At 58.0% G+C, this 55186-nt stretch carries 57 protein-coding genes, 1 tRNA gene and 1 pseudogene (1 of these 59 cut by a window edge); 25 read left to right on the top strand and 34 right to left on the bottom strand.

The window, feature by feature from the left end; all coding sequences use genetic code 11:
- The 3 genes from H3H36_RS15820 to H3H36_RS15810 form a co-directional block, all read right to left on the bottom strand.
- Positions 1–178 carry the 5' portion of a rhodanese-like domain-containing protein gene (locus H3H36_RS15820; RefSeq protein WP_182219060.1) on the bottom strand. Its footprint begins 146 nt before the window's first position, so the window shows 178 of its 324 coding nt (coding positions 1–178); its start codon is at positions 176–178; its stop codon lies off the left edge, out of view.
- A gap of 10 nt (positions 179–188) precedes the next feature.
- On the bottom strand, positions 189–842 hold the full coding sequence (locus tag H3H36_RS15815) for a protein-L-isoaspartate O-methyltransferase family protein (protein ID WP_182219059.1): 654 nt from the start codon (positions 840–842) through the stop codon (positions 189–191).
- Between the two features lie 164 nt (positions 843–1006).
- Positions 1007–1657, bottom strand: coding sequence for a TetR/AcrR family transcriptional regulator (locus tag H3H36_RS15810; RefSeq protein WP_182219058.1), 651 nt, complete (start codon positions 1655–1657; stop codon positions 1007–1009).
- 265 nt (positions 1658–1922) lie between these two features.
- Between H3H36_RS15810 and H3H36_RS15805 the strand changes: the two genes are divergently transcribed.
- The 8 genes from H3H36_RS15805 to recQ all read left to right on the top strand — a co-directional run bounded on the left by H3H36_RS15805 (position 1923) and on the right by recQ (position 9380).
- Positions 1923–3320, top strand: a complete 1398-nt coding sequence (locus tag H3H36_RS15805; protein WP_182219057.1) for a hypothetical protein — start codon at positions 1923–1925, stop codon at positions 3318–3320.
- 13 nt (positions 3321–3333) lie between these two features.
- Positions 3334–3681, top strand: a complete 348-nt coding sequence (locus H3H36_RS15800) for a hypothetical protein (RefSeq protein ID WP_182219056.1) — start codon at positions 3334–3336, stop codon at positions 3679–3681.
- Between the two features lie 257 nt (positions 3682–3938).
- Positions 3939–4952 carry a M14 family zinc carboxypeptidase gene (locus H3H36_RS15795; protein ID WP_182219055.1) on the top strand — a complete coding sequence of 338 codons (1014 nt, stop codon included), beginning with the start codon at positions 3939–3941 and terminating at the stop codon, positions 4950–4952.
- A complete protein-coding gene (locus tag H3H36_RS15790) occupies positions 4952–5725 on the top strand; it encodes an alpha/beta fold hydrolase (RefSeq protein WP_182219054.1) in 774 nt (257 codons plus the stop codon). Before H3H36_RS15795 ends, H3H36_RS15790 begins: the two co-directional genes overlap by 1 nt.
- A gap of 72 nt (positions 5726–5797) precedes the next feature.
- Entirely contained in the window at positions 5798–6061 is a 264-nt protein-coding gene (locus H3H36_RS15785; protein WP_182219053.1) for a YkgJ family cysteine cluster protein, read from the top strand.
- A gap of 6 nt (positions 6062–6067) precedes the next feature.
- Entirely contained in the window at positions 6068–6496 is a 429-nt protein-coding gene (locus H3H36_RS15780; RefSeq protein WP_182219052.1) for a hypothetical protein, read from the top strand.
- Between the two features lie 206 nt (positions 6497–6702).
- Positions 6703–7542 (top strand): undecaprenyl-diphosphate phosphatase, encoded by an 840-nt coding sequence (locus H3H36_RS15775; RefSeq protein WP_182219051.1) that lies wholly within the window; start codon positions 6703–6705, stop codon positions 7540–7542.
- 20 nt (positions 7543–7562) lie between these two features.
- Complete coding sequence (gene recQ, locus H3H36_RS15770) at positions 7563–9380, top strand: DNA helicase RecQ (protein ID WP_182219050.1); 1818 nt, start codon at positions 7563–7565, stop codon at positions 9378–9380.
- Here recQ and H3H36_RS15765 read toward each other — a convergent pair.
- Together H3H36_RS15765 and H3H36_RS15760 are read right to left on the bottom strand one after the other, a co-directional pair.
- Positions 9377–9787 carry a GFA family protein gene (locus tag H3H36_RS15765; RefSeq protein WP_182219049.1) on the bottom strand — a complete coding sequence of 137 codons (411 nt, stop codon included), beginning with the start codon at positions 9785–9787 and terminating at the stop codon, positions 9377–9379. The two genes, recQ and H3H36_RS15765, sit on opposite strands and share 4 nt — an antisense overlap.
- Positions 9788–9860: 73 nt before the next feature.
- Complete coding sequence (locus H3H36_RS15760) at positions 9861–10523, bottom strand: hypothetical protein (RefSeq protein WP_182219048.1); 663 nt, start codon at positions 10521–10523, stop codon at positions 9861–9863.
- 175 nt (positions 10524–10698) lie between these two features.
- On the opposite strand from H3H36_RS15760, the gene H3H36_RS15755 reads away from it, so the two are divergent.
- Positions 10699–11205 (top strand): hypothetical protein, encoded by a 507-nt coding sequence (locus H3H36_RS15755; RefSeq protein WP_182219047.1) that lies wholly within the window; start codon positions 10699–10701, stop codon positions 11203–11205.
- A gap of 20 nt (positions 11206–11225) precedes the next feature.
- On the opposite strand, the gene trmB is transcribed toward H3H36_RS15755, so the two are convergent.
- The 3 genes from trmB to H3H36_RS15740 all read right to left on the bottom strand — a co-directional run bounded on the left by trmB (position 11226) and on the right by H3H36_RS15740 (position 13345).
- Complete coding sequence (trmB, locus tag H3H36_RS15750; RefSeq protein ID WP_182219046.1) at positions 11226–11906, bottom strand: tRNA (guanosine(46)-N7)-methyltransferase TrmB; 681 nt, start codon at positions 11904–11906, stop codon at positions 11226–11228.
- A gap of 188 nt (positions 11907–12094) precedes the next feature.
- A complete protein-coding gene (locus tag H3H36_RS15745) occupies positions 12095–12460 on the bottom strand; it encodes a cupredoxin domain-containing protein (RefSeq protein WP_182219045.1) in 366 nt (121 codons plus the stop codon).
- Positions 12461–12463: 3 nt separating this feature from the next.
- The gene (locus H3H36_RS15740; RefSeq protein ID WP_375539598.1) at positions 12464–13345 is read right to left on the bottom strand and encodes a metallophosphoesterase family protein; all 882 of its coding nucleotides are present in this window, start codon (positions 13343–13345) and stop codon (positions 12464–12466) included.
- Positions 13346–13528: 183 nt separating this feature from the next.
- Here H3H36_RS15740 and H3H36_RS15735 point away from each other — a divergent pair, with 183 nt between their 5' ends.
- Entirely contained in the window at positions 13529–14083 is a 555-nt protein-coding gene (locus H3H36_RS15735) for a sigma-70 family RNA polymerase sigma factor (protein ID WP_182219043.1), read from the top strand.
- A gap of 1 nt (position 14084) precedes the next feature.
- Positions 14085–14894, top strand: a complete 810-nt coding sequence (locus tag H3H36_RS15730) for an anti-sigma factor family protein (RefSeq protein ID WP_182219042.1) — start codon at positions 14085–14087, stop codon at positions 14892–14894.
- A 27-nt stretch (positions 14895–14921) separates the two neighbouring features.
- Here the strand turns inward: H3H36_RS15730 and H3H36_RS15725 are convergent, their stop codons facing one another.
- The 5 genes from H3H36_RS15725 to H3H36_RS15705 all read right to left on the bottom strand — a co-directional run bounded on the left by H3H36_RS15725 (position 14922) and on the right by H3H36_RS15705 (position 19968).
- A complete protein-coding gene (locus H3H36_RS15725) occupies positions 14922–17186 on the bottom strand; it encodes a heavy metal translocating P-type ATPase (RefSeq protein WP_182219041.1) in 2265 nt (754 codons plus the stop codon).
- 15 nt (positions 17187–17201) lie between these two features.
- Positions 17202–18221 carry an ABC transporter substrate-binding protein gene (locus H3H36_RS15720; protein ID WP_182219040.1) on the bottom strand — a complete coding sequence of 340 codons (1020 nt, stop codon included), beginning with the start codon at positions 18219–18221 and terminating at the stop codon, positions 17202–17204.
- 85 nt (positions 18222–18306) lie between these two features.
- Positions 18307–18380, bottom strand: a tRNA-Gly gene (locus tag H3H36_RS15715).
- 135 nt (positions 18381–18515) lie between these two features.
- Positions 18516–19115, bottom strand: coding sequence for a hypothetical protein (locus H3H36_RS15710; protein ID WP_182219039.1), 600 nt, complete (start codon positions 19113–19115; stop codon positions 18516–18518).
- A 175-nt stretch (positions 19116–19290) separates the two neighbouring features.
- The gene (locus tag H3H36_RS15705; RefSeq protein WP_182219038.1) at positions 19291–19968 is read right to left on the bottom strand and encodes a putative phage abortive infection protein; all 678 of its coding nucleotides are present in this window, start codon (positions 19966–19968) and stop codon (positions 19291–19293) included.
- 281 nt (positions 19969–20249) lie between these two features.
- Between H3H36_RS15705 and H3H36_RS15700 the strand changes: the two genes are divergently transcribed.
- Complete coding sequence (locus H3H36_RS15700) at positions 20250–20537, top strand: H-NS histone family protein (RefSeq protein ID WP_182219037.1); 288 nt, start codon at positions 20250–20252, stop codon at positions 20535–20537.
- Positions 20538–20765: 228 nt separating this feature from the next.
- Here H3H36_RS15700 and H3H36_RS15695 read toward each other — a convergent pair whose 3' ends face one another.
- Positions 20766–22019 carry a hypothetical protein gene (locus H3H36_RS15695; protein WP_182219036.1) on the bottom strand — a complete coding sequence of 418 codons (1254 nt, stop codon included), beginning with the start codon at positions 22017–22019 and terminating at the stop codon, positions 20766–20768.
- A 164-nt stretch (positions 22020–22183) separates the two neighbouring features.
- Between H3H36_RS15695 and H3H36_RS27080 the strand changes: the two genes are divergently transcribed.
- Positions 22184–22291: an H-NS family nucleoid-associated regulatory protein gene (locus H3H36_RS27080; protein WP_311196639.1), complete on the top strand. Its 108-nt coding sequence runs from the start codon at positions 22184–22186 to the stop codon at positions 22289–22291.
- Positions 22292–22512: 221 nt separating this feature from the next.
- Here the strand turns inward: H3H36_RS27080 and H3H36_RS15685 are convergent, their stop codons facing one another.
- From H3H36_RS15685 to H3H36_RS15665, 5 genes are all read right to left on the bottom strand, one after another.
- Complete coding sequence (locus tag H3H36_RS15685; RefSeq protein ID WP_182219035.1) at positions 22513–22995, bottom strand: hypothetical protein; 483 nt, start codon at positions 22993–22995, stop codon at positions 22513–22515.
- Positions 22996–23059: 64 nt separating this feature from the next.
- Positions 23060–24556: a restriction endonuclease gene (locus tag H3H36_RS15680; RefSeq protein ID WP_182219034.1), complete on the bottom strand. Its 1497-nt coding sequence runs from the start codon at positions 24554–24556 to the stop codon at positions 23060–23062.
- Positions 24557–24673: 117 nt separating this feature from the next.
- Positions 24674–25204 (bottom strand): GIY-YIG nuclease family protein, encoded by a 531-nt coding sequence (locus H3H36_RS15675; RefSeq protein ID WP_182219033.1) that lies wholly within the window; start codon positions 25202–25204, stop codon positions 24674–24676.
- A gap of 237 nt (positions 25205–25441) precedes the next feature.
- A complete protein-coding gene (locus H3H36_RS15670; protein WP_182219032.1) occupies positions 25442–25678 on the bottom strand; it encodes a hypothetical protein in 237 nt (78 codons plus the stop codon).
- A 100-nt stretch (positions 25679–25778) separates the two neighbouring features.
- Entirely contained in the window at positions 25779–26219 is a 441-nt protein-coding gene (locus H3H36_RS15665; RefSeq protein ID WP_182219031.1) for a hypothetical protein, read from the bottom strand.
- A 218-nt stretch (positions 26220–26437) separates the two neighbouring features.
- Here H3H36_RS15665 and H3H36_RS15660 point away from each other — a divergent pair, with 218 nt between their 5' ends.
- The 6 genes from H3H36_RS15660 (at position 26438) to H3H36_RS15635 (ending at position 29107) form a co-directional block, all read left to right on the top strand.
- Positions 26438–26815 carry a hypothetical protein gene (locus tag H3H36_RS15660; protein WP_182219030.1) on the top strand — a complete coding sequence of 126 codons (378 nt, stop codon included), beginning with the start codon at positions 26438–26440 and terminating at the stop codon, positions 26813–26815.
- A gap of 18 nt (positions 26816–26833) precedes the next feature.
- Positions 26834–27196, top strand: coding sequence for a hypothetical protein (locus H3H36_RS15655; protein WP_182219029.1), 363 nt, complete (start codon positions 26834–26836; stop codon positions 27194–27196).
- A 2-nt stretch (positions 27197–27198) separates the two neighbouring features.
- Complete coding sequence (locus tag H3H36_RS15650) at positions 27199–27534, top strand: hypothetical protein (protein WP_182219028.1); 336 nt, start codon at positions 27199–27201, stop codon at positions 27532–27534.
- Between the two features lie 107 nt (positions 27535–27641).
- Entirely contained in the window at positions 27642–28070 is a 429-nt protein-coding gene (locus H3H36_RS15645) for a hypothetical protein (RefSeq protein ID WP_182219027.1), read from the top strand.
- Between the two features lie 95 nt (positions 28071–28165).
- Positions 28166–28495, top strand: coding sequence for a hypothetical protein (locus tag H3H36_RS15640; RefSeq protein ID WP_182219026.1), 330 nt, complete (start codon positions 28166–28168; stop codon positions 28493–28495).
- 78 nt (positions 28496–28573) lie between these two features.
- The gene (locus tag H3H36_RS15635) at positions 28574–29107 is read left to right on the top strand and encodes a hypothetical protein (protein ID WP_182219025.1); all 534 of its coding nucleotides are present in this window, start codon (positions 28574–28576) and stop codon (positions 29105–29107) included.
- An 18-nt stretch (positions 29108–29125) separates the two neighbouring features.
- Here H3H36_RS15635 and H3H36_RS15630 read toward each other — a convergent pair whose 3' ends face one another.
- The 5 genes from H3H36_RS15630 to H3H36_RS15610 form a co-directional block, all read right to left on the bottom strand.
- The gene (locus H3H36_RS15630; RefSeq protein WP_182219024.1) at positions 29126–29521 is read right to left on the bottom strand and encodes a hypothetical protein; all 396 of its coding nucleotides are present in this window, start codon (positions 29519–29521) and stop codon (positions 29126–29128) included.
- A gap of 415 nt (positions 29522–29936) precedes the next feature.
- The gene (locus H3H36_RS15625) at positions 29937–31076 is read right to left on the bottom strand and encodes a tyrosine-type recombinase/integrase (RefSeq protein WP_182219023.1); all 1140 of its coding nucleotides are present in this window, start codon (positions 31074–31076) and stop codon (positions 29937–29939) included.
- A 119-nt stretch (positions 31077–31195) separates the two neighbouring features.
- On the bottom strand, positions 31196–33385 hold the full coding sequence (locus H3H36_RS15620; protein ID WP_182219022.1) for a phage/plasmid primase, P4 family: 2190 nt from the start codon (positions 33383–33385) through the stop codon (positions 31196–31198).
- A gap of 119 nt (positions 33386–33504) precedes the next feature.
- Positions 33505–34347, bottom strand: coding sequence for a hypothetical protein (locus H3H36_RS15615; protein WP_182219021.1), 843 nt, complete (start codon positions 34345–34347; stop codon positions 33505–33507).
- 1092 nt (positions 34348–35439) lie between these two features.
- Entirely contained in the window at positions 35440–38160 is a 2721-nt protein-coding gene (locus tag H3H36_RS15610; RefSeq protein ID WP_182219020.1) for an Hsp70 family protein, read from the bottom strand.
- 320 nt (positions 38161–38480) lie between these two features.
- On the opposite strand from H3H36_RS15610, the gene H3H36_RS15605 reads away from it, so the two are divergent.
- Positions 38481–39677 (top strand): hypothetical protein, encoded by a 1197-nt coding sequence (locus H3H36_RS15605; RefSeq protein WP_182219019.1) that lies wholly within the window; start codon positions 38481–38483, stop codon positions 39675–39677.
- A gap of 89 nt (positions 39678–39766) precedes the next feature.
- Here the strand turns inward: H3H36_RS15605 and H3H36_RS15600 are convergent, their stop codons facing one another.
- Positions 39767–40342, bottom strand: a complete 576-nt coding sequence (locus H3H36_RS15600; protein WP_182219170.1) for a hypothetical protein — start codon at positions 40340–40342, stop codon at positions 39767–39769.
- Here H3H36_RS15600 and H3H36_RS15595 point away from each other — a divergent pair.
- Positions 40274–40615, top strand: a complete 342-nt coding sequence (locus tag H3H36_RS15595; protein WP_182219018.1) for a DUF1249 domain-containing protein — start codon at positions 40274–40276, stop codon at positions 40613–40615. The two genes, H3H36_RS15600 and H3H36_RS15595, sit on opposite strands and share 69 nt — an antisense overlap.
- 73 nt (positions 40616–40688) lie before the next feature.
- Here H3H36_RS15595 and H3H36_RS15590 read toward each other — a convergent pair whose 3' ends face one another.
- The gene (locus H3H36_RS15590; RefSeq protein ID WP_182219017.1) at positions 40689–40898 is read right to left on the bottom strand and encodes a DUF2188 domain-containing protein; all 210 of its coding nucleotides are present in this window, start codon (positions 40896–40898) and stop codon (positions 40689–40691) included.
- Between the two features lie 148 nt (positions 40899–41046).
- Here H3H36_RS15590 and H3H36_RS27565 point away from each other — a divergent pair, with 148 nt between their 5' ends.
- The gene (locus H3H36_RS27565) at positions 41047–41346 is read left to right on the top strand and encodes a GIY-YIG nuclease family protein (RefSeq protein WP_220459760.1); all 300 of its coding nucleotides are present in this window, start codon (positions 41047–41049) and stop codon (positions 41344–41346) included.
- On the opposite strand, the pseudogene H3H36_RS27730 reads toward H3H36_RS27565, so the two are convergent.
- A pseudogene (locus H3H36_RS27730) lies at positions 41288–41479 on the bottom strand (ParB N-terminal domain-containing protein); the annotation flags it as partial. The gene H3H36_RS27565 and the pseudogene H3H36_RS27730 overlap by 59 nt on opposite strands.
- Entirely contained in the window at positions 41476–43026 is a 1551-nt protein-coding gene (locus H3H36_RS15580; protein ID WP_182219158.1) for a recombinase family protein, read from the bottom strand. The gene H3H36_RS15580 and the pseudogene H3H36_RS27730, both read right to left, overlap by 4 nt.
- 380 nt (positions 43027–43406) lie before the next feature.
- Here H3H36_RS15580 and H3H36_RS15575 point away from each other — a divergent pair, with 380 nt between their 5' ends.
- From H3H36_RS15575 to H3H36_RS15565, 3 genes are read left to right on the top strand one after another with little or no spacing between them, the layout of a single operon-like run.
- Positions 43407–44531, top strand: a complete 1125-nt coding sequence (locus H3H36_RS15575; protein ID WP_182219016.1) for a hypothetical protein — start codon at positions 43407–43409, stop codon at positions 44529–44531.
- Positions 44532–44540: 9 nt separating this feature from the next.
- Complete coding sequence (locus H3H36_RS15570) at positions 44541–46574, top strand: hypothetical protein (protein WP_182219015.1); 2034 nt, start codon at positions 44541–44543, stop codon at positions 46572–46574.
- Positions 46575–46588: 14 nt separating this feature from the next.
- Positions 46589–47251 carry a hypothetical protein gene (locus tag H3H36_RS15565; RefSeq protein ID WP_182219014.1) on the top strand — a complete coding sequence of 221 codons (663 nt, stop codon included), beginning with the start codon at positions 46589–46591 and terminating at the stop codon, positions 47249–47251.
- Between the two features lie 68 nt (positions 47252–47319).
- On the opposite strand, the gene H3H36_RS15560 is transcribed toward H3H36_RS15565, so the two are convergent.
- From H3H36_RS15560 to H3H36_RS15535, 6 genes are all read right to left on the bottom strand, one after another.
- Positions 47320–47823 carry a hemerythrin domain-containing protein gene (locus H3H36_RS15560; RefSeq protein WP_182219013.1) on the bottom strand — a complete coding sequence of 168 codons (504 nt, stop codon included), beginning with the start codon at positions 47821–47823 and terminating at the stop codon, positions 47320–47322.
- Between the two features lie 190 nt (positions 47824–48013).
- A complete protein-coding gene (locus H3H36_RS15555) occupies positions 48014–51289 on the bottom strand; it encodes a bifunctional diguanylate cyclase/phosphodiesterase (protein WP_182219012.1) in 3276 nt (1091 codons plus the stop codon).
- Between the two features lie 271 nt (positions 51290–51560).
- A complete protein-coding gene (locus H3H36_RS15550; protein ID WP_182219011.1) occupies positions 51561–52223 on the bottom strand; it encodes a DUF799 domain-containing protein in 663 nt (220 codons plus the stop codon).
- A 1-nt stretch (position 52224) separates the two neighbouring features.
- A complete protein-coding gene (locus tag H3H36_RS15545; protein WP_182219010.1) occupies positions 52225–52581 on the bottom strand; it encodes a DUF4810 domain-containing protein in 357 nt (118 codons plus the stop codon).
- Between the two features lie 9 nt (positions 52582–52590).
- Positions 52591–53271 (bottom strand): CsgG/HfaB family protein, encoded by a 681-nt coding sequence (locus H3H36_RS15540; protein WP_220459759.1) that lies wholly within the window; start codon positions 53269–53271, stop codon positions 52591–52593.
- A 148-nt stretch (positions 53272–53419) separates the two neighbouring features.
- Positions 53420–54871: a flagellin N-terminal helical domain-containing protein gene (locus tag H3H36_RS15535; protein ID WP_182219009.1), complete on the bottom strand. Its 1452-nt coding sequence runs from the start codon at positions 54869–54871 to the stop codon at positions 53420–53422.
- Positions 54872–55186: the final 315 nt, after the last annotated feature.

Raw genomic sequence — 55186 nt, 5'->3', positions numbered from 1 at the left:
CAGCATCCTCATCGAGGTCGTCGATGCGGGCCGGAATGGTGTGCATGGGGATCAGGGTCGAACCGGCGATGCGGCACGTCTCGAATTCCCATGGTTCACGCACGTCCAGCAGGAAGGGGCTGGGGCGGGCCTCGTCGGCCAGCCAGTCGGCCAGCTCCAGCGCGGTCAGATGCTGCATGGCGCCCCGCTCAGAACGTGAAATGCGACGGTACCGAGGCTTTGCTCAGCATCTTCACATTGGTTTCAAACAAAGTCCTGGTGTCGTAGCCGGCCTCGCCCGTGCGGGTGACCAGCTGCGCCTTCATCAGCGGCGCTTCACCGATGATGGCCACCAGGCGGCCGCCGACCTTGAGCTGCTGCAGGAACGCTTCAGGCAGGGTGGGCAGGCCGCCCGAGATGACGATCACATCGTAGGGAGCGCCCTGCGACCAGCCGTGGGCGCCGTCGCCCAGCTCGACCGTCACATTGGTCACGCCGTTGTCGGCCAGGTTCTTCTCGGCCAGTGCCTTCAGTTCCGGATCGATTTCCACGGTCGTCACGTGACGGCCCTTGTACGCCAGCAGGGCGGCCATGTAGCCGCTGCCGCTGCCGATTTCCAGCACGTTTTCATGCTTTTTCAGTTTAACTTCCTGCAACAAGCGCGCTTCCAGCTTCGGGCTGAACATGTTCTGGCCGCCTGGCAGCGGGATTTCCGTGTCGACGAAGGCCAGGTTCTTGTGGGCGGCCGGCACGAAATTCTCGCGCTTGACCACCACCAGCAGGTCCAGGACGTCTTGGTCCAGCACATCCCAGGGACGGATTTGCTGTTCGATCATGTTGAAGCGGGCTTGTTCGATATTCATCTTATGACTCGGTGGAAAAAGAATAATCCGTCATTTTATCGTTGATCTGGCAAGGAAGGCACATGTTAACGAGAAACCTGACGGGACGCGGGAAATTGCGACAGTCTGCAGTTTGAGGGGGTTGAAGTGGCCAAATCGGCCCGCCACGGTGGTGCGCACGGGCATCAGGCGACGTTGGCGCCCGGCGGCAGCAAGCCGTTCAGGGCCATGCCGATGAACGCTTCCATGTACGCCTGCGGGTCCAGCGCCGACATGTCGCAGGGCAGGAAGGAGTGGGTCCACATCATCAGCATCAGCACCGGGGCCGTCAGCACGGCGGTCATCACCTCGGTATCGTGGGGGCGGAACTCGGCGCGCGCGATGCCGCGCACCAGCACGCTGGAAATGAGACGGTTGCCGCGCTCGATCACTTCCACGTTGTAGAACTGGGCCAGGTCGGGGAAATTATTGGCTTCGGCCATCATCAGCTTGGTGATGCCGGCCAGCTCGGTGGCGCCGATCTGGTCCCACCAGCGCATCAGGATGGCGCGCAGCAGCTCGCCGCTGTGGCCGTCGAATTCGGCCACGGTCTGCTCGGCCGCGCCGATGGCGTTGACGATGTGCTCGCGCACGACGGCCTTGAACAATTCTTCCTTGTTCTCGAAATACAGGTACAGCGTGCCCTTGGACACGCCGGCGCGGCGCGCCACATCTTCCAGCCGGGTGGCGGCGAAGCCGCGTTCGACGAACTGGCCCAGCGCGGCGGCCAGCAATTCCTGCGGCCGCGCATCTTTGCGCCGCTCCCAGCGGGGCTTGGGTTCGGGTGGGACTTGCATAGGGTTCCAGTTTAACTTACTTTCAAGTCATTAATATAGACGGGCCTGCCGCCAGCGTCAAGCCGCAGCGGCGGCCAGCGCCACGCGATACTTGATTACTCAACCATATCGGCCGGCCGCGCGCGACCAAAACGCAACGGCGTGACAATTGAGGAGATTTCCCCGCCCTCGCGCGTAGCAAACTATCCAATATTGGTATTGATTCATCTCAACACTCATGCATTCTTTTGCCCAGCCTGCTCACTGGTACGGGGGAGACGTGGCCATGAAAGCGCGCGCGGTCCTGGCTGCCGTCGCGGCGGCGCTCGGCCTGGCGGGTTGCGCTACGCCCATCATCACCCAGACCAACGCCTTCCTGAACGCCGGCACCACCCTCACCCGCACCGTCGAGACGGCGCAGCAAAACAACCTGGACCAGGAGAACGGCCAACGCGCCTCCATGCTCGCGGCCAACTACGTCGTCAAGCCAGTTGGCAACCCGGAGCGGCCCGGCGACGGGACCTTCCCCGGTTTTGTCGAAGGCGATGGCCAGTGCGACCTCAAGGGCCGGATCTACCTGCGCTACGTGTACACGCCGGAACGGCCGGCCGAACCCTTCCTGCAGGGTAAGCCGACGCTGGACCTGCTCAAACAAAGCAGCGCCTGGTCGCCCCGGCTGGCGGCCCAGTGCGGCGCGCTGCTGCGCTGCGAACAGGCGCCCCAGTCGGCCCATTGCAACACGACTTGCTACAGCGCCGACGAGCGCGCCTGCATCGACGCCATCAGCACCATGGTGGCCAAGGAAAAGGATGACGCGAAACGGGCCGCCATGCAGGGCCTCGCCATGACGGTGGGGGTGCACGCCTATCCGCTGCAGGTGCCGATCGAGGCGCGCGCCAGCCTCGACGCGCTGGTGGCGTTCACCGGCTACCTGCACCTGCTGCAGGCGGCGGCCGTGCCGCAACCGGGCCGGCTGGACCAGGCCATGGGCAGGCTGGGCGGTGACCCGACCAGGTCCGTGGCCGACAACGCCAGCACCCTGGCGCAGCACGTGGCCTCGCTGCGCACGCGCTACAACAACGCGCAGCAAAAGGCGCCTTTCCTGCCCACGATAGGCGGCGTGTCCGACACCAGGCTGACCACGCAACTGGGCGCGCTCGGGCAACTGCTGTCGGTGCTCGACCAGATCAGCAAGACCGAGACATCGGCCCGCCACATCAAGGACATCCTGCTGGAACCCGTGAACGCCCAGGGCGAGCGCGCCAGCGGCGACGGCACGCTGCCCCGCTACCAGTACATCGACCAGGCCATCACGGCAATCGGCACGGCGCTGGCCGTGCAGCTGAACAACACGCTGGCCATCCAGACCATCACCGCCCTGACCATCCGCGACATCTACGGCGCCCGCTACGCCCAGTCCCACTCGATGGCGACCCGGCTGGAAACGCTCAAGGCGCTCGACGCCTTCCCGCTGGTGAGCATCGCCGACTACAAGGCCGAACAGGAAAACGTGGGCAGACAATTGCCGGCCACCATCGCGGCGCTGGTCCAGTCGCACGACCGGCTGGTCGAGATAATCGCCGATCCCTCGTCCGACGACCGCAAGCGCGCCTTCATCAGCGGCGTGCAAAACCTGAAGACGGTGGTGCAGGCGCTGGCGGCCACGGTATCGGCGTTCAAGTAAGCAAGGAAGCATCATGCCCATCACGATTTCTGACATCAGCAAGGACATGGCCAACCTGGCGGCCGCCTTTGGCGCCCTGGCCGCCGCGCCCCAGCCCCCGTTCACCAGCGCCGACCAGGCCCACCTGGCCAGTTGCGCGGGCTCGGCCGTGCAAGCGACCACCCACCTGGCCATCGTGGGCGCCAGTGGCGGCGTGAAAACGTCCACCGCCCGCGCGCTGGAACAATGCCACGCGGACGCCACGGCCGTCACGGCCAAGCTGGACGCCGTGAGCAAGCCGCCATCGACCGTGCGGGACACGGCGCCGCAACTGTTCGAGCAGGCCAAGAACGCCACCAACGCGGCCTACGCGATCGCCTGACCGCCTCACTAGGTCTCACCTGGCTTCACCTGGCTTCACCGGGCTTCACCGGGCTTCACCGGGCCTCACTGGGCGACACTGGGCACACCCCGCCCGCGCCGACGCCCGGCGCCCGGCGCCAGCAAAGCCGGCTCGGCCGCGCCACCGTCACCGCCATCTGACAGTGCACAGCGCCTGGCGCCTATTTTTCCCGGCCGTTGCGCCGCCCTGCGCGCGGCTGCGCTACACTGTCTGACCACCCCGTGATGCCGACGCCGATGATCGCGAAGAACCTGCCAGAACTGATCGCCCTCAAGCGCCTGATCGATGAAGGCGGGACGCATTTCGAGGTCTCCACGCCATGCGCGGTGGACATCGACGGCCGCCAGTTCCCCGTGTACGCGCTGGCCATCGGCAATCCCGCGCCGGATGTGCCGGCGCTGGGCTTTTTCGGCGGCATCCACGGTCTCGAACGCATCGGCACCCAGGTCGTGCTGTCGTTCCTGGAAAGCCTGCTGACCCGCCTGCGCTGGGACCGCACGCTGCACCACCAGCTCGAGCACATGCGCCTCGTTTTCATGCCCCTCGTCAATCCGGGCGGCATGTGGCGCGCCACCCGCTGCAATCCGCAGGGCGTGGACCTGATGCGCAACGCGCCCGTGAACGCGCTGGAGAAAGTGCCCTTCCTGCTGGGCGGCCAGCGCTACAGCGCGCGCCTGCCGTGGTATCGCGGCGCGCCGGATGCGCCCATGGAGCCGGAAAGCAGCGCCGTGTGCGCACTGGTGGAGCGCGAACTGCTGTCGCGTCCGTTCAGCATGGCGCTCGACTGCCACTCGGGCTTCGGCCTGCGCGACCGCATCTGGTTCCCGCACGCGCACACGGCCACGCCGATTCCCCACTTGGCCGAGATCGGCGCGCTGGAAGAACTGTTCAGCCAGAGCTATCCCAACCACACCTACGTGTTCGAACCGCAAAGCCGCCAATACCTGACCCATGGCGACCTGTGGGACTACCTGTACCTGAACGTGGAAGGCGCGGCCGAACGCACCTTCCTGCCGCTGACGCTGGAGATGGGCTCCTGGGCCTGGGTCAAGAAGAACCCGCGCCAGCTGTTCAACCGGCTCGGCATCTTCAACCCCACGGCCACCCACCGGCTGCAGCGGGTGTTGCGGCGCCACCTCGTGTGGTTCGATTTCCTGATGCGGGCCGCCGCCAGCCACGGCCAATGGCAGCCGCAGGGACTGGCCCGCAAGGCCCAGCAGCGGCGCGCGCTGGCGCGCTGGTACGACTGATGGCCAGCTGGATATTGCTGCGCGGCCTGATGCGCGAACAGCGCCACTGGGGCGACTTTCCCGCCCAGCTGGCGCAGGCGCTGCCGGACGCGGCCATCATCACGCCCGACCTGCCCGGCAACGGCCAGCGCCACGCCGACCCCAGCCCCACGTCCGTGGCGGCGATGGTGGACGCTTGCCGCGCCCGCCTGCGCGCGGACGGCCTGCCGCCGCCCTACCGCCTGCTGGCCCTGTCGCTCGGTGGCATGGCCGCCGTGGAATGGGCCAGCCGCTATCCCGATGAAGTCCAGGCGTGTGTGCTGATCAACACCAGCATGCGGCCCTACAGCCGTTTTTACCAGCGCCTGCGCTGGCGCAACTACCCGGCCATCGCCGGTCTGCTGCTGCGCGGTGGCATGGCGCGCCAGGAAAGCCTGATCCTGCGCCTGACCAGCCGCAACGCCCACGCCCACGCCAACGACAATGGCTTGCTGGCGCGCTGGCTGGCCTTCCAGCACGACCGTCCCGTCAGCCGCGCCAACGCGCTGCGCCAGCTGTGGGCGGCGGCACGCTACCGGGCGCCGGTCCGGCGCCCAAGCGTGCCGATGCTGATCCTGTCGAGCGCGGGCGACCGGCTGGTATCGCCCTCGTGCTCGCAGCGGCTGGCGCACGCATGGTCGGTTCCACACCGCATCCATCCCGACGCCGGCCACGACCTGCCGCTCGACGACGGCCCATGGGTGGCGCAGGCTGTGGCGCGGTGGCTGGCTGCGCCGTCCGATGCGACAGCATGAGGCATCCGCGGGCGACAGCGCCGGGCGCGCCTGCGGGGATTTTGTAGGCCGCTGCGGTAAAATGCGCGCACCATGTCCTTCCAATGCCGCCCCAACTGTGGTGCCTGCTGCACGGCGCCCTCGATCACCAGCCCCATCCCTGGTATGCCTGACGGAAAACCGGCTGGCGTCAGGTGCATCCAGCTGGGCGAAGACAACCGCTGCCGCATTTTCGGCAAACCGGAGCGGCCGGCGTTTTGCGGCGGACTGCAACCGTCCGAGGAAATGTGCGGAACCAGCCGCGAACAGGCGATGCACTGGCTGGCCGACCTGGAGCGTTCAACCGCGCCTGCGTAAGACGCCATGCCACCCGCCGCCCACCAGCACTATGCGGTTGCCACCACGACAACAGACGATCAGCACAAGGCCGTCCTGAACGCCCAGCGCGCCTGCGGCCACCACGTGCGGTATCACGCGCATGCCACAACACGCCTATGCCCCGCGCCCATCGATCGCCGGCAGGCGTATCATGACGTTGAGTACGCGATGGAGGCCATCATGGAACGTGAAAGGGCAAAGGCGGGCGATACGGTGCGGCCTATCGGCTGGCATCGGCGCATGCTGGTGATTAAGACAACCACCGGCCACACCGGCCTCAGCGACGACGACGACGTGCTGTGCCGCTGGATCGACGACCGCGGCGAGCACCAGCAAGTGTTCAAATCGGGCCAGCTGGAAGTGATCACGCCGGGTTCCCGGGCCCACAATCCCGGCATGCGCACGGTGCTCTGACCGCCCGCCCTCCCCCGCGCCGCGCCCCGCGGCGCGCGTTTTTCAACCCGTCTTTCGCCCCGCTTTTCAAGCCGTTTCCCGCCCGATTTGCGCCCGATTCAGAATCGCGGCGCCCCGGCATGGTAAGCTTCGAGCCCGCGCAGCGCTGGCGCCCGCGCCGGACACTATTTCCTCCGTCAAACTAATTCGAAATCGAACGATTATTCATGGATATTATTCTCGCGCTCAAAGCCCTCATCATGGGCCTGGTGGAAGGTTTCACCGAGTTCCTGCCCATTTCCTCCACCGGCCATTTGATCCTGGCCGACAGCCTGCTCAACTTCAGCGGCATGGAAGAGAAGATGAAAGTGTTCGAGATCGTGATCCAGGCCGGCGCCATCTTCGCCGTCTGCTGGGAATACCGGGCCCGCATCGCGGCCGTGCTCAGCGGCCTGTTCTCCGACCGCAAGCAACAGCGCTTCGCCATCAACGTGTGCATCGCCTTCCTGCCGGCGGCCGTGCTGGGTGTGGCCTTCAACAAGGCCATCAAGGCCGTGCTGTTCAAGCCGGTGCCGGTGGCGCTGGCCTTCATCGTCGGCGGCCTGGTGATCCTGCTGGTCGAACGCAGCGAAGCAAAAAACCCCGGCATGGCCCGCATCACGTCGGTGGACGACATGACGCCGCTGGACGCCATCAAGATCGGCCTGGCCCAGGCGTTCGCGCTGATCCCCGGCACCAGCCGCTCCGGCGCCACCATCATGGGCAGCATGATGTTCGGCCTGTCGCGCCAGGTGGCCACGGAATTCTCGTTCTTCCTCGCCATCCCCACGCTGCTGGGCGCCACCGTCTATTCGCTGTTCAAGGAACGCGCGCTGCTGTCGGCGGCCGATTTGCCGCTGTTCGGCATCGGCTCGCTGGCCGCCTTCGTGTCGGCCTTCCTGTGCGTGCGCTGGCTGCTGCGCTATATCAGCACCCACACCTTCACCTTCTTCGCCTGGTACCGCATCGTGTTCGGCCTGGTGGTGCTGGCCACCGCCCACTATGGCCTGGTCCAATGGGTGGACTGAGCTAAACCGGAATCCGTATCATGAGCGACACCAGTACCCGCGCCCTGCACCTGCTGCAAACCGTCTTTGGCTACCCGGCCTTCCGTGGCCAGCAGGCCGACATCGTCGAGCATGTGAGCACGGGCGGCGACGCGCTGGTGCTGATGCCCACCGGCGGCGGCAAGTCGCTGTGCTACCAGATCCCGGCGCTGGTGCGCGACGGCGTGGGCGTGGTGATCTCGCCGCTGATCGCGCTGATGCAGGACCAGGTGGATGCGCTGGCCGAAGTGGGCGTGCGCGCCGCCTTCCTCAACTCCACCCAGAGCTACGAGGAAGCGAGCCGCATTGAACGGCTGGTGCGCACCGGCCAGATCGACCTGGTGTACGTGGCGCCGGAACGCTTGATGACGGAGCGCTGCCTGAACCTTTTCCAGGATTCGAAGATCGCCCTGTTCGCGATCGACGAGGCGCACTGCGTGTCGCAATGGGGCCATGACTTCCGGCCCGAGTACATCAAGCTGTCGGTGCTGCACGAGCAGTTCCCCGACGTGCCGCGCATCGCCCTCACGGCCACGGCCGACCAGCAGACCCGCGCCGAGATCGTGCACCGGCTGCAGCTGGAGGACGCGCTGCAGTTCGTGTCCTCGTTCGACCGGCCCAACATCCGCTACCAGATCGTCGAGAAGGGCAACGGCCGCAAGCAGCTGCTGGACTTCATCACGGGCGAGCATGGCGGCGACAGCGGCATCGTCTACTGCCTGTCGCGCAAGAAGGTGGAGGAGACGGCCGAATTCCTCAACGAGAACGGGGTGCGGGCGCTGGCCTACCACGCCGGCATGGAGCACACCAAGCGCGCCGCCAACCAGGCCCGCTTCCTGCGCGAGGAAAACATCGTGATGGTGGCCACCATCGCCTTCGGCATGGGCATCGACAAGCCGGACGTGCGTTTCGTGTGCCACCTCGATCTGCCCAAGAGCATCGAAGGCTACTACCAGGAGACGGGCCGCGCCGGCCGCGACGGCCTGCCCGCCAGCGCCTGGATGGCCTACGGCCTGCAGGACGTGGTGCTGCAGCGGCGCATGATCGACGAGTCGGAAGCCGACGAAACCTTCAAGCGCGTGCTGGGCATGAAGCTCGACGCCATGCTGGGCCTGTGCGAAACGCTCAGCTGCCGGCGCGTGCGCCTGCTCGACTACTTCGGCGAGCCCGCCGCCCCGTGCGGCAACTGCGATACCTGTTTGATTCCGCCTGTCTCGTTCGACGGCACGGTGCCGGTGCAAAAGCTGCTGTCGGCCGTGTACCGGGTCGACCAGCGCTTCGCGGCCGGCCACGTGATCGAAGTGCTGCGCGGGGTGGAGACGGAACGCATCAAGACCTGGCACCACGATACGCTGTCCGTGTTCGGCATCGGCGCCGACCGCAGCGAGCAGGAATGGCGCGCCATCCTGCGCCAGGTGATCGCGCTGGGCCTGGTGACGGTGGACCACGAACAATACAGCTCGCTCAAGCTGACGGACGCGGCGCGCCCCGTGCTCAAGGGCGGGCAAAAGGTGCAGCTGCGCCAGTATCAGAAGCCGGTCAAGCAGAAGCGCCCCACCACGGCCTCCAAGGGTTACGTGGAGAGCGACCTGTCGCCGCGCGAGCAGGCCATCTTCGACAAGCTGCGCTGGTGGCGCGTGGAGACGGCGCGCGCCCACAACGTGCCGGCCTACGTGATCTTCGTCGACGCCACGCTGCGCGAAATCGCCAAGGCCCGCCCCACCTCGCTGGCCGAGCTGCGCGGCGTGTCGGGCGTGGGCGAGAAGAAGCTCGCTTCGTATGGCGATGAGATTGTGGCGATAATCGCGGAGATGGATTAAGTTTCGCCGGCGATCCTGTCGGCCGGGTGGTTCACGCCATCGTTGGTCGGCACCGGGCCAAGCGCGAACGGATCGACGCCCTCCAGGCACGCCACGTTGTAGCCGTACTGGTGCGGGTTGGAACGACGCTGGTGATGGGTGTAGATGCCGCAGCGCGAGCAGAAGTAGTGCTTGGCCGTGTGGGTGTTGAACTGGTACAGCGTGAGCGCGTCCGCGCCCTGCACCACGCGCAGCCCGGCCAGCGGCACCGAGGCGGCGATGGCGCCGCGGCGACGGCACATCGAGCAATCGCAGCGGCGCGGATCGACGATGCCATCGGGAAGGTCCAGTTCCAGCACCACGGCGCCGCAGTGGCAGCTGGCCCGGTGCGCGGGCAGGATGGCGGTATCGCCGACTCGCTTGATCATCTACTGGCTCCAGGCAGGTAATTGGATTTGGCAGGCCTGCACCAGTCGCCTGGTACAGCACGCCGCCGGTAACTCACTCCACCAGCAGTTCATACTCAATATCCTGGAGCATGCGGCCATGGGCCGGAGACGCGCGGTTGTACCTGCCGCCGAACTTCACCACATGGCGTCCTTTTGCCAGCGGCGGTAACAGCAGCCAATAGCCGTCGGTGGCGGCCGGGTAAGCGGAATTGGGATACTGTCCGACGGGCACGCGGGCGTAGGCGTCAAAGCATTGCTCGGATGCCGCACGATACTGGCTCACGCCATCGACCGCCACACCGTCGATTTCCGCGAACAGGTCCAGGGCGGTATTGTTGTTCAATGCGGCATAGCGCTTAACCTGCTCGCACGATGCATTTCCCCCTTCGTGGCGCCAATACACCATGTTTATCACGGGGAAGAACAAATGTTTGCCCTCCGGGACGGTGCATGTCCTGTGGATCATGGATGAGCCAAAACCGCCGGCCAGGAACCACACGTCGCCCTGCTGGCCCACGGCACACTTGGCGCCGCTACGGTCGTTGACGGGGCTGTCTTCGTCGCTGGCGCTCTCGACCCATTGCCACCATTCACCGGCAAGCTGGGGAACGGAATGCCCTGCCACAGATGCCCCCGGCGGCAAAACCACGTCCGCCGCGTGCGCCACGAGCGGCATGGCGGCAACGAGCAACACTGCGCATAAACTTTTCGACATGGCGACCTCGACAATTGACGTGCGGAAATTTTTTTCAGCATCATAACGTGCGGCGCCGCCCTCAAACCTCACACAAATCCACAATGACGGCCGGAACGGAACCAGCCGGCGAGAAAATCAGGTAAGCAAGTCCCTGTTCCGCTAAGATGACGTCCTTTGCACCTACAAGCTCGCCATGGAATACGCCCTCCCCCTGCTGATCGTCGTCGTCACGGCGCTGCTGGTCTACGCCATCATCAAGACCAATCCGGCCAAGCCAGCCGCCCTGCCACCACGCGCTGCCGGGCCATATGTGCCGCAACTACCTGCGGCGGCGCCCGCACTGCACTGGTCGGACAAGGGACGTTTTCTGGTGGAAGTGGTGAACGAATCGCGCTACCAGGCCACGTTGCAGGAGCTGGCAGGCGAACATGGAGAACACGCCGCGGCCAGGGCCTGCGTGGCCACGCTGGTGCCGGACGATCAGAATGCCTACGAGAATACGGCAGTGGCGGTATTTGTGGAGGGCCGCATGGCTGGCTACCTGGCGCCCAAGGAAGCGCTGCAGTTCCGCCAGCGCCTGAAGTTCAAGGAGATTGAGGGCCAGCCGACCACCTGCGATGCGCAGGTGCGCGGCGGCGGCCGGTGGCAGGGACGCCACCTGGCCTATGTGCTGGTGCTCGATATCGAACCGCTGGACTGAACGCCAGCGGCCCGCTACTTTCACTTCTTGGTGAAGACCAGATCCCACACACCGTGGCCCAGCTTGATGCCACGGTTTTCAAACTTGGTCAGGGGACGGTAGGCCGGCTGCGGCGCATAGCCGTCGGCCGTGTTCTGCAGACCTTCCTCCGCACCCAGCACTTCCAGCATCTGCACGGCGTAATCTTCCCAGTCGGTGGCGCAGTGCAGGTAGCCGCCTGCGGCCAGCTTCTGCGTCAGCAGCTTCACGAACGGGCCCTGGATCAGGCGGCGCTTGTTGTGGCGCGCCTTGTGCCACGGGTCGGGGAAGAAGATGTGCACGCCATGCAGCGAGCCGTCCGGGATCATCTGGTTCAGCACTTCCACCGCGTCGTGCTGGATCGCCTTCAGGTTGGTCAGGCCCTGCTCGCCGATCAGCTTGAGCAGGCTGCCCACGCCGGGCGTGTGCACTTCCACGCCGATGAAGTCCTTGTCCGGCATCGCCTGGGCAATGTGGGCCGTGGTGCCGCCCATGCCGAAGCCGATCTCCAGCACCACAGGCGCCTTGCGGCCAAACGCTTGCTCGTAGTCGAGTGGCGCCTTGCTGTACTCGATCAGGAATTGCGGTCCCAGTTCTTCCAGCGCGCGCGCCTGGGCGGTCGACAGGCGGCCGGCGCGGGTGACGAAGCTGCGGATGCGGTGTTCGGTCGGGTCGTACAGCATAGGCCGTGCTGGGCCATTGTTGGGCGTATCAGAGGACATGGGGTGCGGAATCTAACGGTAAAAAGGAAAGTCCGGCGCGCGGGCACAGGACGGTACGGGCGGCGCGGGGGCCGGCAGCCGGGCTGCATCAACCCGGCATTATATCAGCAGCCCACCCCGCGGCAGCACCACGCCCCACGCCGGCGCGGTTACGCCGTGACCACCAGCGTGCCGGCCATCTCCTCGTGTCCGGCGCCGCAGAAGTTATCGCACAGGAAGCCGAAGCGGCCCGCCTGCGCCGGTTGCAACCGCAGCTTGACGGTCTTGCCGGGCACGAGGTCGATGCGGGTCTGCAGTTCCGGAATATTGAAGCCGTGGGCGAAGTCCAGTGCCCGCAGTTCCAGCACCACGGCCTCGCCCTGCCGCACCTCGATCACATTGGGAGCGAAGCGGAATTTGCGCGCTTCGACCTTGATCACCCGCTCCTTCTGCGGCTTGCCCTGGGCCGCGCCCAGCAGCAGCGCCGATGCGGCCAGCGGCACGCCGATCAGGAAACGTCGTTTGGAGGCTTGCATGATCTATCCTTTCGCAACGGGCAGTTCGGTGATCTGGTAGGCAGCCTGGCGCGGCGCGGCATCGACCTCGCGGAAGCCCAGTCCCTTGCCCGGCGCGGCGGGGTCCCACGGCAGCGGCGTGCGCATGGCCTGCGAGCCGGGTGCGGGCAAGGGGAAAATCAGCGACTTGGCCGCGTGGTGGGCGATATGGCCCGTCATCCGGTGGTGTTCCTGGTGGATGTGGCCATAGAACACGGTCACGTTCGGATACGGCATCAGCAAGGCCACGGCCTGCGCGCCGTCGCGCGTGGCCCAGTCCCACTTCGGTTCCAGGTCAAACAGGGGCCGGTGGGTCAGCACGACGATGGGCGCGTCCGGCCGCCGGGCCGCCAGGTCGGCCTTGAGCCACGCCAGTTGCGCCTCGCCGATGCGGGCGCCGGGGTCGGATACGTTGTCGAGCGCGATGAAATGCACGCCCTTATGGTCGAAGCTGTAGTGGGTGGGGCCGAACAGCTCCTGGAACGCGGCGCCCTGGTCGAGCGAGGCATCGTGCTCGCCCGGCAGGAAATGAATCCGCTGCACCGCCAGCCCGGCCACGATCTGCTTGAATTCTCCCATGCGCTTGCGGCGCTCGGCCGGATCGTCCGTGCTGTGCGTGAGGTCGCCCGTGAAGACGATGAATTCAGGCTTGCGCGGCAGCGCATTGACAGCCGCCACCGCCTCGCGCAGCGTGTGCTGCGCCTCCGGGTTGGCCGGCCCGCGATAGCCCCAGTGCGAATCGGATAGCTGCACGAAGTAGAAATCCTCGCTCCCCTGCTGCGCCCACGCCTTGCCATACAGGCCGGACATGAAGACGGCGCCCCCGCCCACGGCGCCCAGCCTCAAGAAACTCCTGCGATCGATCATGCTGTCCTCCATCTGCCTGGTTGAAAATCGGCGCCCGCTTCCATGTCATAATCGGCGCTTCAGACCGGCGCGCCATACCGGATAAAACCGGCCGCGCCCCGTTCCTATTCCCGCCGCATGAATTATTTTTTTCGCGGGAATAAAAGCGCACCACACCGAGTCTTCACCTGCGGGACGACGACGATGGACAAGCATTTGGGCGACGACGACAAAGCGGCGCGGTTTGAACAACTGGCCATGCCGCACCTGGATGCGGCCTACAACCTGGCGCGCTGGCTCACGCGCGACCCGCACGACGCGGATGATCTGGTGCAGAGCGCCTACCTGCGCGCCTACCGTTTCGCCGACAGCTACCGGGGCGGCGACGCGCGCGCCTGGCTGCTGACCATCGTGCACAACACCTTCTACACGACGCTGCGCGACCGCAAGCCGCAGCAGGGCGACGTGAGTTTCGACGAGGCGCTGCACGGCGCCGACGGCGACGAACTGCTGGTACAGCAAGCGGTGAGCGATCCGGCCGGCATCGTGGCCAGCCGCGACGTGGGCCGCAGCGTCAACCAGGCATTGCGTCAGCTGCCGCCCGCGTTCCGCGAAGTGCTGGTGCTGAAGGAAATGGACGAGCTGTCATACAGGCAGATCGCCGAGGTGGCCGATATCCCCATCGGCACGGTGATGTCGCGCCTGGCGCGCGCGCGCAAGCTGCTGCTGTCGTACCTGCAACGCGACGCTGGAGAATAGGATGGAATGCACGCAATCGCAGCACTGGATGGCCGCCTGGCTGGACGGTGAACTGGACCCGCCCGGCGCCATGCAGCTGGAATCGCACCTGGCCGGCTGCGCCGCCTGCCGCGCGGCGCTGGCACGGCTGACGGAGCTGCGCGACGCCGTCGCGCAGCAAGCGACGCGCCACACGGCGCCGCCCCACCTGCGCCATCGCATCAGCACCGCCCTGCGCGAACAGGCGCAGCAGCAACGGCAAGCGCCCCAACCACGCCGCGCCACCCCATCCGCGCGCTGGCCGTGGGCCTGGATCAACCTGGGCGCGGCCGCCGTCAGCACGGCCGCCTTCGCCGTCACGCTGGCGCTGTACCTGGGGCAGCCCAGCCCCACCGACCAGCTGGACCAGGAACTGGTGGCCAGCCATTTCCGCTCGCTGATGCCGGACCACCTGACGGACGTGGCCTCGACCGACCAGCACACGGTCAAGCCCTGGTTCGCCGGCAAGCTCGATTTCGCGCCGCCTGTGACGGACCTGGCGCCACAGGGTTACGCCTTGATCGGCGGACGGCTCGACTACATCGGCCAGCGTCCGGTGGCGGCGCTGGCCTACCGGCACCGCAAGCACGTGCTCAACCTCTACGTGTGGCCAGTGCCCGCGGCCCGTGCCACAACGCCGCAAGCGAGCACGCGCCAGGGCTACCAGGTGCTGCGCTGGACGCGCAACGGCATGCAGTACGCCGCCATTTCCGACATGGGCGCGCCGGACCTGGCCCGGTTCGCGCAGTTGTTCAGCGCCGGCACGGCAGCCGGCATGGCGCCATCCGATTAGCGCTTAGTCCAGGCAGCGCGCCAGCCCTCACACAGGGATGGGCACGGGCATGGGCGCCGGCCCGCGCAGCAGCCGCAGGCCGTTGAGCACCACCATCAGGCTCACGCCCATGTCCGCGAACACGGCCATCCACAGGGTCGAATAGCCGGCCACGGCCAGCACCAGGAACACCGCCTTGATGGCCAGCGCCAGCACGATGTTCTGCACCAGGATCGCGTGGGTGCGCGCGCTCAGGCGCATGAACCAGGCCACCTTGCGCAAGTCATCGTCCATCAGCGCCACGTTGGCCGTCTCCATCGCCGTGTCAGTGCCGGCCGCGCCCATGGCGAAGCCGATGGCCGCTTGCGCCAGCGCCGGCGCGTCGTTCACGCCGTCGCCCACCATGCCGACCGCGCCATGTTCAGCGGCCAGCGCCGTGACGAGGCGCAGCTTATCGTCGGGCAGCAGGCCGGCGCGCACGTCGGCGATGCCGAGCCGGGCGCCGACGGCGCGCGCCGTGTCCACGTTATCACCCGACAGCATCACCACGCGCACGCCCAGCGCGTGCAGCTGCGCCACCGCCTCGGCGCTGGTGGCGCGCACCGTGTCGGCCACGGCCACCACCAGCAGCGCCGCCGTGGCGGAACACAGCACCACCACGCTTTTGCCGTCGCGTTCCAGCGTGGCCAGCGACGCGGCCAGCGCGTCGTCCCGCACGCCCAGTTCACGCACCAGCCGCGCATTGCCCAGGTAGAGCGTATCGCCTTCCACCTCGCCGCGGATGCCGCGCCCCTGCAGCGCCTCGAAGCGCGCCACCGGCGCCAGCGCCACCTCGCGCTGGGCGCCATGCCAGTGCTGGACCAGCGCGCGCGACACGGGATGGGCCGACAGCGCGGCCAGGCTGGCCGCACGGTGCAGCAGCGCCAGGGGCTCACCGCCGTCCAGCACGACGACGTCCGTCACCTGCGGCGTGCCCAGCGTGAGCGTGCCGGTCTTGTCGAGCGCCACCGCCCTCAGCTTGCGCCCCAGCTCCAGGTACACGCCGCCCTTGACCAGAATGCCATGGCGCGCTGCCGCCGCCAGCCCGCTCACCACCGTCACCGGCGTCGAGATGACGAGCGCGCACGGGCAGGCGATCACCAGCAGCACCAGCGCCCGGTAGAACCAGGCATGGATGTCGGCGCCCAACGCCAGGGGCGGCACCACCGCCACCAGCACGGCCAGCGCCACCACCACCGGGATGTAGCTGGCAGCGAAGCGGTCCACGAAACGCTGGGTCGGCGCGCGCTCGCCCTGCGCCTGCTGCACGCTGCTGACGATGCGCGACAAGGTGGACTGGCTTTGCGGCGCCGTCACCGTGTAGTCAAAGCTGCCCTGTTCGTTGATGGTGCCGGCGAACACGGTATCGCCCGGCAGCTTGGCCACCGGCATACTCTCACCCGTGATGGGCGCCTGGTTGACGGCGCTCTCGCCCGCCGCCACCACGCCATCGAGGGCGATGCGTTCGCCCGGCGTCACGCGCACCAGCGCGCCCGGCTGCACCTGGGCCGCCGCCACGCGCTGCCACGCGCCCGATGGCGCCTGCACGGTGGCCGTGTCGGGCGTGAGCGCCATCATGCCGCGGATGGCGTGGCGCGCCCGGTCCAGCGAGCGCGCCTCGATCCGTTCGGCCAGCGCGAACAGGAAGATCACCATGGCCGCTTCCGGCCACTGGCCGATGGCCAGCGCACCCAGGATGGCCAGCGACATCAGGAAGTTCATGTTCAGCGACAGGTTGCGCAGCGCGATCCAGCCCTTCTTCAGGGTACCGAGGCCGCCGCACACGATGGCCGTGACAGCCAGCGCCAGCACCGGCCAGCCGTGTTCGTGGCCCGTGCTCCATGCCATGCCTTCGGCCGCCAGCGCGGCCAGCCCGGATACGGCCAGCGGCAGCCAGCGCGGCAGCCCGAATGGCGGCGTACCGGCCGCGCGCGGCGCCGGCGATGGCGCGGCCTGCGCATCCGGGGCCGCCAGCGCGTCCTGCGAGCTGGAGACAACAGCGGGCGCCATGTCGAGCGCCGTCAGCACCGCCACCAGCGGCGCGATGGTTGGCAAATGATGGTCCACCGTCAGCTCGCGCCGCATCAGGTTGAACTGCAAGGCATCCACGCCGGCCATGCCACGCAGCCGGTCCCGGATCAGCTTTTCCTCGGTGGGGCAATCCATGTTCTGGATCATGAACACGGCCCGCTCGGCGCTGGCGGCGGCAGCCGGCGCTGCCGCCGCCGGTGCGGTGGCGTCACCGCAGCAATCCTTGCCATCGCATGTATTCATGACGGTCCCGCCTTCTCAGTCCGTGTAGCTGGCGTCGGCCGCGATATGGGCCGGCAGCGTGAGGTGGAAGCGCTGCAGCTGCTTGCGGCTGTAGAGGAATTTGCCGCGGTCGGCCGTCACGGGGTAGATGCGCTCGGGCGGCGTGCCGGCCAGGATCCTGAGCGCGATCTCGGCCGCCGCCTTGCCCTGGTCGCGGCCATACAGCACCAGGCCGCCGATGGTCTTGTCCGGGCCCACGGCCCAGTCCCAGAAGCCGAAGATGGGCACGGGCGCGTGGGCGGCCGTCCAGCGCGCCACCTGGTCCGTCGTGTTGACGCTCTTGCCCGCGCCATCGTGCAGCGCCTGGTACAGGCCGAGGAAGATCACGTCGTAATTGTCCTTCGCCTTGAGCACCTCGGCTTGCCATTGCTCCCACTGGCCCACCAGCTTCAGTTCGACGAGCGTGCCACCGATCAGCTGGCGCGACTTGCCTTCGAACGTCTCCTGGCGCACCACTTGTGACGTGATGTCGGTGTCGAACAGCACCAGCGCCCGCTTCACGTGCGGCACCAGTTCGGACACGAGCGCGATATTGCGCTTCAGGATAGGCCGTTCCAGCACGCCCGTGATGTTCCTGGTGACCTTGGCGTCAAAGTACTCGCGCGGATTGTTGTTGATGCCGAGGTAGACCACGGGCGTGCCCGTCGTGCCCAGGCGCTGCGCCAGCAGCTTGAGGGCCGCGTCGTCGCCCAGGATCACCAGCGCCGGGTGCAGCGATTGATACAGCGCCCAAGCCTTGTCGGCCATGGCCGCATGCTGCTCGCGCGGCAGGCGCTTGGTATCCATCTGAAAATATTCGAGCCGGTACTTCTTGCCCAGCCCTTCCTGCAGCGCTTCCTTGTAGTTGGCGTCCCACTGCATTTCGGCGTTGTAGCTTTCCACCACCAGGATGACGTCGTCGGCGGCGCGGGCCGGCAGGGTGGCGGCCACCAGCAGCAGCACGGCCCACAGCCAGCGCCAGGCGGCGCGCAGGGCTGGCACGGATCCCGTCAACATGGGAGAACAGGCATCGGGCGCGGGGCCGACGCGGTGGCGAGAGCGTGCATGGAAACCGGAACAACTCGTTTGTTGTCACATCGATTGGAGCGGGTGAAGGGAATCGAACCCTCGTATGAAGCTTGGGAAGCTGCCGTTCTACCATTGAACTACACCCGCGTGACCCGCATTCTACGCGGGTTTGCATGCAATTGACAACGTTGCTGCATGGCCGCTGTGATCGAAAGTGTGATGGCCGATGTCACCAAGGTGTGATGGCCGTCATGGCAGCCGCCACGACAATCTAGTACGTGTTCATACACTGGGCCACAGGGCCGCAACATATGCAAGTTCGGCGTTAAGCATACCGATTGCTGGACCTGTACTAACGCCAAGATAGTAGAGCTTTGCTTTACGCACATCGAGCAGCGCGACGAGATCTCCTTCTTGACAGTTCGCTCGTAAGACAACTTCCATCAAGACCGGCACCAATTCGATTCGCGCCTTGGTAATTTCATCCGCCTTGAAGTAAAGCTTGATGACAATGCGTTTGCCATCGATGATCAACCCCAGCTCGGGGTTTACGAGCACATCAACCCCAGCATGGCTGTAACTGCCTCGTGGCGGATCAAACCAACCAACGACTTTCTTACCCCAAAATTTCTTGTAGCCGTCAATGATATCCTGATAATTACCTATCTTCTTCACGTCGGCAAGCGATGGAACTATACCGTCGAGCGCACTTCGGTCTTTCCCGTTTGCATGAATGCTTACGATTGCGCTGCGAAGAGTGCGATAAAAATCAGTCGCTGGCTGATATGCCGCACGATTCTTTATCTGCTTTACCTTCGTTGCTTTCGGAGTGCCTGCCTTAGAAAATACGTCAACCACGTCCGACAGTGTCAAGTTTGGCATATAAATCCCGGGAGTTGGCTTTAGGAACTACCTTATTTTCTTAGAGAAGACATCTCTGCAAAAGTAACACTTACGTGACCAATCGTTACTTCTTTGAAGCGGCTCTTATCCTGCAAACCTTCTTACGACTGCGTTGCAAAGACCATCCATAGTATACCAATACGCAAAAAAACCCCTATCTGCGCGAATTTCGAAGATGGTTCAATAACAATTTTTCACTCTCTGGTTCAGAAATCCTAAGACCTAAAACTGCAGGATAACGTTCGATTAACGTAGCCAATTCATCTTGACGCTGCGCATATGCAAGCATCAATTTGATTTCAACAGACGACAATCGTGAATAAAACAAATTAACATATTTTCTCTTCTCTTCGGCACTGAACCCGGAGTCCGCATCAATGAATTCAATAATTCCTCGAATTGTTGAAATGACCGGGAGAAATTCTGCCAGATTTTCGTCAGTAGCGATTGCGAGGTTCTGTTCATGGATTTTATCAACACAACTTTTAGCAATATGATCCCAAAGCCTCTTTAAATATTCAATACCAACATAGCCTCCGTCTCCACCGGAATACTCTGTCTTCAATCCACGAACAAATGCAACATGATCACTCATTAGTATCAAAAATAGATTTGCCGATGAAGTCCGCGATTGCTGGCGAAATGAGTTCACCATAAACATCAATGTAATTGCGGAGACCAAAGGGCCCGCTACACCGCTCATGTAACTGCCGAAACTCCCCCAGTCTGGCTGATCGGGCGCCCAAGTCAAAAAACCATGAAACCCTAAGTAATAGAGGAAAGGCAGCGCAACTGCAAACAACATCGCCATCGGATAGAACCAGCGTTTCATAAATATCCCAAGCCTGAATTGTCACCTATTTCTTAAGCGAAAAATTCGCCGTCAACGGACCGTCGTTTCTATAGTAGTAGGAAAAGGCCATTCAGCTGCGAAATGCTGTAGATGCGATGGTAGCACGTCATCGAATGATAAAACATGGACGTCTCTTACTCAATTCAAAAATACTTGAAAATGTCTGCTTCGATAGTCGAACGAATTTTCTTCGTTACATTTGGATAGTTTCTGGTAAATCAGGTACAGTACTATCTGATATCAACCACTTGAGGAACCTTATGGCAACCTACCAAGAATACGCCACTCAGATCGCAGAACTGCAACGACTTGCAGAAGAAGCACGCAGGAACGAAATCGCAGACGCCAAAGCACAAATTGCCTCGATCATGAAGGACTACGGCTTGACTGTGGCAGACCTCGGCGGCGTCAAGACGAAAGCCGTCAAGGAGCGCAGCCCTGTTGCAGTCAAATACCGCGACGATGCTACCGGAGAGACTTGGACGGGTCGCGGTCGTTCCCCAAAGTGGCTGGAAGGTAAAGACAAGAATCAGTATCTGGTCAAGTAATCAGTCAGCGCGTGCCGGGTGTACTGCCCAGGCACGCTGTTTGATAGGCCGAAGATTTTCATCCACGTTAGAAATTGACTCTAAGACGCCTAAAATCGATTTCATTTCAATTCGGCGCGTCGATACGCCTCTCTCAAGCTCCACGCCTTAGAAGCGCCTCTAATCGTTTGTAAGACGCGGTCTGAGATCGCGATGACGGATTATTTATCCGGCCAGCACTCGTCAAAATCAAGTGGCGCCCAAAGTTCCATCAATATTGCCGGACGCGAGTGCCACTATCCAGTTAACAATCGCTTCACGGGTGATTTGCCAGCTTCGCACTTCCACATGCATCTGGTTCGCAGCATCCGCATCGATAATCGCATCCATTAGTCTACGCTCCTCAAACTCCCCAAGCGCGAAGCCGCCGGCGTGAAAATGAGCGTTGCGAACATCGCCCCAGAGCTTTGCTGACACATCTGGATAGACTGTTGAGAGAGGCGAGAAACGTGTGAGAAATTCGTTAATACTACACGGGTTGATCGTTTGTCTGAGTGCATCTATCGTAGCTACCGAATACGCCAACGCAGCCGAAGGGAATCGCTTCCGCTGCGACAGCCCGATTTGATAAAGCCGTGCTGCTCCATCAATGTATTGACGCTTGGAAGGCTCACATTGATCTATCGCTCTGAGGAACCGCCGCGCCTCAGTAGGGACTTTCAACTTCTCGGTGGCGAAGATTTGTCGCGCTACGGATGCAGTAGCGCCCGCTGGACAAGCCTGGCCCTTGCGAGGCATTGTCCTTGGTTGGCCATCATCTCTATGCCCTCGATTGCACCGAGCGTTACCTCTGCCGTCAGGCAAGTGCACCCATACTTGTTCATGCGAATGTGGGTATAAGTCAACATTCAGCAGCAGTGATAGCCGCGCAGAGAAAACTCTTTCGAGTTGATTGGCCAAATACATTGCGTGTAGATCGTCTATCGCATCTACCGTGAAGTCCAGAAATACCGCCCGTTCCCACCGAACGATTGGCATCTCGCTCGGTATTGGTTCTGCAGGAGCAAAACGAACTTTGCCGAACCAGTACTCACCGTCTAGCTCTGGACCGACGTAGTACAATTTTCTACGCATGAAAAAACTACTCATTCGTTCGCTCATTGCAGCGAGTGACGCGGAGGTGATAAATTCATACGCCACCTCGCGCCAAGGTACCGATGTGTCCTGTGCGCTAATCAGCGACACCGTCACGCCTTCAAGCTTTCCTCCAGCAACGGTTATGAACTGAAGCTTCAGTGCCAGGTTGCCAAATTGCTCCTTAAAGTTGGCTGTGAACTCCAATTCGAGTCCACCTCCATCGACATCATTGAACACTGCGCTTGACTGCGCGGAACGCTTGTCCCACTCGCTGTTTAGGTACGCATAAAACGCTTTCTGCTTGCTGCCAGCGGGAATCCCAAGCGGTATATAAAGAGGCGTGGTTTCTGTTGATGTGCTGACCATTGGATATTGGCTCCAGAGAAAAAGCATTGTAGCGAATCTGAGCCGACCTCTGCACCTAAATCTGACCATCTTGAGGTGAGAACTACAAGCTGCACAGAAAGGTCAGGACTGCCCCTTTAAAATATCGGCGGCGTCAAGGCAAGACCGTTAAGGCACAAGTCCGTGTGGCATTGAAGTATCGTGACGAAGCAACCGAGCAAACCTGGACTGGTCGCCGCCGCTCGCCAAAATGGCTGGAAGGTAAAGACAAGAATCAGTATCTGGTCGAGTAAGTAAGCGTATGCGAGGCGAGCTGCTCTGGCGTCTTGCTGTCTGAGGCGGATGAAGATTTTCGGTGACGTCAGGAATCGATTCTGAGGCGCCTAGAATCGATTTCGTCTCAGATCAGCAGTCGATGCACTCTCTCAAGCTCCATGCATTAGAATCGCTTCTAGTCTTTTTTAAGACGTGGTGCACTGTTGTCAATACTCTGTCACGGCTTGCTAAGATCGTTTCACGGCAGCGTCGCATTAAATATAGATTGTGCCTGGCTAAGTTTACCAGCCGCGCTCTTAGAGCTAACGGAATGTAATGTAACGTTTTTTTCTCTACTATAGAAGCTTGAAACCTCCGGAATTATCAATTTTGCTTGCCCACACCATTTATGTTCCAGCAAAAGAATTTCTATTTTATCGCCTTTAAATAATTCACGAAGAATATCGATGGAATTGTTGCTCGGCTCTTTCGTAGGACAAAAAGCCGAAGCGATGTACTTAGCCCTACCATTTACCTTTTCAAACTTTTCCAATCGATCAGCAAATTCGTCTTCATACCCTTTTTTAAGAAGATCATCGTTCGATTGCGGCATCACTAAAAATGGGTGGCCCTTATAATATTGCGGCACCGTTTTTCGAAATGCTTTTACTCCAAATAGGTCAGAAAGTAATGTAGTTTTACCCCAATTATTAAATCCAGTAATGAGGAAAATTTTACGCATTTTTTCTCCTAATGATCCATTTAATATTATATGATAAATCATGCAATAACGCAAAAAATACAATTTACTCGATTGGCACACAACGTCGTCGCATTATTCCTGCCAGTTCAGGGCTCATGCTTACCTTTGGCATCCAAGGCTCCGTATGTGGCTCTTCAAAACACTTCAAGTCTTTTTTTACCAAGAACCAGTCTTCTTCGCTTATGCTTTTAGCAAAATTAAGCGCATTTAGATGATCGACAAGCGTGCCTGCTCGATGGGAAACATACTCTTTATCAAACCTATCGCACAGATCCGTCAGCAAGCCCAGTCTTGTCCTCAATAATTCCAATTCTTCATAATGCCTTGCTAATCGCACGATAATTCCGTGTGGATTCGGATGATCGGACAAAAACGAAGGTGAAAAGCATAGAAGGCCAGCAAAATAGCCACGTTCTAACGTTGGAGCCAATGACGATAGTGCATGATATGAAAGGTCATAAACTGTATGTACGTTGCTGAACATATCTTGTCCGTCATTACGTCGTCCGTACTCTTCCTGTACATCTTCAATTGTCGTCGGAAGCCCATCCTCTTGCTTCCAGTTCATCCAATACATCACTTCAATTGCACGCATTATCTTTTCGGCTCTTGCTTTATTCCACAGTGACCACGCTATACAAAGACTATGAATATTTTTCAAACTGCATTCGCCAGTGCACAGTAATTCTGCCAAATAACGAAAGTCCCATGAAGGAAAGATCTCGTTAGAAGAATTTCGTTGCGCGTATCGAGCGCGTACGAAGCTTCCAGGATAGAGATTTGCAAGTTCACCAATACGTGATAAGAAAATAGAATCGAATGCCTCGATGGACTTTCCCTCATTGGCAAGCGAAAGCATAGTAGAGCGTCCTTGCCTACGTTCCCTATCATTACCATCGACCGCTGCGTAGGAAATTGTTGCGCCATTATCCAAACGAATCATTTCACGATCACCATCCACCGCAATATCGACCTCGTTATAATGTTGAATCGGGTGAACTAGCTGTGAGAACAGTTTTGAGTAGCTACGAGGAAACCAGCGCGCAGCAAGCAACCACCCCGCTGCATTCTGGTAGGATAGAAGCCCTCTCTCAATGTCTCGCTCATTCAGTATGCGTGGTTGAAAATCTGGATGGCGGCGCCTAATTCCATCAAAGTACGTAATTAGCGGACCGCTAGGAATTCCCGCGTAAAAGCAAATAAAACCCGTACAGCTTTCTGCGTCCATACGACCGTACGGATCATGCTCTTTGTCTCTGGGAACAGATTTTGTTTTGAAAGGATGCTTGCAGCTTACAAGCTTACGCATGCCATCCTGAATGATGATCAGATCCACACCACCATCAGGCCCACGCCCTACAGTTTTCCAAACTTTAGCACCTTCGACCTCTTCAAAATATTGTTTTGCAAATTTTTCGAATGCGTCTCTATCTATTGACGGCAACAGTGGAGGAGGGATCTCTGAGAAATCGAGCATCAGCGGTGTAACGTTCGCTGAATTATTGGAACTTGAATTATTATTTCGTTTTCTTAATGCCATTACTATCACTCGAAATTTTTACTGCGGACATGCGCGATAGCAGAACAGTAACCGACTTTGTTAATTGCACGATTCGCAAAAATAAGGTTAGATTCAACTAAACTTCGGGGGTTAAATTCATGATAATTTTTTATTAATTTCCCGCAATTCGGACAATAGCGTCGCGGTGGTTACATCAGCAACCCTTGGGTCTATAAATTGATAATATTCAACTGCACTCTTAAGTCTTCCGGACTGTTTATTTAACTTTGGCTCGATAACCTCGATAAGAATTCCTTCTATCTCATTCAGGGCATCTGAATATTTGAATCCAGATACGCCTGAATCGACACTCTGCTGCGCACTTAACGAACCATCTTGGTTAACAGCTTTAAAGCCAATCCAAGTAAAGTATTGCCAACGGTTCCACATTCCACCATCAATATGATTCTTCAGCCTGGTGAAGAGCGACGCGTTTCCATTCCCAGCCTGGCCAATGTAAACGATGTGTTGAAATTGATCGTATAACACATATACGCCAATCTGCTCCCTGAAATCAGCCGTCTCGAGCCCAGAAGCAGTTCCCTTCAGGTGTCCAGCGTTACTGCCAGCTCCGCGAAAGATGTGTTTCCGTTCCCAGAGAAAACCATAGTTCTTAATGATCGGCATATTTAGTTTTAAAGTTGTTAAGAATGACTTGATCGCAACCGTCGAAAGCTAGCTAGGTGGCATGGAAAGTGGCTTGAGCCGACCTTAGCCGTCTCTTTTCAGGATAGCATCTTGCCTGAAGGAAAAATACGTGAATTGTCACTATCGGAGTCGAATGGCGACCAAGGCCCCTGGGAACAAAAATTTTGGTCATCGCGCTTCGGGCTGCCAGTGCGGCCAGGCCAGTCTAGCGAAGGCTCAGCTGCTGTCTCGTGCCTGCTCATCGACGATGACGCGGATGATGCTTTCCACCAAATGCAAGTTGGATGGCGATAGCTTCGTGAGAATTTCGGTGATGGGCTGAAGCGCAGCGTTATTAGGTCCAACGCCAACGGGCGCCGACTGATGGGACATGTTGCTGAGCGTGGCCGCGTCTAATTTTGTGAATTGGCGTGCTGGCGCATTCCTGCGAGTGATAGGCTTTTTGTTCGTCATGCGGGCTTTCGGTCATTGATGGTACCGATACCGTCAATGCGAATGCCGAGAACCTCAACGCTCCCTGCTGCTATTTTATGCGGCTCGCCGCCACAGCCAACTACGAGCCGTTTTCCTGGCTGGCGAGAACGCAACGAACAATGTTTTCTACCAATCGTATGTTCTGCGGAGACAGCTTCGTCAGCAACTCAACGACCGGCACGATGGCAGCTTGATGCTTGCCGACGACTACAACGCCGACTTCACCTTCTGCCGTCTTCTCGCCAGACTTCGCAGCCTTACGCTTGCCTGTACCGAAGCGCAGCCATTCCGCCGACACCTCTAGCCATTCCGCCAGGTTCATCAACTTCGCCTGCGTAGGTATCGCATCCGCCAGTAGCCACTTGCGAACCGTTTGCGCCGCGATCTTGTTCGCCGGGTAGCGCGCGTTGAACTCCTGCGCGATTTGCGTGGGACTTGCGACCGGCAAGCCTATACGGGTGAACTCTTTCGTCAGTCTCGCGCTGAACTGCTGCCTGAGCTTTTCATTGGTGTTTTGCATGTCGTAGCACGCTACCGACTACGACAGTAACTCTGTAGAAATAATGAAGTTGCACAGCAACTTAAAGTTACTATAAACTGTTCCCAATAGGCATCACATCGACCATGCGCGCCCCAAAGTCGATATGCGCTGGATCAGCGATGGATAGTTTTAGATAGATTCCCTCACACCAATACAGGCTAGACTTTAAAGCATCAGACATTCAAGAAAAAGTAATCATGAGCAAAAAAACAAAATCAATTGCAGCATTGATAACGATATTTATCGCTGGCGCACTCTACTATAACAAATATCAACATGAAAATGACCCGATGGCTGGAATTCCTGATACAGCGGCGTTAGAAGAAGAATCTGAAAATAAAATCTCACAGAGTGAAGGCAATTCGGTAGATAACATCTCACGTGAAAAAGATCTATCACAAGATGCCGTATACAACTATACCAACAACATAATTGCACAATTACGCCCGTATCCTCCCTGCGTTACTCTTGCACAGACAATGAGAGATATTGCATCCTCCAACGCACCGGCAGATATCCGAGAGCGTCAAGTAAATATTATTTACAACAAAATGCCTAGTATATGTGTGCAGTGACTTCGGTTTAACAACAACATGAAAACTACATTAGCTCTCCTCACGCTGGCAATCGCAGCAGCCAGCAACGCGGCTGAGCCATCACGATTTCAGTTCGTGGAAGTACTTGAGGTCAGTCCGCAATATTCGCAAGCCCCATGCGAGGGCTGCGACACCATCCCAGATCTCCGATTTAACGGCACCAAGTTCAGGTATCGATGCAATGACGTTTTATACGAAAACTGGATTCCTAAAACTATGCAGGTTCACGTGCGAATTCAAGTCGTCGATTGTTCCAAGGTCGTCATTACAAAAGATCGAAAACCGATTATGGAAAATGAAAAAGGCAGCACCGATTCAGATGGAAATTTATTCTACACCAATAGCTATCGCAAGGAATAGATATGAATTTTAAGTCGCAAGAACGAATAGATAATATAATTCCAATTATTAGAAAATCCTGGATTCCCATAGCTGTTGTAGCTGGCTTAATTCTTTATTCCGTAATTACAAGCGAAAATACAGTTGAAGAAGAAAGTCAGCAACAGGTTGGCATCGCGGAAGATCAAGTGTATGTATACACAAATAACTTGATTGCACAATTAAACACATATCCTCAATGCGTTATGCTAGCAAAGGCAATGAGGGAGATGGCTTCGTCACAAGCCCCAGACCAAATCAGAATACGTCAGGTTGATAAAATATTCAGCAAGATGCCGGAGATGTGCATTCAACACTAATATTGTCACAAATGAGGTTGCGGGACAACGGATGACACAACTTTGACAACATGCAGGTTTCGGAAATAAGCCTGTAGTTGCATAGACCAATTTAATTAACTTAGATTATGACTAGAAAATTCTTACCTGACAACGAGACACTAATTACGGCAATATTAGTTTTGACTAGCATAGCGATAGGCGTCTATTTTGATATCGGGACGCGCTGGAGGTTAAGCGAAACCTGGGAATGCCATCAAACTGATAATAATTCATCAACCACTGAAAAATTTGGATTGTTTGGTTCGCAAACCACGTTATCTACAAGTGGTCCTTATTCAGGATTGCAAATTTTTTCTTCATATTCTCTTAATGGAAAGAAAGTTAGAACGACTGCAAAATCCATGAAACTCGCCAATGGCGAAATGAAAAAACTTGAAAAAATACAACAGGGACATATCGAATTCAATATCACAAACATAACAAAAGACCAACTTTTTTATACGGTAGAAGCATTAAATAAACGTGCCGATGTACAATGCAAAATACGTGATTAATTCATCAATTTTTGAAATATAAAATAACATATTTGTGCAAACAAACAATATTCCGCAATAATTTCACTAACAAAAACTAAAAAGGTGCTTAAAAAATGAGTCATCAAATTTTACCAGAGCACATCCGCGCCAGCTTGGCACAATACTCCGAACATCAAGAATGTACTTGCTTGAGCTGCGGCTACAGTGGCTTAATGGGGGTACACAGAAAAGAAGACAAAGTCAGCAATAAAAAAGCAATTATTATTTTCTGCGTAGTCATGGGAATATTATCACTCTATAGCTTACAGCAACAAATGAAAGGACAACCAATAATATCTTTTTGGTTCATGCTGATTGTTGGCTGTGGCATTGGAGCATACTGGTCAAGAAAACAAATATACTTAGCATGTCCTAACTGCAATACCGAACTGAAAGTGAAGTAACGTATCTTTGAAACGTCGCTAGAACTGCGCACGTCGCGTCGATCAATATGCAATGCTTCGCTAACACAGGATTAGTTTATGGACCTTGAAGACATCCCGGTACTACGTCACATTCCGTTGGCTGGTGGATTGTTAAAGGCGGCTTTGCTGCTGTTCGGATGGATAATCCCTTTGTTTCTGGTTTTTGATTACATTGAACGATACAAAAAACGAACGTACTCGCAGGAAGCCAAGTGGTATTACGCACTTAGAGCAATCATGTGGGGTGCGTATGCGTGGGCATTCAGCATTATTTCATTTGGACTACTTGCAGGAGCATTAAACCTGCCAGGGCCAGTTAGTGGAAACTGGGTTTTTATTACTTGGATCTATTGCAAACTAGCAGGTGTCAATCCAGACAATTACATTACATATGACTGCATGTTTGCATTTGGCTTTGGTATAGCCATGTATGCATGGTCATGGTATTTTGGCAAGGAGAATGGTTCTGGTGACTTTATCACCCACGAGTCGTATGAAGATGGGTTACGCAGATTAAGAGCGGATCCCCTTTCACCCTATGACAGGGCGCAAGCGGACCGTGCCGAACGTAAGGCGCGCGAGAAAAATTAACTAGCCCAACTAACTATCTCAATAATCAGCAGCCCAACGCTCCCAAAAGCCAGGCGTATCATGGTGGGCATTGCGCATGCAGTAATCGAGCGGATAGCAGATGAAGCGCGTGCCTTCCCACCGCATCGAGCCGTCAGCATTCTCAAGGAATGCTTCAAGCTGCTTGTACGCCGGATCGCCAACGTCATACGGCACGTCAATGTAGACCTGCCCGCGATACGACTCCATCCGCTCCTCGTTCGTGTAGCCGCCACACGCCATGTATCCGATGCCGTTTGCGTCGAACCATGCAAGAATTTCCTCACGCTCCGGGTTCGACGCATACGGCTGCTTGCGATCAGTGAATTCCAAGAAAAGCACGTCACGCTGTTTTTCGCGACCGATTTCGTCGATGTTTTGTAGAAGTTGCGGCATGTGCTTTCCTGTTGCAGTTGAAGGTGTATCCAGTGAGAATTTTCGTTAATTCCAAGCGGCGATTTCCGTTTTAACCCAGTGCTGTATCAGCGCCTTTTGTATCCACTAACCTGAGGCAAAAAATCGTATGTTTCGCCTGTGTCTATAAGGGTTACTTCGGAATGCCGTACTCCGGTAAAACGAACACATAAAAATCAGCCGCGTCGTCGTGATGCGGCGCGCAAATCGATGGCATCGCTTCCGTTATTTATCAAACGGTCTTGCTGACTTCGGAGGGGCAATTTCCGTTTTACCCCCTACGATTCTATCAACTTTTAGCATGCTAAATCAGTGCGGAAATTCCTGTGTTTCACCTGCAGCTATAAGGGTTACTTCAAAATGCCGCTAGAAAGAATTTTACACCAACGAGGCAGCATTACGAATGCATGGTATTGATGATGTCAACGGCCTTCCGGCTCGCATCGTTCGGTGCCAAGTGGGCATAACGCTGTGTCATTTTCGGATCGCTGTGACCGAGCAACACAGACACTTCGAAGAGGCTGACGCCGTTCTTCACGAGCTTTGACGCGTAGCTGTGCCTTAAAGTGTGCATCGTAACCTTGCCGCCCTTTTCTCTCACCACGTCAGCATCATTTACGCCAGCACGATCCATCGCCTTCTTGATACCCTGCGCAGCATATCCGCGTGCCATGCCGGTCTTGTTTTCAAAGACGTAGCGTGCATCTGCTCGGCGTTCGGCCTGACGGCGTACCATCACTTCACGCAACCGGTCTGTCATGAATAGCACGTCTTCATTGTTGACCTTGCTGCGATAGATGTTCAACGTTCCGGCCTCAAGATTCACCGCCGTCCAGGGCAAGTTCGCTGCTTCAGAATAACGGCAGCCAGTATCAAGAAGCATGATCACGAGGTCGTAGTTGTCCTGGATGTTGCGTTGCATCTCCGGCGTGCGATCCTGAGGCGTTTTAACGCCGCTTCTCGCCGATTTCGGATCAAGCTCGCGCAGCAATGCCGCTTCGTCGTTGGAATCGAGATAGCGCAGGCGATACGCCGTTTTCAACTGTGGAAACACAACGTCGCGATTCGTTTTGTAGCCGAGCTTTTGCGCCTCTCGCAGCGTTGAACGAATCAGCCCGATCTCATGCTTGATTGTCGCAGGCTTGTCACCCTCGGCTTTTCGCTTCGCTACCAGTCGCTCGATGTCCTTAGTCTGGATCTCATGAAGGGACAAGTTCAGCGGCAGGCCGTAGCATGGACTTTCACGCTTGGTTTTCGGGTCGCGCTTACTGCCGAACATCTTACGCGAGATTGATTCCATACCGCGATAGTACGAGTAATTCTTGCGCGGCTCTAAGTACTTGAGCACTGCATCACGCAATGAAATTTCCTCGGCCTCGCCGAGATAAGTTTCACTGTGGATCTTGTTGCGCATCTCACGTTCTACCTGCAATGCCTTGGTTTTATTCGCAGTGCCAGTAGTACCCACATATTTCTTATTTTTCACTTGGAACGCGTAGTACCAATTACTGCTGTTTTCTCGCTTGTGCAGAGCCATGTTGTTACCCCTGTAGTATACATATGAAGACCATCCACCAATTTCCGATGAAAGAAAACGCTGGGACACCACGCAGCTGCTGGACCTTACGCTTACAGAAGGCCCAGCAGGCAATTGTCTTAGTCGCGATACATTTTTAACACGGACAATTTCTCGCCGTTCTTTTGCAGCGCCTCAGTCAGGGGAGTGCGCAAGCCGAGCCCAATGTATTTCCGCTTGGCAGTTTTGGCCTTCTCATAACCGCGTTCAATAAGCAGCATTCCCAGCTTCCTTTTGGTGTAGCTGAACCCGAAGTAGTCTTTCGCCCATGTGGAGAAAGATTCATATGCTTCATCGAAGACCATTTCAAGGAATGGACCTTCGACGCAATATTCGCGAATCCATGACCCCACGACGTCCATTTCGCTGCGGTACTCTGCCGTAGCAGCAGCCACTGCCGTAGGAATTGGCAGGCCATGACGTTGCCAGTCGAGGCAGCCGCGAATGGCCCAGTTCAGAATTCCTGGCAACTCGGCTTTCAGCTTGCTCTCCAAATTCGGATCACGATCCTCCTTCTTGAACGACACCGGAAAAGGAATCAGGCGCATACGACGCCAGATACCTTCATCCGTCCCCTTAATAACCGGCTTATGATTACCTGCTACGAACATCTTATGAGTCGGGACAAAAGTAAATTGGCTCTGATACATATGACGTGCCACAATCGGGTCACCGCCAGTCATTGACTTGACAAGTGCTTCGCTGAAATGACGCCCTTCATCTACCTCACTCATGGCAACGAACCGTTTCCCCCGCAGGCTTGCGATGTCACCAGACGGTCCACTGCTGTTACGCTGGCGGTCGAGCAACAAATCGCCCGATGCCTGCGCGCCATAGTCCCCCATCAGCGATTGGGTTACATTCAAGAATGTGCTTTTGCCATTGGCGCCGTAGCCATACCCGAAGCCCATGCACTGCTCAATGAGAGATGCGGTAAGTGAATAGCCAATCAAACGCTGGAGATATGTAACGAGCTCCATGTCGCCGCCCATCACCTGCTCTAAGAACGTAATCCACTGCGGGCAAGTCGCTTCGGGTTGATAAGATGCACCCGCTACCTGCGTAATCAACTTGGATTGGTCCGGCGCATGGAACTGGCCTGTCTTGAGATTGACATAGCCGTTTTGCACACCCAGCAGAAAGCCATCGCTGTCCAATTTCGAAATCGGCAGGCCAATCCCCGGCTCGGACTTGAACAACGTGATCATGTCCTTAATGCGCGTGGCACCTTCGGACGCTAGCGCATGTTTCTTCAGGCGGGTTTTCACTGGCCCTTGATCCATTGCATCTGCCTCTTTATGATGAGCTTTTGCGACGTCCTTAGCCAACCCTTGAATGACGATATAGCTAGTTGGCTCCCAGTAGACACCGTTCCACCGCAGCCAGCTATCAGTCTCAATCACATACCGCACCATGTCGCCGTAAAGCTCCGCGAGCTTGGCAGCGTTGCCGCTATCCGTGCAGTGCATGTGCACGGCTTTCTCGTACAGGCGAAAGACGTTGTCCACGACCTGCATTACCTCATCGTGGTCCATTGGAGGCTGGAACAGTTCATTGGCGCGCGCCGAGAAAGCTTCTACTTCGACTCTAGAGTGCCCAGCTTTCATCTGGCTGAGTGCGAGACGAAACAGCTTTTCGTTACGGCTACCAGCAGTGACAGGCTCGGCGGAATCGGCTGCTGAACTGATACGAGCAGGATGGGGGCTACGCTTCTCCGTCAGCTTACGGACCAGAGCTTTTGGCATCTCAATAGACTGTACAGCTGGTTCTTGCCATTGATAGGGTTTACCAGCAACAACCGATGGTGACGCGACAAAATAGCCACCGTCGCCGCGCACATCAATGCCAGGCATAAAGCCGACTTTGTTGCCGATGCTCACGCCATCAGGGGCGCTGTAAACCACATGCATGCCCCCACTCGGCGTATCGCTGCTCAGTGTGGGCTCCAGCGCCCCGGTTTCGTTGTACAACTTTTCCCAGGATTCAAATCCCGGTGTACCGTTCTTTACATCAATATCTACAACGATGTACTTGTTCACTGCGCCGGTAGGAATACCGATATTATTCAACGAACCTGGCGGCCACCACGCCTGTACCTGTGCCAAATCGCTGGATGCAGATTTAAAGCCCCCGGCAATGCGGGGAGCTTTTCCCATCGGAACGAGCGGGAAGATTGCAATCCCTGCTTCGGCATATGTCCTGGCGGCGTCTGGAAGCGACAGTTGATTGATTGCTGCTATGTTGAGCCTATTGGCTATGGGCGAATTCATGTATTGTCTATTTTGAGGTTGAGCCCCCCCCTGCAGTCAGCGCGACATACAAAGGGGATAGATGGATTAAACAAGTAGCAGATCTACTCGCAATTTAAGTTTCTACGTGAGAAGCGGAGTTAGAGCTGAAAGATCTCGCCTTGCAGCAACGGCATATTCCGATGAATATCCGCCTTCAATGCCTCGATAGTCGATGCCGAGAAAACATCTGGCATAGCAGAACACGCCTCATTCATAATGCTGAAAAAGAATTTCAAGGCTGAGTCTTGAGCGGACAGTTTGTTATTTACTTTCTTCCGCGCAGCCTCGTCTGCTTTTGCTGTAGAGACAGTTTCATTCATCATGGCCCATGTTGACGTCTTAAATACCACAGCCCTTGCGTCCTTGAAGGCAGCATAGGCCTCATCTGTCCTTTCGATAGGCTGAGGTGGTGGCGGAAACAGAAATTGCCCATTTTCGAGCTCAATCTCCCTCAAAATGGAGGTCAACATGTTGCCGACATAATAGACGCCGTATGGAAATTCTTTACTGTCAGCCTCCCTGACAGCTCGAATTTCATGTTCAGGCGTCATACGGAATTTGGCAATTAATACACTTTGATCCACCCACAAGTCTGTAGCATTTGACGCCTGCACCTTGTTAGCCGGTGTATACACGAGATCGCCCTCGGTCAGCCATGCGCCGATAGACCCATAGCTGGTCCCGTCACCTGGAAACCAGAACCGAACTTCCCCATCCATAGAACTGAACAATGGTGCAATACTCTCTGCGATAGCCCGGCCAAACATAGTGCGCGTCCTTGTAGCAATAGCGGACAGCCGGCCACGACGGCTCCCCTCCGACATAGGCCTGGTTTTTTGTGATACATTCGCCGACAGATTTTTTACGTTTGCCTTGCTAATACGAGATGCTTTGATGATTGGCTCGGGCATAGCGATACCCTTGTCTACTTTAGACTGCATATAAAACCTCATTGTGATGACCGCAGTGCTCCCAGTAGGTGCGTGTAGATGCCTTCTTCTCAGGAAGAAATGCTCCAGCCACGCGCATAAAGCGAGCGACATGTGTCGATAGTTTGTCGAAATTTTAGGGGGATCCCCGGGCAACTACGAGTGGGCCATCATTGAGATCTGATCAGGTGTGTGCGAGGAAGCCCTCGGACCCTAGCAGGCATTGCGCCATCCCTCTGTGTGAGGTTCGCTAGTCTGATCTACGCACTATCTAGACCGCACGTTTCCGTGTCGTGGAAGAATCATACGACAAGGAACCTCGACAGCGCAACCGTATGTATACTTTTTCCCGCCAAAGCGGAACGCTACCGCATACGTCATATGGCGAGGGCTTTTCGCCCCACGGTATTGAACGCCGTGGTCATTGCCGGCAGTCACGACAAGTCACCAATTGACGCTACCTTTACCTCGTCATTGCCATACCGGATGACTTGCCGCTGCCGCGCTATCGCCGCGTGCATTGAAGTTAGATGACGATTTTTCCAAAAATAAAATACTCTAATATTTTTCTCTCATTCTTCAGGGATTAAAGGAAAAAAGTACAATCGTCTATATCGTTTATCCTGTTTTAAGAAGAAGCAAAAAGTGCAACCAAAGCGACGACTGTAACTAAGACAGAAGCGATTAAACCTTCTGACGTCCCGGCGGAAACTGAGCGCCCATGCGTGCCTGTGGGGTGTGGGCATCCAGCTGGGGGGCGAATGCAGCAAGCTGTCGCGGCTCGGGTTCTGCCGGTACGTCATGAGCCATCAGACCTTCTAACCTACAAGCGGAAAGCGAACAGTCATGGGGCGCAGCGACCTGTCGGCAGCCGACTGTAGGCAGAAATGAGGTAAGTCGGCAGGGCGCTGGTCCGCAACGCAACCCGGCGTTACAAGTCTAGTAACCTTCCAACCTCGTGGGGCACGCACGGCCCTAGCCTATTGACAGCTGGTTGCAAGCGGACACGAGATAGGAGAAGGGGGATCTGTGCCGCACCTGCAATCAGCACCGCGAAGATGCTAGATCACAGCTAATTTCCCATCTCAATAATCCAACTCCATTTCACTCCAGTACGCTAACGTTGTCCAAAATAGCCATTGCCTGATCTTCATTTTTCATGTTTCTCAAATGCTCAATTAATGGCTTAAATTCTTTTTCATCCAATATTTTTTTCCCTTTCGCGCCAATTAATTTAAACGAAAACCCGGCCTTGTCTTCAATGTCATAGCAGAACAAATCGGGATCAGAATTAGGCGATTGTGGATCGCCACGAAACCAAAACATCAATGGCTCTAACAATAAAACCTTTCCAGAATCAGGAGAAAGCAAAATGCATTGATCTTCCGAAAATGTATGCTCTCCTTCATAATTCAGCACATCTACAAAAGGTGTGTGTGCGCCATAAGCTAATCTAAACTTACCTTGATACGATGATTGGAAGCGTCTTTTCTGGACATCTTCAAAATATCCAAACTTTATATCTCCACAGTATTCTTTAAAAACATTACCCAGGAGTCGAATAGCTTTCATGTAATCCAGGGAAATTTCTGATTTCTCATGCTTTACTTGGCCGACCATAGTAACCAAAGCATCGACTTCAGAGTAGATTGGCTCTTCCAGAAGTTTTTCTAAGCCCTTGCAAAAATGATTTTTTCCCTGAATTTCTTTTAAGCAATTTTTCAATAATGCCCAAAGTGGGCCAGCAGATCGTTGACTAAAGTTTTTAAATATCTTTGAGGAAGATCGTCCTTTTTTCGTCAAATATTCAGAGTATGCGACAAAAGCTCCGAATGATAAAAATCCTTCAATTACTGCAATTCCACGTAAATCCAATTCACCTGACGCCGTTGACGCCGCATATGCTGCTAATGGAGAGGCAATCGGATAAGGCAAATTATTAATCAATTGATTAATAGTCTCCCAATTTTGATCTTTAGCTCGCTCGGTATATACAGTTATAGACGATTTATCGACATATGAAATAGATGAATTTGATGTGCCAAAGTCAAGACCAAAATAAGCCTCTGATGTTCCTGCTGCACCACCAAAAGTCATATCGATAAAAAAAGGCCGTCCACTTACCATTGTCTCTGGAATACCTGGCCCTCCACTGCGATAAATAAAACTGGGAAGAGCAGTTCCGTCTGACTTCACTGCAAGTTGAATTTGCAACGAACTATCAAATGACTGGCCTGATGGGGTCAAAATGCTGCTGTCCATAACATTATGCAGATTCGTCTGATCACCAGGATCAAACGAGGAGGACATAAAGAAGTACTCCATCCGTTGACGAGGAGGATGGCTAAGCTTGAACTTCCATCGAATAGGATCATCTACGCGATTCTTTAAAACACTGGCAGAAGGCAATAAAACACCATTGGGTACTTGTTCAGCCCCATCTAAATTAATTGGGCGAAACTTAACCAACTCTCCCCCACGTCGATCTGGGTTTAAAACTAAACAAAGTCTGTTATAAGTTACAGCTTTAAAGTCACCTGTACCATCATTGAAAGTTTTCCGAGCACATTCGATAGCCAGCCCTTTGGCCACGATTTCTTGGAAGTTTTCGTTTAGCTCCAATATATCAGCATCCATCAGACTTTTATGAGAAAATTTCACCAACATTTCTCGAAGCCAGCGAATATTCGCAGACCCCCCTGATAATAGGACTACAGAGATATTTTGTCCGGTTAGCTCACCACTTGCCCGTTGAAGGGCATTTGAAATAACAGGTATTAGTTTACTCTTCCAAATATTTTCCAAAAATAATTTTCTAATTTCAATTTCATCTAATCGAATTGAAACCATCTCAGAATTAGTGCTCAACGGATTTGCCGGAACCCTTATTGTTGATGCAATAGGATTGGGGGGTATATACTCAACATCCCAGTTGGTTATGATCGAGCAAACAGCGATTTTCGCTTTTTCAACATCGAAAAGCATATTTGAAAAATGTTTGTGGAAATTTTGAAAATCCTCCCTAATATCATCCACTTTCAGATGCGGATCGCGCCGAACCTCGTCAAATTTCCGTAGCGCCTCATAGATTGTTGAAGGAACCTTCTTCCCATTAAACTGCTTCAGCAGAACATATTCTGCTATAACCCTATTAAAATAAAATCCGCCAACTGCAATCGAAGAGGCAGCTAGCGGCTTTGAATTTCTACCAGAATTACTGACATCGCCCGTGGCCGTTGTTTCGATTATCGACACATCAAACGTGCCGCCACCGAAATCCAATACAAATGCTATATGCTTCTTTTTTTCAGCAACAAGCGGGTGCTTAATTCCATAGCGGTAGTATTGAAAGACAGCAAATGGCTCTGGCAAAAAATCAACATCTTCAAATCTTGACTCGAGAATTCTTCTGATATGAGTGCGGTAATTAACTAACCAGTCGCCACGAATCGCCCCTTGTTCATGAATAGATACTGGTTCCGCAATTATTACTCGCGATGCTTTTTTAAGGCTTCGGTCAGAAATCCATGCTTCAGCACGGTCCACCAGATATCGCAAATAGTCGCTCGCTACAGAGTGAATCGAATGATACTTTCCATCGGAGAGACGAACGCTCTTAGGGTTAGCTGCTCCGTGCTCTTGTTCTCCAAGTAGGATCTTAAAGTTATCAAACACTTCCCGAGCTTCAACTGCAGCAAAATATGCCTCATCCCCAACTTTGAAGCCATCTTTGGAATACCAAAGAGCCGTCGGCACGACATGACGCTCTCCGACTGGGACCATCCCGATGGAGTTCACAAAAAGATCACGCTTTCTAGTAGCCACGTTTGTTCCTATTCGTCAGTTCTCAGGTAGATAATAGCTTAGGTCATTACACTATTGGTATTATTATTGACTGAGCTATGCCCGCCTTTCTGACGCGCTGTGACACTAGTTGGCTGCTCAGTCCATTTGGATCCGCCCTTGCCAAAGAATGCTCTACAGCACGTGCTAAGCGTTTGCACCTTTTGACCTACCCTCGCAAGCGCCGCGCCTATGCGGTGTTTGAGAATGCCAGGTGTGATCCTGTAGCAGGAAATGCGATAGTTGCTGAATTTCATCAACAGTCTGCTAAAGTATATGTTTGGCAACCTCGTCGATACCACATGAATAGCTTCGAAAGCTGGATGCTGCAACAAGGATTGTCTGAATCGTCTGTGCGGAAATATGGCAACGCGATTGGCGGCCCGCTCACTGCATGGGCGAATGCGAATTCAGTTCTAGTTGGCTCTCTTACTGGCATTGAGGACGTGTCGAAATTCCAGTCAATCTCGTCTGCGATCCAAAAGCTTCCGATCTTCTTAGAGAGGAATAGCACAGGGCATGGGATGTACAGCCGCGCGTTGGCCAAATTTGCTGAGTACCTGCAACGCGAACGTGATGCTCCCATCAGTGATGTAACCCTGCCTTCAGATGGGCAGATTCAGGTGTCTGAGAAAGACCGCATTTCTCTAGCAAACATGATGGTAGATTCACTTCCACGTGGCAACAAAAAGCAGCTACACGATCTCGCGGAAGATGGTTTCCGAATCTTCCTTGACGGCGACCAGTGTGCCGCCGTTTACTTTGCAAACAACGCCCCTATACACCTCATTGAATTTGCGTTAGACACGAAAAAGACTACTATTGGGGCGGCGGAACGCCAAGCGTTCATAGTCTGGCTAGAGCATCAGAAGGCTGAGTTCGGTGGACACGATGCAAGAAATCACAAGAAGGGCAGGCAATTAGATTGGTTTCGCATTGGCGTCAAAACGTACGGTGATGCAATAGCGTTCATCAAACGAATCTCCGATGAGCGACGAAACCTTTCAACCACCAACCGTTGGGCGATACCTACGGCGATTCTAGTAACCCCGGCGTCCCATCCAGCTCGAACAATCCAGGCCATATCTGCTGTAGTTGCAAATGTCCCCACAGACACTTGGGCCAGCACCGCACGTCGCATGGTAAAGACGGCGCAACAGACCTCTGCCTTCTCAAATGGTCAGGTAGTTCCTCAGACCATAAAAAATAAGAACAACGCGTTCGAATCAGAAGACGAGTTCGTTAGCTATGTTAAGTCGCTAATCGAGAAACAAGAAGGTCTATGCGCTATCAGCGGACTGCCACTTCAATCTGACATCGACGGTCAAGTGAACGACGAAATGAGAGCATCATTGGATCGTATAAACAGCGACGGCCACTACGAAGTGGGCAATCTTCAAGTGGTGTGTCGTTTCATCAACCGCTGGAAGGGCTCTGATCAAAACAGCCAGTTTAAAGAACTCATTCACATCTTGCGTGAGCATTGGGCGAACCACTAGCCGACGAACTGCTCGCACAACTATTGGGAAGCAGGTCACGAGATCTGACTGACCTACTTGCGCGAGAAGCGCGCTGGATTCTTCGTCACTCAATCAATTTTGCTGCGAGCTCGGCTCAATGCTCCATCTACGAAGGCCACCGTGCAAGCAAGAATTGCTTGTGCCTCGGCCCGGTTAAATGTCTCCTGCGTTCCGTCAGGATTTGGATGGTGAGCCAGATGCGTGAAATGACGAATAGCTTCACCGATGAAAAGCGCACGCTCGCTTTTCGTCATCAGTTTGCGCTCCTTTCCGTTCGTATATTTTGCGACGCTTACGCTGGCTGCACTAGCCTCAGCTGACCCGATGCTAATCCCTTCTACCGCAAGTCGGCATTGAGACACCACGGCATCGTATTTTCCCCGTAGTAAATCATCCTGCGCTTGACGTAGACATCTGGCGGCATCAGCTGCTGCAGCTCCTTCTTTCCCGGTTGGAATCTCAAATCCCAACACCAAGATATCAGCGTAGCCAAGCGTCACGACGACGTTTCGCCAATCGCTCTCTATCAAGAAAACTACCGCAAGCTGCTTCAACTTCTGCCCGGTTTGCATGACATGAACGGGCCGGCCAAGCTCACGGCGCTTGGCCACGCTGATGTCAATATCGATGTGATCGAGCGCCATAAGTACCGCTTGGTGCTTCGCATGAGTCATTATCTCGAACGCCTGCACGGCGCTGCGATACCTGACCCTGAGATGACCATCGAAGTGTATTTGATGGCCGAGACAGTCGGGGTACTGACGTACTGCGATTGCTTCGGTTCGCGGAAAGTGTTCTGCCCAGAACTGATGGCCTTCAGTCCGCTGGCCAAGGTTGAGCTGAACCATTTTCTAGACCAGTGGCTGACGAAGATGATTGCTGACGGACGACATCAGCTCAAAGTTGAGCTCGCTTAGTGCCAGTAAACGGCAGGCAGCCTGGTATCGGGTTGCTAAAGAGCCGGCTTGCCCGGCTCTTGCCTTGCTTCTGCTATGCAGAGCGCCAATGATCCGGAAGGCCTTTGTTGGTGTGGCGAACACGGGCGATCAAAGGATGAAATCCTTTTGCCTTTGCAGCTGCAATTGCGTGGGCCTGGGTGGGGTAGGGGCCAGAATCACGCCGACCATCAGCATGCTCGATCACGTAATGATCAATATCGCCGCCCCCTTTTGGCATTGGCTCAATGTAAACATTAGGCATAGTAGTCCTCTCGTACCTGGCAAAATTGCCAACAAGAACATTGGTATGGAAAACTCGGTTTCAAGGGATGGGTGAGAAAAAGTTAACGCCATAAGCTGTACGCCAGAAATCTGTTATTGTTTCAATATTGCAATCACGAGACTAACCAATGGGAAAGAGTATCCGGATATACCTGCCGAACGAGACAGTTGTGGGTATTCGCCATGCGGAAATAGCAAACTGGACGGGACAGGCGCTTGCTTGTCCTCGCTCGCTTTTCGGTGAATTACGCGAATGGCCGGAAGTCCAGCGCCCTGGTGTTTACATTTTGTTTGGCGTCCACGATGAGACTGGCGCCGAGATCGCATATATCGGAGAGGCAGAAGTGCTCGCCGATCGCCTGCAAAGCCACCACAAATCAGCAAATATCGATCGTCGCCGTTCGCCCCTGCCCTCGGTGTCACTGTAATCGGCTTTTTCAGTCCTATCGCCTCGATGTTTTTGACGATTTCGGCAAAGGCAGCCTTGTTTCGTTCCCGAGGATTCAGGACATCAATTTTTTCGATTGGGATCATCGCCATCTCGCCCGGCTCCAGCTTCATGCTGCCCTCCGTATCCGTGTTCGCTCCGCCATACCGTAGAGATAGTCCAAGCTATCGAATCTAAAGCTTTCAAACTCAGCCGGATTTCGCTCCGCCAAATTAATGCGTACCTGCCCAAAGCCGAGGCCAGGCAGCAAATAGTAGTCAAGGGTGCTTTGATTATTGGCGTCGAGACGTACCGCGACCGTAATGTCAGGCGCTAGTCCGGTATCAAATCGTACCTTCCAGTGATGCCGCCCACTTTCCGGCGTCTGGCAGCGTGCCAAGACAAGGGAAAGACTAAACTCATCATTGATACGCAAAAGATCCGTTGCTGGATCACGCTGTACGCTTCCTCCAAGACTTAAAATTGCGCTCTCTGTACTGTTGACAATTTCGGGATGCATGCGGCGCAGCAATTTGTTCGTTTCCAAGTAGCGATAATCTCGGTCAGGCGTGAAACCAACCATTTGATACGCTCTTAGGAGGCTACCGAATCGATGCATATAGATCGACGTAGATGGCATTCCCTCAGCCTCGTTGATGATCAATCCAGACAACAATCCACGCTGCTGATACAGGGTTCGCAGGCGCTCAATCAATTCTTCGTCAGTGTAACGATAGGCACGTGCACGAACGATACCTTGCGCAGTGTAGAAAACGTCCGACGAGATAACCGGCTCAAACGCACCGACCTTCTTGATCCACATGTCCGGGGTATTTTCCACTCTTAGCTTTTTCAGCTTGAACGAAATTCTGTTGTATACGTTGTTCCCGATGTACTTCTCGTTCGTCAACACTTCATGCACCGTTGCGCGTGTCCAGGCCCGATCCAAATCAGTTCTCACCGCCATGCTGTTCATGCGGGCAGCAATTTCAGATTCCATCAGGCCATCATCAATGAACAGCTTATACATCAGCTGGATCATGCGAACCTCATCCTCAGGCCCAGGTACGAGAATGACTCGATCAGTCTGCAAGCTCTTGTGTTCGCCTCGGGCCAATTGCGATTTGACTGCACCGGATTGATCGACGAGGACGCGACGTAAGCCATACCCAGCAGGGCCGCCTTGCCGAAAACCAAGTTCAATTAAACGGCACTGTCCGGCAAAGACTTTAGCGGATAGCTCGCGGCTGTACTCACCAGCCATTGCGCGTTTAACGCCCTTTACGATTGTGGAGACAGGTGAGCCGTCATTCTCAAATTGCTCGGCACAATAAACCACCTGAATGCCGGCACGACGGCATCGATATTCATAGTAGGCACTTTCGTCCGCATCTTGAAAACGTCCCCACCGGCTAACATCGTAGACAAGAATTATCTGAAAATCCGGCGCTCCGCTTTCAACATCCTGAATGAGCCGCTGGAGTGAAGCACGTCCTTCAATGCTTAGGCCGCTCTTCCCAGCGTCAGTGTAGGTACGCACGATTTCGATATTTCGGCGCTGAGCGTACTCATGGATTTTGTCCGATTGGTTCTCGGTGGAATATTGCTGATGCTCAGTAGACATGCGCACGTATTCAATCGCTCGTGGCCGAGCCACCAATCCGATAGGAGAATTGAGCATGTCGCCGACATACATGATATCGATAGCCCTCAGTAGCGCTGACCCGTTCGATGTAATCCGTTGTCATGCCACTTGTCAAAGGTGGCCCCGCAGCGGGATCCACCAACGATCGCCACAGCGGCCATGACGAGATTGTTTCTTTGCAATACGGTAGCATTGTCATAACACCAGCTGTTCACGTCCTATCTTTGCAATCTCCAGGAGTATCGGCATCTACACACGTATGCTCCGTAATTTCAACCGTCCAGACGTCCATCTTTGCAATCGCTCCAGGCGGAAGCAATTTGAGTTGATAGACGCCTGATTGCAAAGAAAATTTTAAAGTTGACACGTCCACCAGTTCGCGCGACCTCAATCTGCCGCTGGAAGAGCTGGTGGAAATGAAATACGATGCCGGCGCGTCTTTCAAGGACAAGTCCATCAAGGCCGCCTCATCCAGCGCTTCGGCCAATTCGGCCGTCGGCTATAGCGCCAGTGTCAACGCCGCCAACGCCTCGTCGTCGCAGGTCAACGCCAAGTCCCAGGCAGCGCTAGGCGCGCATTCTGGCGATGCCGCGTTCAACGCCAATGCCAAGTCCAGCCTGAACGCCAGCAGCGCCAATAGCGCGTCACTGGCGGCCAAGGAAAACTATGCCGCTGCGTCCAACTCCAAGTCGGCCAGCGCCGCCATCGATGCCAAGAACGTGGCAGCCGCCAGCCATGAGACGGCGAGCTACAAGAAGCTGGTCAAATACCAGGACGCCTCCAAACCGACCAGCCACCCGCTGTTCCTGAACGAATTTTCCGGCAAACTGCGCGACTATGACTTGCGCCTGCTCGATTCCATGAATGCGCGCAGCAAATACTTCGGCGACAAGCCCATCAATTTAGCGTTACTTTCCAATAGCGCTGAAATGGCCAAGTTCAGCGAATTCGCCCGCACCAAGGCCAACGCCGACTTCTTGATGGTGGGCTCGGCCACCGTGATCGCCGGCGAGCGCAATTCGGCCACCGGTGAATTGTCCTGCGTCGTCAACGCCGAAGTCAAAACCTTTGCCACCGCGGGCGGCGAATTGATCGCGTCGATGGCCGAAAGCACCCAGGCCGCCGGTCCCAATATTGAAGCCTGCAACGCCACGGCGACCCAGAAGGTGGCACGCATGATGGCGCCCTCGTTCGCCGGCAGCACGCTCGGTTACTGGGCCGACCGCGCCGCCCGTGGCCGTCAATACACGGTGGAATTCAAAGGTGCAAACCTGACGCTGCCGCTGCGCATGGCCTTCACCAAGGCCTTGCAACAGGTCGACGGCGCCACCGCGGTGGAGAAGAAGTCAGATGGTCCCGAAGGCGTCATGGCCACGCTCACCCTGAAGGGCAAGGGCGATCCGATGGAGCAAATCTACGCCGCCGTGACCAGTCAACCCGCATTCTCCGGCAAAGAGCTGGACGGCAAAACCGAAGGTGAGCAAGTCACCCTGTGCTTGAATAAATGCGGCGGCCCCGAAACGAAAACCAAGAAACGCTAGGCGCCCGTCATGATAACGTTATGTTCCTCACGCCTAGTCGGCGCCGCGTCGCTGCGTTCACTGCTGGCCAGTCTGGTGTTGGCTGGCGTCGCCGGCTCCGCTGTCGCGGGAGCCGATGCGCGCGTGTTTCCAGTGGGCGGCGTGTTCTGGACCGAAAACAATACCGCCATCGACCAGCGCTTCCTGCGATCCCTGGACCCCAGCAAACTGCGACAGCAGGTCCAGCTCGCCTTGGACGCTGCCTTCGCCGGCCGCATCGGCCAGTTGACCAGGCAGACCGCTGGCGACACTTTTGCCGTGTCGTTCCACTTGACGCGCATGGCGTCCTACACCGCCAACAAGGCCGACCATAATATCGAGTTGCGCACTCCGGTCACCGGCAGCATCTACTTCACCAATGTGGTAACCGGAGAAATCCTGTTCACCACCACCAGCACCAATACGGCGGTAGCGCTGTTGGCGCCGCGGGCGCTCGAGGGAGCCGGCAGGAAGAACGAAGAAGACAAGCTGTACGCGTCAGCCTTGTCGGCCTTGATCGAGCAGCTAAGCCAGCAGGCCGGCAAGGAATTCCAACCGCGCACCGTGGAAGCCAGCATCACTGGCAGCAGTAACGCGCTGCTGTTGCTGTCGGCGGGCTACAAGCAAGGACTGCAGTCCGGCGACTGCCTGGAAGACCAAAATGGCAACCTGATCAAAGTGGTGTACGCAGGTGCCGATTATGCCGCCGCCCAGGTCGTGTTGGCCGACGAGGTACGCACCGGCACGGTGTTCCATAAATACGTGGTCGGTAAGATCGACGGGCGCTTGCGGCCGCGCGCCACCGTCATCGCCAGCCAGTTGCCCGAAGGCTTCTCGTCCGAGTATGTGACCCAGCTGTTTTCCGAAGAATTGGGGGCCAAAGCACCGCTGACTATGGTGGAAGTGAATCCCGGCTTCGCGCACTTGCTCAACACCGTCGTACAAAAAACGGACCTGAGCAATAACAGTACGGCGCAACGCGACACCCCTGATCTGGTAATACGGCTGCACATCGGCGAACCGGTGCAATATGAAACCGCGACCAACCTGGGCTTCCAGACCACGCGCGGCTTCAGCGCCGACGCCTACGCCGAGCTGATCGACATGAGCGGTCGCGTCCTGTTTGCCGCCAGCGGCCACGACAGCCAGAAGATCAGTGTCACCAACGGCCTCGATCTGGCGCCCGCCGCGCGCCGCGAAATCGCTATCAAGAATGCGCTGTTGGCGTTGGCGCAAAACATGGGCCACCTGGCGGAGGCCAGGACCGAAACCGCCAAGGTCGCCCGGGCTGACGCCAATGGCGTGTACGTCGCGACGCCCAACCAGCTATACGCGAGCAAAGCGCCTGGCTTTGTACTGCATCCCACCAGCTTCACGGTCGGCGGCAAAGCGACCATACTGCCGTTCCCTGTCTACGAGGCGGTGGCGGAACAACGCGTGGAGCAGGAGACGCGCCTGGGCAATCTGCTGCCCCTGTCCAATGCCAGGCCAGCCGTGCAAGCGGGCGATCTGTTCGAGGCACTGCGCCTGGGGAAGACGCCAAAATCGCCCGCCCTGTTCAGCCTGTGTCCGGATAGCGAAAACCTGGGTACGCTGGCGACGCCGCAATTTCGCACGCTGGCCTCGGTGGCACTGGCGCAAGCCATGCCTGGCCAGTATTACGCAGCCGACGTGCGCCAGCAAGCCGACGATGTCATCAGCGTGCGCAACGGCTTCAACAGCAAGCTGCAATGGGACCTTGCCACGGTACGCACTTGTGTGCAGCCGGTCCAACGCGTGGACATCGTCACCGAGGAGTGTGGTGACACCTGCCAGAAATCGCTGACCGCGCGCTATACCTTGCGTGTGCGCACCGACAATGTCGTCGGTGCCAAGCAAGGGCTGGAGTCGAAATTCCGCAGTACCGGTTACCAGAAGGCCAGCAACGCGGCCGACGTGATGAACCTGATCCGTCTGGATGTCACCGACGAGGCGCAGAAACTGCTGTCCGCGCTCGCCACCAAGCTTGTTTTACCTGCCAACTAAGAAAGAGAAGCCTCATGAAAATTCGCAATTCCGTTCAAGCTGTCGCCACCGCCCTGCTGATCGCAGCCTCGGCCACGGCCAGCGCCGGCCTCGGCGGCCTGACCAGCCTGATCCCGGGTGGCCCGAGTGGTGGCCCAGTCGATGCCGAGGGCTTCCTGAAAAACGCCGCGGTGGCCGAGACGCTGATGCGTACCTCGCTGGACCAGTTGGCCATCTCGTTAGCGACCAAGGAAGAAATCGCTCAGATCGACGCGCTGAAAAAACAGGCTGCGGAAAAGACCGACGCCAAGGAGAAGGGCGCCGTCGAGCAGGAAGTCGCCAAATCGGAAGCCGCCCTGCTGAATGCACGCGACTTTGACAAAGTCGCAAGTAATGAAGTGAAAAAAATGGACGCCAAACAAAAGCAAAAGTTGGCCGGCGCCGCCACCAACTTCGTGCTGGCCATGTTGAAGGACAAAGAGCTGATGAGCCAGTCCAGCGGTATCCTGAGCGGACTGGGAAGCAACCCGGCCAACCTGAGCAAGGTGGGAGCCATCAAGGATGCGGCAGGCAGCATGAAGAATCAACTCGAGGTGGCAGGCGCACTGGCCACCAAGGTGCCGAAGTTATTCGCCGCTGTGGGCGTGAAGAACCCGCCTAGCAAGGCGTCGGATTCGCCAGTGGAGATCGCGGACTAATCCCCCCTCGTTCGCGGCACATGGAACGCCATCCACGGATGGCGTTTTTCATTTGCGCCTGCGCGCTGTCACCCCGGCAGCGTCACCTGCGCCTTGCGCTGCACGATGGCCGCGCCCAGCGCCACCAGGTCCAGCTCGCTGTCCTGCACCCTGGGGAAGATCTCGCCTTCCTCCTCGTCCACGTGGTGCGCGATCAGTTCGGACAGCACTTTCACCGTCGCGTCGTACAGTTGCTCACCCTCCTCCATGGCCAGGATCTGCGCGATCAGTTCCTTGGCCGAGCCATGCTCCACCAGCGCCTCGTCGACCTGGTCGGCGCATTCGGCGATGGCGTCGCGCACGGCCGGGTAGAACAATTCCTCCTCGGCCGTGGCATGCTGGGTCAGGGCCAGGCAGATGCGCGTGGCCAGCTTCTGCTTGCTGGCGTGGGCCCGTTCACCGAGCTGTTCATATTGCTCGAACAAGGCCTGGACGTTGGCATGGTCGGCCCTTAGGACGGCCAGCGCGTCGTCGGGCTGCCGGGCGCGGCTGCGCCGCGCGATGGTGGTGGTGGTACTGTGCGTCGATGGCATGATGGACTCCTCAACAGGCGTGATCTTTCCCGCGCCGGCGCGAACGCCCGGCGCCCCCGGCGCGCGCCACTGTGCGTGCGCCACCGGAAACCATGATAGCCATGGCCGCCACGACGCTTGTGGGATGGCGGCGTGGCCCGTTGTAGGACGCGAACGCGCGAACGATGCCGTGGCGGCGGCGCCCGTGCAATCAGGCGGCCACCTTGCGCGCGAGCCACTGGCCGCGCCAGTCCGGCAGCGCGCTGGCCGGCATGGGCCGACCGATGCCATAGCCCTGCCCCAGGGCGCAGCCGATGTCCAGCAAGGCCTGGTAATGGGCCGGGGTCTCGATGCCCTCGGCCACGATCTGGCGTTCGAACGCGGCCGCCAGCGCCACCACGCCCTGCACGATGGCCAGGTCCCCCTTATCGTCGAGCATGTCGCGCACGAACGATTGGTCGATCTTGAGCTCGTCGAACGGCAGGCTGCTCAGGTAGGACAGCGAGGAATAGCCGGTGCCGAAATCGTCGAGCGCAAACGTCACGCCCAGCCGGCCGCAGGCGGCCAGGACGTCGCGCACGATGGCGATGTCGTTCAGCGCCACCGTCTCCAGCACTTCGATCTGCAAGGCGCCGAACGGCAGCATCGGATAGAGCGCCATCAGCTGGCGCAAGCGGTCCACGAAGTCGGGCGACTCCAGGTGGTAGCCCGAGATGTTGATGCTCACGCTCAGTTTCAGGCCCTGCTCGTGCCAGGTCCGCAGCTGGGCCAGCGCCGTGGCGGCCACCCATTCGCCGATCTGGATATCGAGCTCCGTATTGGCCACCTGGGCCAGGAAGGCGCCCGGCGCCAGCAAGCCCCGCTGCGGGTGGTGCCAGCGGATCAGCGCCTCGGCCCCCACCACGGCCCGCGTGCGCAGGTTGACCTTGGGCTGGTAGTACAGTTCGAACTGGCCCTGCTCCAGCCCGTGCCGTATGCTGCTGAGGAATTCCAGCTGGTCGCGGGCCTGGCGGTCCAGCGCCGTGTCGTACAGGTGGTAGCGGTTCTTGCCGCCCTGCTTGGCCAGGTACATGGCCTGGTCGGCGTGGCGCAGCAGCGTATCGGGGTCTTCCTGGTCGAGCGGGTAGACAGCCACGCCAGCGCTGGCGCTCAGCGCCACGGTCTTGTCGCCGATCACGAACGGCTGGGCGATCGCCTCGAGCAGCCGGCGCAGCGTCAGCTCCCATTCGTCAGCCTTGTGCAATCCCAGCAGCAGGACCACGAACTCGTCGCCGCCCAGGCGCGCCACCGTGTCGTCGGCCCGGATCGATGCGCCGATGCGGCGCGCCGCCTCGATCAGCACCTGGTCGCCCATGTCGTGGCCCAGGCTGTCGTTGATGTGCTTGAAGCCATCGAGGTCCAGGTAGCACACGGCCATCAGGGTCCGCTCGCGGGCCGTGCGGGCGATGGCCTGCTTCATGCGGTCGGCCAGCAGCACCCGGTTGGGCACCCCCGTCAGGCCGTCGTAATGGGCCGCCCGGTTCAGTTCATCCTCATGGGCCTTGATCTGGCTGATGTCGGAGAACACGGCCACGTAGCGCTGCACCTGGCCGCGCTCGTCGCGCACGGCTGAAATCGACACCAGTTCCGGATACACCTCGCCCGACTTGCGCCGGTCCCACAGTTCGCCGCGCCAGTAGCCGTCGCGCTGCAACTGGCCCCACATCTGCTGGTAGAAGCTGCCGTCGTGGCGGCCCGAGGACAGCAGGCGCGGATTGCGGCCCACCACCTCGTCGCGGCCATAGCCGGTGATGCGGCTGAAGGCGGCGTTCACGTCGACGATGTTGTTGCCGTCGTCCGTGATCAAAATGCCTTCCTGGCTGTTCTCGAACACGCTGGCCGTGATGCGCAGCTGGGCTTCGGCCCGCTTGCGCTCGGTGATGTCGCGCGAGGAATTGAACAGCACCGGCTGGCCGGCCAGCGCCATGGGACAGTTGCTGATCTCCACATCGACCACGCTGCCATCCTTGCGCCGGTGGCGCGTCTCGAACTGGTTGTGCACCCCGCCGTCGAGCTGCTGGGCCAGCAGGGCCGTCAGCTCGGCCTGGCTGAAACGGGCGTCCCAGCACGCCACGTTCATGCCGATGAGTTCCTCGCGCTCGTAGCCGAGCATGGCGCAGAACGCGACGCTGGCCTCGATCACATTGCCGCGCGCGTCGAGGATGTGGATGCCGTCGCTGGCGTTGCGCAACAAGGCCAGATTCTTTTCGCTCTCGGCGCGCAGCGCCTGCTCGGTCTGCTTCTGGGCCGTGATGTCCACGTGCGAGCCCAGCAGGTGCGCGTTGCCATCGCCGTCCACGTGGCGTTCGCCGCGCGCCAGGATCCAGCGGTAGCCGCCGTCCGCATGGCGCAGGCGGAACGCGTTCTCGTACTGCACCTGGTCCGAGGCCAGGAACGCGCGCACCGTGTGCCAGGCCGCTGCGCGGTCCTCGGGATGCAGCAGCGTGTCCCAGGTGGCCAGGCTGTTGCTCAGCGCCTCGGGGCCATAGCCGAGCTGCGCCTTCCATTCGGGCGACAGGTAGATGTCGTCGCGCGCCAGGTCCCAGTCCCACAGGCCGGTGTTGGAGGCCTGCAGCGCGAAGGTCAGCCTTTCCTGCAACTGGGCCAGCGCGGTGTACGGCATGTCGATCGCCTCCACCACCACGGCCCGGTAGATGAACAGGTAGGAAATGGTCTTGTACAGGTGGCCCAGCACGTTGTAACTGCCCGTCATGGTGGTGTACAGCGTGAAGAAGAATTCGCCCATGGCCATGGTCATCACGGCGCCGACCAGCAGCACGGCCCGGAACGGCTGCGGCCGCCGGATGCGCGCCAGCAGCAGGCCGGCCGTGGCCAGGTTGACGGCGATCACCAGGTACTCCGTGTTCTTTTTCAGCGCCGTCAAACCCTGGCCCGGAATGAAGGTGTCGGGCAGCCAGGCCTGGTGCCACAACACCAGCCAGGCCAGCACCGCCACCCCGGCCAGGGCCGTGCCCAGCAGCCAGTAGCGGGTGGCGTCGGCCGCGAACGGGCGCCAGCGGCGCACGGCCACCACCAGCAGGCCGCCGGCGGCCAGCAGGCGCGCGGCCAGCCAGAAATTCAAGTGCTTCTGGGCGTCGTTGGCCGACACCAGGTCCGGCATGCCCACGTAGGACACCATGTGCAGGAAATCGAGCGCCCCCACGGCCAGGAAACAACAGGCCAGCCCCACCACGTTGCCCGAGCGGGCCGCGCCGCGCGCGTTCCAGCCGACGATGAACACCATCATGCTGACGACGATGGAGGCGGTCTCCATCAGCATGTGCAGGGGCAGGTAGTGGGGGAACGGTTGCGCGCCGGGCCGGCTGGGCGCCAGCCAGGCCAGCCATTGCACCAGCGCCAGCAGCAGCAACAGGCGCATCATGCGGGCCATGCCCTTGCCGTACATGGGATGGGGACGCAGCGCGGAAAGGAGGTCGAATGATCGCATGGCGCTCTGGATGGTGAACGATGCCGCCCCGCGTCCGGCGGCGCCAGCCTGGGCGGCGACCGGCCGCGACTGGCCAGCTCTCAATATACCAAAGAGCACATGCGACCAAACAGTTTATTCACTGAAAGTTGCGTTCACGTCCGTTGCGACGCCCCAGCCACTTCAAGCAGTTGAACAACGCATCGCCCGGCTTCGCTGCGCCGAAAAAAAACGGGCGGCCGGATCGGGGATCGGCCGCCCGGGGGCGCATACCATGCCGGCGCGCTGGCGCTTATTGCTGCTTGTAGTAGACCGAACGGGGTCCGTACAGCATGCCGTTGACCTGGCCCGCCGCCAGCAGGCGCTGGCTGGCCGCGCCGGCCACCGGGTAGGACGCGTCCGTCGAATTGTTGATGATCTGCTTGACCGCCGCCGCCACCAGCGCCCCCACCAGGCCGCCGCCGTTGTTGTTATTGGCGTCGTTGTTGGCTGACGCTTCGCCCGTCCACAGCGTGGTGCCCGTCTTCAAATCCACCAGCCTGGCCTTGGCCGACACCGTCACCACGCTGTTGAGCACGGTGTAGCTGGCGCCGAAATTGGTCACCGTCAGGTACAAGGCCGCGTCGGCGCCGAAGATGCTGTGCAGCTTGCGGGGATCGACGGCCTGGGCGTCTTCCGCACTGCTCAGGCCATTTTGCTTGAAGGTCTCCTCCACCAGCGCCACCGGCAAGACGTAATAGCCGGCCTCGGCCAGCGGATACGTCACTTGCGACAACACGGTGTAGCCGGCCGTCACTTCCGGCGACGTGTTCAGCGGCGGCAGCACCACGATGGAACGGGGCTTGGCGGCCTTGAACGCCGTGTAGTCGTAAGGCGTGGCCTGGTGGGTCGCACACCCCACGGCCAGCATGGCCGGCGCCAGGCAGGCGGCCAGCTTCATCACTCGTTGCAGCATCTTATTTCCCATCCTTGTTAGCCGATTTCATCAGGAAGTCCATGTAGGCGGCCGATTCCGGGAACAGCTGCTTCTCGGCCGCGAATTGGGCCATCACCTGGTCCTGGCGGCCAGCCAGCGCGTACAGCAGCCCCAGGTGGGCGTGATAGCCCGGCGGCGGCGTATTGCCCTTGGCGTTGATGGCCTGCAAGTCCTTTTCCAGCACGGCGATCTGCTGGTCCGGGCTGCCGCCCTTGAAGTGCTGATACACCTGGGGCTGGTAGCCTTCCCACTGGTACAGGGTCTTGGGCGCCGTGTGGCAGGCGCACAGCATGGCGGCGGCGGCCAGCGCCAGCGCGCGCTTGACGATATTGTTCATGGGACCGCCTTATCGCGTGCTGCCGGACATGGCGCCCGCTTCCACGCCGGCCACCAGGTGTTCCACCGCTTCACGCATGGCCAGGTCCAGCACCTTGCCGTTGAGCGTGGCGTCGTAGCTGGCGGTGCCGCCAAAGCCGAGGATTTCACGGTTCGACAAGCTGTATTCGCCTGCGCCCTGGGTCGAGTACACCACTTCCGAGGTGGCGATGTTGACGATGTTGAGGGTCACCTTGGCATAGGCGACCTGGGTCTTGCCGCGGCCCATGATGCCGAACAGCTGGTGGTCGCCCACTTCCTTGCGGCCAAATTCCGTCACATCGCCGGTGACGACGAAATCAGCGCCCTTGATGGCCTGGCCTTGCTTCTTGAAGTCCGCTTCCTGCTTGAGTTCCTGCAGGTTGTCGCGGTCCAGCACGTTGAAGCGGTTGGTTTGCTGCAGGTGGGCGATCAGGATGGTCTTGGCCTGGCCGCCGAGGCGGTCCACGCCGTCCGAGAAGATGCCGCGCATGAAGCTGGAACGGTTGTCGAACTTGCCAACGGCCACCAGCGTGCGCACGCCCGTGTAAGGCCGGGCCGCGCTGGCCACGGTGGGCACGGCCAGCGCTTGCGAACTTTCCGTGGCGCAGCCGGCCAGGGTCGACGCCACCAGTGCCGTCGTCGCCAGCAGGCCAAGTTTCTTGATCATCATGGATACCCCGAAGTTAAATGAAAACCAATGATTATACGCCGGAAATAGTTCATTTAATGAAATTAATTTCCTCGTGGAAAAATGCGGCGACGGGAGCGGGGGCCTGGCTGGCGCGCTGGGGGGGGCGGCGCTGCCGGCGCGGCGGCCGTCAGCGCAGCAGCAGCAATGCCTGCTGGGGCGTGGCGTTGGCTTGGGCCACCATGGAGGCGGCGGCCTGCTGCAGAATGCGGCTGCGGGTCAGCTGCGCCGTCTCGCTGGCGTAGTCCGTGTCGAGGATGCGCGAGCGGGCGGCCGCCAGGTTGGTGCTGGTGCCCAGGTCGCCGTCGTAGGCCAGCTGCAGCCGGTTTTGCAGCGCCCCCAGCTGCGCACGCACGGCGTTGCCGCTGTCGATCTTGCTATCGATGAAATCGAGCGCGTCGGTGGCGCTGTTGGCGCTGCTCAGGTCGATCGGCGGATCGCCGCCGCCGGACGAACGCAGCACCGTGACCGTGTTGCCGGTGGCGGTGGAGTTCTGGCCGCCGGCCGTCAAGCCCACGGCGCCGGGGTTGGCGCCGCCCACCAGCAGCTTGTGCGGCCCGCCGCTGGGCGCGTCCAGCACCGTGATGGTGCCGCCGTGGGTGCCGGTGGCCAGGCCCAGCACGGCCGCATAGGGGCCGCCCGACGCGCTGATGGCGATGTCGCGCCCGTCGGCCGCCGTCAAGGTCAGCGTGCCGCCGCTGGCGCTGGCCGCAACGCCGCTGGCGCCGGCCGCGCCCGTGATGGCCGCCGCCGCGCTGGCAGCCAGCGCGCTGGCGTTGGCGCCCACGATGGGGCCCAGCGCCACGCCATTGATGGACAACCCGCCGGCCGGGATATTGCCGCTGGCGCCCACGTCGCCGCTGACGGTGGTGGCGGCGCTGGCCGTCACGCCCAACACGCCAGCGCCATTGATGGCCGCCGCCGCCGCCCAGGCGCTGGCGGCGCCCTGGCCCGGCGCCGCGCCGGCCACGGCGGCGCCCACGGCCTTGTTGTTGAGCGTCAGGTCGCCCGCGCGCAGGGCGGCCGTCACCTGGCCGCTCAGGTTGACCTGCTGCTCCGGTACGTCCACCTGCACCGCGCCGCCGGGATCGCTGCGGTACACGGCCGGGATCGCCACGTCGATCACGGCGCCGGCCCGGTCGCCCACCTGCAACTGGGTGCGGTAGGAGCCGTCCAACAGGTTCAGGTGGTTGTACTGGGCGCGGCTGGCGATGTCCAGGTTGGCCTGCAGCAGCGCGTCGGCCTCGTGCTGGATGGCGGCGCGGTCGGTCACGCTGTTGGTGTCGTTGGCCGCCTGCACGGCCAGTTCGCGGATGCGCTGGTAGTTGACCATGATCTCGCCCATGGCGCCATCGGCCACCTGCAGCAACGAGATGCCTTCGCTGGCATTCTGGGCCGCCCGCTGCAGCCCGCGCACGCCGGCCGTCAGGCGCGCACCGATGGCCAGCCCGGCCGCGTCGTCGCTGGCCGAATTGACGCGCTGGCCGCTGGCCAGCCGCTGCATGGTGACGCCCAGCGCCGTGCCCGCCCGCTCGTAGCTGCGCTGGGCGTTCAAGGCGGACAGATTGCTGTTGATCTGCATGGAAGGGCACCGAGGCCGAGGCGCGCCGGCGCGCCGCAAACCGTTCAGGGATTGGTGGTTGTCGCGCTATTAACGGCGGGAAACGTGGATCGCTTTAGCGCCAACATACGCCGGCAGCAAAAAAAGGCGGCGGGCGTGATTAGCAGGGCAAGGTCCGGCGGGGGGGCACGGCGGGGTCACACACACGGCGGGGTCTATCATCGGATTTGTAAGGGGGCGACATCCCTGACGTTGGAGGTGTAATCTAGCCGATGACGGGGGTGTGGCTCACGGGGTCAGCGGTGGCTTTGGCCATCCGCTCGACATTGAAATGCC

This window comes from Rugamonas fusca, from assembly GCF_014042365.1.
Classification (GTDB): domain Bacteria; phylum Pseudomonadota; class Gammaproteobacteria; order Burkholderiales; family Burkholderiaceae_D; genus Rugamonas; species Rugamonas fusca.
This window is presented reverse-complemented; position numbering and strand designations above follow the sequence as displayed.

What these genes read in the sequence shown, in the direction of transcription:
- H3H36_RS15645 (WP_182219027.1), top strand. Translation starts at nt 27,642, where the DNA reads ATGACTAGAAAATTCTTACCTGACAACGAGACACTAATTACGGCAATA.
- H3H36_RS15580 (WP_182219158.1), bottom strand. Translation starts at nt 43,026, where the DNA reads ATGCTCAATTCTCCTATCGGATTGGTGGCTCGGCCACGAGCGATTGAA.
- H3H36_RS15765 (WP_182219049.1), bottom strand. Translation starts at nt 9,787, where the DNA reads ATGATCAAGCGAGTCGGCGATACCGCCATCCTGCCCGCGCACCGGGCC.
- H3H36_RS15655 (WP_182219029.1), top strand. Translation starts at nt 26,834, where the DNA reads ATGAAAACTACATTAGCTCTCCTCACGCTGGCAATCGCAGCAGCCAGC.
- H3H36_RS15685 (WP_182219035.1), bottom strand. Translation starts at nt 22,995, where the DNA reads ATGCGTAAAATTTTCCTCATTACTGGATTTAATAATTGGGGTAAAACT.
- H3H36_RS15720 (WP_182219040.1), bottom strand. Translation starts at nt 18,221, where the DNA reads ATGTTGACGGGATCCGTGCCAGCCCTGCGCGCCGCCTGGCGCTGGCTG.
- H3H36_RS15640 (WP_182219026.1), top strand. Translation starts at nt 28,166, where the DNA reads ATGAGTCATCAAATTTTACCAGAGCACATCCGCGCCAGCTTGGCACAA.
- H3H36_RS15755 (WP_182219047.1), top strand. Translation starts at nt 10,699, where the DNA reads ATGGAATACGCCCTCCCCCTGCTGATCGTCGTCGTCACGGCGCTGCTG.
- H3H36_RS15600 (WP_182219170.1), bottom strand. Translation starts at nt 40,342, where the DNA reads ATGGCGCTCGATCACATCGATATTGACATCAGCGTGGCCAAGCGCCGT.
- recQ (WP_182219050.1), top strand. Translation starts at nt 7,563, where the DNA reads ATGAGCGACACCAGTACCCGCGCCCTGCACCTGCTGCAAACCGTCTTT.
- H3H36_RS15815 (WP_182219059.1), bottom strand. Translation starts at nt 842, where the DNA reads ATGAATATCGAACAAGCCCGCTTCAACATGATCGAACAGCAAATCCGT.
- H3H36_RS15630 (WP_182219024.1), bottom strand. Translation starts at nt 29,521, where the DNA reads ATGCCGCAACTTCTACAAAACATCGACGAAATCGGTCGCGAAAAACAG.
- H3H36_RS15695 (WP_182219036.1), bottom strand. Translation starts at nt 22,019, where the DNA reads ATGGTCAGCACATCAACAGAAACCACGCCTCTTTATATACCGCTTGGG.
- H3H36_RS15575 (WP_182219016.1), top strand. Translation starts at nt 43,407, where the DNA reads ATGAAATACGATGCCGGCGCGTCTTTCAAGGACAAGTCCATCAAGGCC.
- H3H36_RS15760 (WP_182219048.1), bottom strand. Translation starts at nt 10,523, where the DNA reads ATGTCGAAAAGTTTATGCGCAGTGTTGCTCGTTGCCGCCATGCCGCTC.
- H3H36_RS15780 (WP_182219052.1), top strand. Translation starts at nt 6,068, where the DNA reads ATGCCACCCGCCGCCCACCAGCACTATGCGGTTGCCACCACGACAACA.
- H3H36_RS15675 (WP_182219033.1), bottom strand. Translation starts at nt 25,204, where the DNA reads ATGCCGATCATTAAGAACTATGGTTTTCTCTGGGAACGGAAACACATC.
- H3H36_RS15620 (WP_182219022.1), bottom strand. Translation starts at nt 33,385, where the DNA reads ATGAATTCGCCCATAGCCAATAGGCTCAACATAGCAGCAATCAATCAA.
- H3H36_RS15730 (WP_182219042.1), top strand. Translation starts at nt 14,085, where the DNA reads ATGGAATGCACGCAATCGCAGCACTGGATGGCCGCCTGGCTGGACGGT.
- trmB (WP_182219046.1), bottom strand. Translation starts at nt 11,906, where the DNA reads ATGCTGTACGACCCGACCGAACACCGCATCCGCAGCTTCGTCACCCGC.
- H3H36_RS15745 (WP_182219045.1), bottom strand. Translation starts at nt 12,460, where the DNA reads ATGCAAGCCTCCAAACGACGTTTCCTGATCGGCGTGCCGCTGGCCGCA.
- H3H36_RS15595 (WP_182219018.1), top strand. Translation starts at nt 40,274, where the DNA reads ATGAACGGGCCGGCCAAGCTCACGGCGCTTGGCCACGCTGATGTCAAT.
- H3H36_RS15800 (WP_182219056.1), top strand. Translation starts at nt 3,334, where the DNA reads ATGCCCATCACGATTTCTGACATCAGCAAGGACATGGCCAACCTGGCG.
- H3H36_RS15810 (WP_182219058.1), bottom strand. Translation starts at nt 1,657, where the DNA reads ATGCAAGTCCCACCCGAACCCAAGCCCCGCTGGGAGCGGCGCAAAGAT.
- H3H36_RS15550 (WP_182219011.1), bottom strand. Translation starts at nt 52,223, where the DNA reads ATGCTGCAACGAGTGATGAAGCTGGCCGCCTGCCTGGCGCCGGCCATG.
- H3H36_RS15680 (WP_182219034.1), bottom strand. Translation starts at nt 24,556, where the DNA reads ATGGCATTAAGAAAACGAAATAATAATTCAAGTTCCAATAATTCAGCG.
- H3H36_RS15605 (WP_182219019.1), top strand. Translation starts at nt 38,481, where the DNA reads ATGAATAGCTTCGAAAGCTGGATGCTGCAACAAGGATTGTCTGAATCG.
- H3H36_RS15700 (WP_182219037.1), top strand. Translation starts at nt 20,250, where the DNA reads ATGGCAACCTACCAAGAATACGCCACTCAGATCGCAGAACTGCAACGA.
- H3H36_RS15615 (WP_182219021.1), bottom strand. Translation starts at nt 34,347, where the DNA reads ATGCAGTCTAAAGTAGACAAGGGTATCGCTATGCCCGAGCCAATCATC.
- H3H36_RS15735 (WP_182219043.1), top strand. Translation starts at nt 13,529, where the DNA reads ATGGACAAGCATTTGGGCGACGACGACAAAGCGGCGCGGTTTGAACAA.
- H3H36_RS15555 (WP_182219012.1), bottom strand. Translation starts at nt 51,289, where the DNA reads ATGCGATCATTCGACCTCCTTTCCGCGCTGCGTCCCCATCCCATGTAC.
- H3H36_RS15540 (WP_220459759.1), bottom strand. Translation starts at nt 53,271, where the DNA reads ATGATGATCAAGAAACTTGGCCTGCTGGCGACGACGGCACTGGTGGCG.
- H3H36_RS15670 (WP_182219032.1), bottom strand. Translation starts at nt 25,678, where the DNA reads ATGACGAACAAAAAGCCTATCACTCGCAGGAATGCGCCAGCACGCCAA.
- H3H36_RS15710 (WP_182219039.1), bottom strand. Translation starts at nt 19,115, where the DNA reads ATGCCAAACTTGACACTGTCGGACGTGGTTGACGTATTTTCTAAGGCA.
- H3H36_RS15665 (WP_182219031.1), bottom strand. Translation starts at nt 26,219, where the DNA reads ATGCAAAACACCAATGAAAAGCTCAGGCAGCAGTTCAGCGCGAGACTG.
- H3H36_RS15785 (WP_182219053.1), top strand. Translation starts at nt 5,798, where the DNA reads ATGTCCTTCCAATGCCGCCCCAACTGTGGTGCCTGCTGCACGGCGCCC.
- H3H36_RS15805 (WP_182219057.1), top strand. Translation starts at nt 1,923, where the DNA reads ATGAAAGCGCGCGCGGTCCTGGCTGCCGTCGCGGCGGCGCTCGGCCTG.
- H3H36_RS15545 (WP_182219010.1), bottom strand. Translation starts at nt 52,581, where the DNA reads ATGAACAATATCGTCAAGCGCGCGCTGGCGCTGGCCGCCGCCGCCATG.
- H3H36_RS27565 (WP_220459760.1), top strand. Translation starts at nt 41,047, where the DNA reads ATGGGAAAGAGTATCCGGATATACCTGCCGAACGAGACAGTTGTGGGT.
- H3H36_RS15790 (WP_182219054.1), top strand. Translation starts at nt 4,952, where the DNA reads ATGGCCAGCTGGATATTGCTGCGCGGCCTGATGCGCGAACAGCGCCAC.
- H3H36_RS15635 (WP_182219025.1), top strand. Translation starts at nt 28,574, where the DNA reads ATGGACCTTGAAGACATCCCGGTACTACGTCACATTCCGTTGGCTGGT.
- H3H36_RS15795 (WP_182219055.1), top strand. Translation starts at nt 3,939, where the DNA reads ATGATCGCGAAGAACCTGCCAGAACTGATCGCCCTCAAGCGCCTGATC.
- H3H36_RS15590 (WP_182219017.1), bottom strand. Translation starts at nt 40,898, where the DNA reads ATGCCTAATGTTTACATTGAGCCAATGCCAAAAGGGGGCGGCGATATT.
- H3H36_RS15705 (WP_182219038.1), bottom strand. Translation starts at nt 19,968, where the DNA reads ATGAAACGCTGGTTCTATCCGATGGCGATGTTGTTTGCAGTTGCGCTG.
- H3H36_RS15560 (WP_182219013.1), bottom strand. Translation starts at nt 47,823, where the DNA reads ATGCCATCGACGCACAGTACCACCACCACCATCGCGCGGCGCAGCCGC.
- H3H36_RS15650 (WP_182219028.1), top strand. Translation starts at nt 27,199, where the DNA reads ATGAATTTTAAGTCGCAAGAACGAATAGATAATATAATTCCAATTATT.
- H3H36_RS15725 (WP_182219041.1), bottom strand. Translation starts at nt 17,186, where the DNA reads ATGAATACATGCGATGGCAAGGATTGCTGCGGTGACGCCACCGCACCG.
- H3H36_RS15625 (WP_182219023.1), bottom strand. Translation starts at nt 31,076, where the DNA reads ATGGCTCTGCACAAGCGAGAAAACAGCAGTAATTGGTACTACGCGTTC.
- H3H36_RS15535 (WP_182219009.1), bottom strand. Translation starts at nt 54,871, where the DNA reads ATGCAGATCAACAGCAATCTGTCCGCCTTGAACGCCCAGCGCAGCTAC.
- H3H36_RS15570 (WP_182219015.1), top strand. Translation starts at nt 44,541, where the DNA reads ATGATAACGTTATGTTCCTCACGCCTAGTCGGCGCCGCGTCGCTGCGT.
- H3H36_RS15775 (WP_182219051.1), top strand. Translation starts at nt 6,703, where the DNA reads ATGGATATTATTCTCGCGCTCAAAGCCCTCATCATGGGCCTGGTGGAA.
- H3H36_RS15565 (WP_182219014.1), top strand. Translation starts at nt 46,589, where the DNA reads ATGAAAATTCGCAATTCCGTTCAAGCTGTCGCCACCGCCCTGCTGATC.
- H3H36_RS15660 (WP_182219030.1), top strand. Translation starts at nt 26,438, where the DNA reads ATGAGCAAAAAAACAAAATCAATTGCAGCATTGATAACGATATTTATC.
- H3H36_RS15740 (WP_375539598.1), bottom strand. Translation starts at nt 13,345, where the DNA reads ATGATCGATCGCAGGAGTTTCTTGAGGCTGGGCGCCGTGGGCGGGGGC.